This is a genomic window from Bacillus sp. V59.32b (assembly GCF_003429085.1).
Classification (GTDB): Bacteria; Bacillota; Bacilli; order Bacillales; family DSM-1321; genus Peribacillus.
Genome location: NZ_QVTC01000060.1, coordinates 1 through 56,770, shown reverse-complemented (window position 1 = coordinate 56,770; position 56,770 = coordinate 1). Strand labels below are relative to the sequence as shown.

Genomic DNA, 56,770 nt, shown 5'->3' with positions numbered 1-56,770 from the left:
TACGTCCCGGGTTTCTGGATGGACAGCGCTTGAAAGCAGAATCTTCTTCCTGCGCGTCTGGCCGGCGCTAAGCATGGCTGCTTCTGCAAGCGCCGTTCCGCCATCGTACATCGATGAATTGGCGACATCCATGCCGGTCAATTCACAAATCATTGTCTGGAATTCAAAGATTGCCTGTAATTCTCCTTGTGAAATTTCAGGCTGATATGGTGTGTAGGCTGTATAAAATTCGGAACGGGAAATGACATGGTCTACAATGACGGGCATGTAATGGTCATAAACACCAGCTCCCAGGAAAGAAGCATAGCTCTTCACATCCGCGTTCTTCGCCGCCAGCCTTGAAAGCTCCTTCAATAAAGAAGATTCGGACTTTGCCGGTTTGATCTTGTATTCTCCCTTAAACCTTACACGTTCAGGAATATCATTGAAAATTTCGTCGACGGCCGATACGCCGATTGCTGATAGCATTTCGTGTTTGTCTTGCTCTGTCATCGGTAAATAACGATGTTTCATTCTTACCCTTCCCCTCTACTTTTTAGGTCGTTTATAAAAAGGTGTCGCCACAACCTGCGCCTTTAATCGTTTTGAACGGATTTCCACTTCTACCTCTGTGCCAAGCTCAATATAATCTTTGTTCAAAATAGCCAGACCGACATTTTTCTGGAGCGAAGGGGACTGGGTGCCGGTCGTGATTTCGCCGATTAACTCATCTCTCGAATAGACCGGATACCCGTGGCGTGGAATTCCTCTGTCGATCATCTCAATGCCGACGATTTTACGGGGAGCGCCCTTTTCTTTTTGTTCGGAAAGAACCGCTTTGCCGATGAAATCCGCTTCTTTATCTGTCTTGACCGCAAAACCGATGCCAGCTTCGATTGGCGTTATATCAGGACTTAATTCTTGCCCGTATAGGGCGAGATTGGCTTCAAAACGCAGCGTGTCACGGGCTCCAAGGCCAATTGGCTGGATTCCTTCTTCCTTCCCGGCTTTTAGCAGCTTTCGCCACAACGCCGGGCCATCCTCGCTCTTGCAATATATCTCAAAGCCATCTTCCCCGGTGTAGCCTGTTCGGGACACGAGCGCGGTGATTCCGTCCAAGTCCACATTTTCTCGGAATGTGAAAAATTTGATTTCACTTAAATCAGTATTTTCAGTCAATTTTTGGAGCACTTTTTCAGCTGCCGGCCCTTGAAGCGCAAGTTGGGATATGTCAGAAGAAATATTAATCAGCTCAACATCTTCGATAAGATTTGTCTGCAGCCAATTGAAATCTTTGTCGATATTGGCAGCATTGACAACGAGAAGATAATCTCCCTCGCTTTTCTTATAGACAATCAAATCATCCACGGTACCGCCATTTTCATAGCACATCGCCGTATACTGCGCACCGCCCGCTTTAAGCTTCAACACATCATTCGTGAGCATTCTTTGCAGGAATGCAATGCTCTCAGGGCCTTTTACTTCGATTTCACCCATATGCGAGACATCGAACAACCCCACTTTCGTGCGTACGGTTTCATGCTCGTCTTTTATACCGGAAAACTGCACGGGCAGCTCCCACCCGCCAAAGTCGATGGTTTTGCCTCCATTTTCTTTATAAACCTCATGCAGCGAAGTTCTTTTTAATTCAGCCAATTTACATTCCCTCCCTATTGATTTTTTACTTCCATACACAAAAAAGGACAGAGAAGCTCCTATAAATAGAGCTATTCTCTGTCCTGGTACCTGAGAGTTTGCCTTGATAGAAGGTTTTCCCCTTTGGTGGCCCTTGCACAACCTGCGCCCGGACGCTCTCCAGAGCTGCGTCCAGCAAGAGTTCTTTTGCCTGAGAGATTCACTTTTCAGCTTGCTCCTTCGGCGCTACATATGTAGTCTCTCCCCTTGCCTTCATCCGCTTATAATAATTCTTCTGATTAGCCATACTAAAAAGAAAAGATTTGCCGCCTGAATATACTCTCATCCTACCATTAAGGCCTATTTTTCTGCAATCTTTTTTATCAGATAATAACAAAAAACTTATCATTAACAGATAAATCACTCTTTAATGTTCGTCTTTAAACATAATGGCAGTCTAAATCTATCATATTTTTAATTTTTTTTATTTTTTCCTGAAACCCAAGGAGGTGGCAGTATAATGAAAATCAATATCACATTCGATTCCACCTGGGAAGACGAATTCTTACACCGAACCAATGAGGACGGACCGTGGGCAAACTGGGAGTTATTCAAGCTGGCTGTTCAAATCGAAGAACATCTGGTCATACCTGATTTCGAAGGTCTGCAGGCGCCAAAGCATCTGCCGCAGTTAAAACCTCTTCCCCATCAATTAGAAACCGCGATACAGGTTGTCGAGAATATGAATGGAAAAGCAATTCTCGCCGATGAGGTCGGGCTGGGAAAAACGATTGAAGCAGGTTTGATTCTAAAAGAATACATGATTCGCGGCCTCGTAAAAAAAGTGTTGATCTTAGTGCCTGCATCACTGGTTAGCCAATGGGTATTCGAGTTGAACACAAAGTTTCACATCCCGGCTGTCGGACAAAAGAAAAGCTATGTTTGGGAATCCTGCGACTGTGTCGTTTCTTCCATCGATACAGCTAAAAGGGAACCGCACCGCGAGATTATTTTCAACCAGGAATACGATTTGATCATCATCGATGAAGCTCATAAACTAAAAAACAATAAAACGAAGAACTATCAATTCGTGCAGAGCCTAAAAAAGAAATTCTGCCTGCTTTTGACGGCAACACCCATTCAAAACAAGGTAGAAGAAATCTTTCATCTTGTTTCCCTGTTAAAGCCCGGACATCTCGGAAACGCTGCCTTGTTTTCGGAAAAATACAAAGGAAAAGGCAGAGGCATTCATGATGACCAACATTTAAAAGAGCTGGTGAATAAAGTCATGATTCGAAACAGGAGGGCCGATACCGGGATAGAATGGACAAAAAGACTTGTCGAGACGATCATCATTGAGTTTTCCCCGACGGAACAAGCGCTTTACGATGCAGTGTCTGAATTCAGGCCATCCACCGCTGGAGGCATAGGCAGCACTTTTTCCTTGCTTACTTTGCAAAGGGAGGCATGCAGCAGCCGGGAAGCTGTGTTGCATACATTGAAAAACATGATCGAAAAAGAAGAAGATCCATCGGAAGAATTTGTTGAAAGGCTCAATCACATATTTGCGACATTGAAAGAAGTCGAGCGAAACTCAAAAGCGGAAAAAGCATTGGAGCTGATTAAGAAGATTGATGAAAAAGTCATCATCTTTACGGAATACCGAGCTACTCAAGCTTACTTACAGTGGTTCCTGAAACAAAACGGCATTACTTCTGTGCCGTTCCGCGGCGGCTTCAAGCGCGGCAAAAAGGATTGGATGAAAGAGCTGTTCCAGAAGAATGTTCAGGTGCTGATCGCAACAGAAGCCGGCGGCGAAGGAATCAACCTCCAATTTTGCCACCATTTAATTAATTTTGATTTGCCTTGGAATCCGATGCGGCTGGAGCAGCGGATTGGCCGTGTCCACAGGCTCGGTCAGGAAAAGGATGTTCATATCTATAATTTTGCGACGAAAAATACCGTTGAAGATCATATCTTAAAACTGTTATATGAAAAAATTAATCTGTTTGAAAAGGTAATCGGGGAGCTCGATGACATCTTGACCAAGCTGGAAATCGGCAATATCGAGGAATATTTAATTGATGTCGTTGGTGCCTCAAAAAGTGAAGGCGAAATGAAGATCAAAATGGATAATCTTTCATCGATGATCCAGTTTGCCCAGGAAATAAAGGAGGGTGAGGTTCGTGCAGCAACAGGAAATTCATGAATTTTTGATCAAATACTTTCAATCCAACAACTGCGAAATCATGGAAAACCAGCCTGGCTATATAAAAGTCCAGCTGACGATCGAAATGGACAAGGAATTGATGAACCGGCCGTTTTATTGGCATTACCTTGAAAAAACGGGTGGCACTCCCGACCCGGCGAAGCTGACGCTGATTACCGACCAAATGAAGGCCCCCGACACCGTAAAGGGAGAACATATTCATTTCGGTTCACCACGGCTGCACCAGATATTCGAATCAACAAAAAGGCTCGCAAGCTACATTCGGCTCTTCGAGGATACAAAATCAAACGGGACAGGACAATATCCGCTCATTCCCTGGTTATGCCTGAATGTGAAGGTATCCTACCAATGCGACCGCAAGCGGGATGTGTTTATTTCGGTCGGCTTGAACTTGATAAACGGGCAAATCCTCGAGGATTTTCACCGCAAAGTTCTGAACTTGCAGACAACCCCGAGAATTCCCGACTTTTCGTTTACATTGTCGCCGATGATCATGCCTAAAAGCGGTTTATCTCGGCTGGATACGTATATAAGGCGGACGTTTGAAGGAGACGACCATTCCTGGGCCGAGGAAGCTGTGAAACGATGGGACAATGATTTAAAGCTGCTCGAACAATTTTACGAGGATATGGAAGAAAAAAGCGAAAGCTATTATACGGAAAAAGAAGCACTGCGCGCCCAGTACGAACCGAGCATCAACATCGCAGTCGTCAATGGCGGGCTTTTCTATCTGACGGAAAAAGCCATGTAAGCATGCATAAAAAACATGCCCCGCCAAACGGCAGGGCATGTTTTTTATCCTATTTTCTCTTAAACAGCATCATCAAGGCAAACGGCATAATCCCAAACCAGTTGCTCACAAACGGCCTTCTCATCTGTTTCCGGTTTTCCCGCCGCAGCTTTCTTTCTTCTTTAGTCATGGCCATATATTTCACGAACTGCTGTGTCAGAAATTTAATATAATCATTTGTCTTCATACATACCACCCGTTAGCTAGTATGTCCCATTTCGATATCTTTTATTCGTTTCATGATTGTATCGACAATCTCATCCAAGTCCTTCCCCGTCGTGTCGACAACAATATCGGCTTGTGAATAAAGCGGCAGACGCTCGTTGAAAATGCGATGCAGGTCCTTTTTCCGCTCTCCGCTCAACAGTGGCCGCGACTCATCATTCGCAAGCCTCTCGGCGATCTCCTCCGGTTCGCAATGCAAATACACCCAGTATCCCTGAGTTGCCAGAAAGCAGCGGTTTTCTTCTTTTAAGATGATTCCGCCGCCTGTTGTGATTATGGAATCCTCACGCGGCAGTTCCTGAAGCATCTGACTCTCCATTTCGCGGAATGCTTCCTCACCCTGCTCGGCAAATATGTCAGTGATCGTTCGCCGCTGCTGTTTCACAATTTCGTGATCCGTATCATATACAGGCAGTTCCATCGCCTTGCCGAGTACCCGGCCTGCGGTTGTCTTCCCCGCCCCCATAAAGCCGGTCAAATAAATGCTCTTCATTACGTTCACTCCGGACTACTTTTCTATCCATTCTATCACTTTATTCTGCGTGATGTCATAAAGAAACAGCGATTCTGCCTTCCGTTCGGCTTTCGTGCTGGCGTACAGTAAAACCTTTACCACCGTCTCACTCGACTTCGTACATTCATAATAAACATCTCCGCCGGGGTAAAAGAGGATTCCGTTCTTTTCTGCTATGATTTCGGTCGATTCAAGTTCTGTCGTTATATCAAGTGCAGCCAAGCGAATCAACTGCTCAAGAATCAGTTTTTCTTCACTTTCTTTATAAAAATTTTTATCAACAGCATATCTTTCAATCGAGAAGAGCGTAAAGGAAATAAAACCGGCTGCAATGATGATCACCATGGGAAAAACAACGCCCTTTTCGTTATTCACCATTTGTGGATCCTCCGCTAACCGAAATGAAGGGACGCAATCTACTCCTGAAAGGTTTTCCTTGCTTATCTTCAACCGTGACAGTCACCGAATTTCCGTCGCTGATTACCTGGAATGAGCGAATGTTTTGCAGGGCGATTTCATGGCCTGTCTCGTTTAAACGCCTCCTGACTTTATCCTGATACTGCTCGATTAATACCATATCTTCGCCGACAGTGAGATACAGCTTATTATGGGATGCCTCCATTGTTCGGGATTGCCAGACATCTCGCTTTAATTGATTAATGAATATTTCCCACTCTTTTTGATTCAAACTGCTCTTTTCAGTCGTATTCGTTTGGATCAGTGTGAACAGATTGAGCACAAATGAAGCGATGATCATAAAAATCACCAGGGAAACAAGCATTTCTACGAGAGTAAAGCCATTATCTTTTCGCAGCATCACAAATCATTTCATCTCTTTCCCCATAATTTTTATATTCAATACAGCCTCTCATCATCCCGGAAAAGTCCGAAGATAATGGTAAGGAGGGCAAGAAGGGCTCCCAGGTCATTTTGTAGGTCATGCCATTGGCAACAAAGGTTTCATCCACAGCTTCACTCTCCCCTTCCATATAAGCTTGTAATTTCTCATATAATAAATGGTGGGCTTTCATTCGCTGCATGGCATTATTCCGTTCGGTCGCAACAAGCTCTAGAATCGGCAAAACAGATAAGGCGATAAAACAGCAAACAGAAAATGCAGCCAGCATTTCAAGATAAATATATCCCCTAGAGTTTCTCAATCCGGAACCTTCCTTTTCCGATATTAAAGGTTATTTTATAAGAGTGAAGAGGTGAGTCTATAAACCATGTGCCAGCGCTGGTACTATTTCCGTTAGGTGCAAACGCAATTCTTAAGTTCATCGAGCCCTGTTTGAATACAAGATCTTTTGGAATCTTGCGTTCATACAACTTCCCCATCCGCACACCCTTTGAAATATGATAGGTTTCACCCGATGCCCCAATCACAACTTCAATAAATTGCTGGTGGCTGATCGCATACGCCTGAGCATAATGGATATCATCACTTAACTGACGCAAAAACTGTCCAGTCTCCTGGTTTTTCATGAAATGCGGGAAAAGCGATGAGGCAAGCGAAAAGATTAAGAGGAAGATTGTCAGTACCACAAGCGTTTCTATCAACGTAAATCCGCCGTCTTTACAGTTGTTCTTACCTTGTCTATGGCGTTCCGACAACTACCGTTACAACTCCATCAGCATCTAGATTAATATTATCTCCATTCGGACAAGAGGTTTGCTTTAAATATCCCTCACTTTTAAGTTCACCGACATTGGCCGGAAGCCTGTTGTTATCCATTTCATACGCTTGCACCTGAGCCTGGACCATTTTCACAAATGCATCACAGCCTTTTGTTTGGATATTTGACTGGTGCTTGGTAATATTCGGAATGGTGATAATCAACAGTACCGAAATAACCAATAGTACGACTAGCATTTCGATCAAAGTGAAGCCCTTCTCATTCTTTTTTAGTTTCCATTTCATTTTCATTAATTAATTCCTCCTTATAATCCTCCCAGCATCGAAAACATCGGCAGTAGCACAGCCAAGTATATGGAAACGATCAGTAATCCGATAACAGAAAACAGAACTGGCTGGATAATGCGGATGGAGGCGCTGGTTTTTTCTTCAATCTTAACAAGGACAAATCGGCTGTAGTGAAAAAGCTCTTGGTCGAGGGTTCCATATTTTTGTCCGTTAGCAATGATGATCCCTAAATGCTTTTCAAAAAAAGAGAACTTTTTAAAAATATCTTCGAGAGTCTTGCCTTCTGTTAATTCCTTTTTAATGAGAATGCATAATTTTTGATAGAAGGGGTGGCTGTTATTTTCAGAGAAAAGACGAATGCTTTCGTTGATTGACAAGCCACCTGAAAGTAACCCACTAAGTTGACTTGAGAAAAAGTGGGTGTCATAGAGTTTGAGGAAATTTCCAAATACAGGAATATGGTGAAGGAGCTTACGTCGTTTCAGAGGGTTTAGCTTCATAAACCAAAACTGTCTCAGGCAAAAGATGATAACCGCCAAGACAAGAAGAAGAAAAGGAACCGATGGAAGAAACTCCGAAATAGCCAGCACGATCTTTAGAAATAGATTTTGCTCGACATCCATCGATTGGAAGAGCACCTGAAATTTAGGCAAAAGGACTCGCTGAAGGATATAAAAGATACTGCCGACAAAAATCAACAGAAAAAGTGGATAAACAAGCAGTTTATTAATCTTCTCCAGATCTTCCGTTCTCTTAAGCCAAAAACTGCCCCCATCTTTCAGCGCCCGCTGCAGGTCGCCGTGATTCTCGCCATAAAATACATAGCTGATTAATTGCGGATGGAAGTTCATCATTTCCAGTACTGTGTGCAGCGGATTACCCTCTCTTAACCTTGAAAGAGCAACGGTTAATTCCGCCGCCTTTTTCCTGGATTCCTGCAATTGAAGGAATTGGATCGCGTGAGAAAGCGGATAGCCGTTTTCGAGCAACTCGCCAAGTCTGATAAGAAAAAGGGCTTGTTCATTCTTTTTCCATCTACTACGCTTCATGTCCGTGCACCCATCGATCATATTCTTCCGGTTTAACATACCCAAAAGCAACTGCCTTCGATATCTCATCCTTCAATTGACGGTGATTTGGCCGTGCTTGATCCCCTTTCGCTGCCTTTAATACCTGGACAAGCCCTTTGCCATACAATAGTTCATAGACGCTTGCCCGCTTATTTCTTTTATGGACATGACATTCCGAAGTACAAGCATCCTGGCAAAAAGGACATTTTAATTCCACAAGTCTTTGGGCCGTTACTGCAATCAAGGTCTGTTCGATCTCAATCCAGTTGATCCCAAATTCGAGCAACCGGTAGACAGCTCCTTTTGCATCGCGGGTGTGCATGGTGGTGAGGATAAGGTGGCCGGTCAGCGCAGCTCGGACTGCTATCTGTGCCGTTTCCGCATCCCGGATTTCTCCCACCATGATGATATCTGGATCATGCCGTAAGGCCGCTTTTAGGCCTACCGAGTAAGAGATTCCTGCTTTTTCATTGATCTGGACCTGAAGCATCTGCTCTGATACATTTTCGATTGGATCTTCGAGTGTTATGACATTGCGTTTAATCATTTCTTTTGCATGGTGCAGCAAGGAATAGAGAGTTGTGGTCTTCCCACTGCCAGTCGGACCGGTAAAAATAATCATCCCGTGGGAATGCTTTAAGAGCGCCATTAACTTATTCGCAGTATTGCCAAAAAGGGACAGTTGTTCCAAAGGAAGGATATTCTGCTGCGGAATTAAGCGGATCACGAGGCTTTCTGAAAAAGATGCGGGAAGCGTGGATAAACGTAAGCCGATGGTTTTGTTATCAATCTTCATCGTAATCGAGCCGCTTTGCGGGCGTCTCTTTTCACCGATATCCATCGATGCGAGAAATTTCAAATGGGAGATCATTCTTTCTGATTCGTCCTGGGTGATCATGTCTTGCGGATAAAGCTTGTTATCGATGCGGAACTGCACGAGGGGGCTTTCTTTTCTGGGCAGGATGTGGATGTCTGATGCATCGAGCCGGACTGCATGCGTAAGAATTCTTTCTGCCGTTTTTTCAATCGATTCCAACCATATCTCACCTCCAAATCTGTTTGCATAATGAATTCGACTTTATTTTAGTTTTTCCTTCTTCATTTTGCAAAAAAGCATAAAAATTTCTGATTATTCATTTCACAATGTGAATTTTCTCACATTCCCCTCATTTCCACAGTACTATAATGGAATATATAAGCTATGCCTTGAGGTGAAAAAGGATGGAACAAACATTAAGAATAACCAATGTATTATCTGATCCGACCCGATATTATATTTATCAGCATATTACCAACCGTCATCAGGAGGTGACCGTCCAAGAGATCGCTGATTCATTTGCGATTCATCCAAACGTTGCCAGGCTCCATCTCTCAAAGCTTGAAGATGTGAAAATGCTGATTTCTGAAACAAAGAAAACGGGAAAAGGCGGACGTCCGAGCAGGCTTTATCGATTGTCTAACGAGCTCATTCAGCTCCACTTTCCTTTCCGCGACTATCAGTTATTATCAAAAATCGCGATCCAGACAATGCTTACACTTGGTGAAGCAGGAAAACAAGCCCTGCATCAGACAGGTAAGCAGTTTGGACAGGAGCTGGCAGCCGGGCAGCTGGCTGCAGGCACGAAGGCCAATGGCGAATTTTCATTCGAAGAAAGATTGAAGATGCTGAAAAGCGCAGCCACGCTCGCTGGATTCTATCCGGAATTGAATGTTAGTGAGGATCAATCGAAAATTTATTTTGAAATCTTCAATTGTCCGTTCAAGGAAGTGGCATTACAGGAGACCGAAGCCATTTGCACGATGCACGTCGCTTTTTTGAAGGGGCTGTTTGAATCCTTGTTTGATTCTGTCGAACTTGTGGAAAAGGAAAATATGCTTTCAGGGTGCGAATCCTGCGTATATCAGGCAATCCTCACACAGTAGAAACAAACAGGGGGTTTACATCTTATTACCATCTAATTTATAATTTAGGAGGAACATGATGGGACAAAGGAGGGATACAGATGGAGCGTATGTACAGGGTTATGGGTTTTTGGACAGGTATCATGGCTATTATGTTTTATCTTGGTGATATGAATACGACAGCATTACTTTTCGTCGGGCAAACCGTATTCTTTATTCTTTTAAGTTATTTGAAATTATCTGAACGTATGTATATCTATGTATTCGGCGCATACCTAACCATTTTCTTTGCCGGATTTACCTACTGGACTACATTTATGATGGTTCCAGGTGCCGCTACCGGTCATTAATAAGCGTACATAAAACCCATGAAATCAAATTTCATGGGTTTTCCTTTTCCTCCGGAAATAAAGTTTGATCAGCGGGTAGCCCTTTCGACTGTAGCAACACCCGAAAATAGGAGCTGATTCCTCCGGGAACGATGAGGTTTCGGATCGCTCTATTCCGTTTTGCGGTTTCTGAAAAGGGGTTGGGATCATCGTGAGCCTGCAGTTCGTTCAGTATCCCCGCCCGTAACAGAAATTCCTGTTGTCCGATAAGTGCTTCATGTTTCAGACCGAACACCGCACCAAATTTGATCAAAGCATCGAAGTGAATATGCGTGGTCATATCCATTTTCCCCGGATATGACAATACATTTTCAACCATCTGATGTTTATGATAGCCTCTAAGGCTTCCCTTCCTATGGACAGGCTCCTTCCATTCTTCATTCGTGTAGCCGTAATCAATCGAAACAAGAAAACCTTTTTGTAAATGTCCGGCAATCGATTGCAAGTAAGCGACCATTTCCAGCGGCACCTCGAATCGCTGTCCCTCAACGAGTGAAACATCTTGCTCTTGTAAATAGCGAAGTATTTCCTGCTTCTCAAGCGGCTCTAGAACTTCCACAAGCTGTCCCGCTTTCTCGGTTATCATCACCTCAAACAAAAGCCCGTGTTTTTTCTCCACTACATGGACAGGCAATGCGTCAAAGAGTTCATTCGAAAATATGATTCCCTCGATAACAGGCAGGTCTTCCAGCGCGTCTATATAATGTATATCTTTAAAGGCCGACAATGTCTCCTTTTGTTTTTCCCTTTGAAAGGGACTAATATCAATGATGAAATACTGCAGCCTGTCAAACATATCAGGTTCATGATTTTTTATGTAGGTAAGGATAGAATCGGCAAGTCTCCCGGTTCCTCCGCCGATTTCACATAGGACCGGGGGCAGGCCGGATTCAGTAATGATATGCAAAATCCACTTGGCAAGCGTGCGGCCGAACACATCAGACAAATTGCTTGTCGTGTAAAAATCACCCTGTTTCCCGATTTTTTCTCTATCCCCCATATAATAGCCAAGCTTTGGTGTATAAAGGACAGTGCTTATAAATTCATGGTAAGTCATTTTCCGATCAGGCTTTTGATTCAATAAATCGATTATGAATTTTTCCATTTCATTGCCCCGCTTTAAATGTTTGAATAATCGTTAAAACCCGTTCAAAAATGGATTGCTTTCCATTTCATCGATAATCGTCGTAACGGCTCCGTGGCCGGACAACACAATTGTATCCTCAGGCAATGTCAGCAGCTTTTCATGGATGCTCTTCATGAGCTGCTTTTCGTTTCCACCCGGCAGATCGGTGCGGCCAATACTCTGCTGAAACAACACATCACCAGAAAAGACGAGCCCTTTTTCTTCTAAATAATAAGAAATGCTTCCCGGAGAGTGTCCCGGTGTTTCGAACAGCTTAAATGAAAAGCTGCCAATCGCAAGTTCGGTTTCGACGGCTAGAATATGGTCTGCCGGTTTTAAACGGATCGGCTCACCCGGAAAAAGCTGTGATCCGTTCAAAGCCGGATCGAGCAGCCATTTGGCTTCTTTCTCATGAAGATAGGCTGGAATCTTGAAAAAATCACGGATCTCATCCAACGCGCCAATATGATCAAAATGAGCGTGAGTCAATAGGACGGCGAGCGGCTTCAGTTTTTTCGTCTGGACATATTGAATAAGCTTGGCTGCTTCTTCGCCCGGATCGAAGATGATGCACTCCTTGGCATCATTAGAAAGTATATAACAATTGGTTTGCAAGGGCCCCAGTGGGAGCTGATACCATTTCATATTTTTCATCTCCATTATTTATTTTCTTTAAAAAGAACGACTGACAAGTTATTGATTTCTATTTTACACTATATGCGTTATATTTTTAAGAAAAGACATGGGGGCCCGCACATGAAATCGGTATTTGCAATCGAACTGGGGGTTAGCCTGGAGGAATTTCCCGATCTTTATAGGCTGCTGGAGGAACAAGTTGAGATCATGGATCGTTTTGAGTCCATGCTCTTATCCAGCTCAAAAAAAGGAAGCGCAATTATGTATGGAGATTTCCACCGCAGCCGAAGCCTTCGTGCAGATTCACAGCCTCTTAGAAGACGCTGCTTTCATACCTCTTGAGCTTTTCGAGGATTACGGCTTTAAAACAGAGGCTTCGACCTATCTTTTCAAACAAAGTCTCGCATGTTTCCAATTTGCCTCAGGCGGGAAAACAGAGATTGAAATGGCGCTTTTGGAAATGGATGAAATCTTAATTGCAAGGTCCGATGAAAACGTTTATTTCATCGATGCTTTTCAAAAAGATTTGGTGCTCGGTATTGCAAAAGCATATCAGGTTCAACCATCATTTTTAGCCCTCGACAAATAATAAAAAAACTATTAAAATAGTAAAGAATACACGATTTTTTACATATTTATCCGTCATTCCGTCAATCTTGGGCATAATAAGTTTATTCTTAAGATGAAACATTCTTCAGTACATAAGGAGGAACAACCATGCAATTAATGATTATCTTCGGACTTGTGACAATCATGGCAATGCTCGCGGTTGTCAAAACATTTAAAAGCAAGAATTTCTTAGGATTGTTTTTCGCGGCTGGCAGTGCGGCTGTTTTCGGCTGGTTCACGGTCATGACAATCATCGAAAGCGGATATCCGGTTGCACACTAAATATTAAGAAAACTCGCCAACCGGCGAGTTTTTCTCTTTATACACAAGTTTTACTTAATTGTATCTCCAACCATCGCCAATTACTCGTCATTTCTAGCCTTCAAAAGCGGATATACCTTCTTTTCCTGCATATTTATCACACTCTCCAACTGATGGCCATACAAACACCAGCTGCCTTCCGACGAACAGCTTAACGGCGCATTTTCCATCTCCTTCAGCACCTCTTTTTTCTTGCCGGTCTCCCAATTATATTCAATCAGCTTGAATGTTCCTTGATAAGGATCCCCGGTAAAAGCACTTTCCGGAGTAAAGGTGTAAAAGGTATTTTTTTTATCGTCAAAGCTGTAAAAGGGAATCATCGAATCCGAAAACGTATTCACGTGCGGGACTGAAAAAGAAGAGACTTGCTCTTTTTTCCCGTTATAAAACTTATATTCCGCTTGATCCGGCTTCTCACTTTCTACTTGAATCGCCATTAACCCATTCTTTATTTTTTGGAAGTGAACGACATCAAGCATCACCGTTTCTTTTTTCTGATTCTTGATATTCAGCGAAATAAGCGGAGCACGCAGATCCGGGTCTTCTTTTTTCCAATCCACATACAGCAGCTCTTCCTTACCTGCCCACTGCGCAAAAGGCTGCGGGAAATCGAGAGGTGCAATCGCTTTTTTCTTCGTATCTAACACATATGAGGTGAAGCTCCAATCTTCAGAAAAGCTCGTTAAGAAAAGAATGCCGTCCTCATATGGATTCCAGGAAAAATCAAGTTCGTCGGATGGAATGGCCACTGAATATTCTTTCGTACCGTCTTGTTTCAGAATATCGATATTTGCTTTATGCGGGGAGGAAGATGTGTGTACCAACACATAGTTTCTTGATGGACTGATTGACACATTCACAATAGCGGCTTCTGGCTGATAAAAGATTTCCTGCTTGCCAGTTTTCCGATTGAACACCTTTAATTGTGGAGGTTGATTCTCATCTTGTTTCACTGAATATAAGATGGTCTCAGAATCAAGCCACCCAAGAGCCGCTTCAAATTTATCATTTTCCTCATTTAACAGCTTATGTCTGGAAGGAACCTCCTCATTATGGTCGTCAGTGACCGGTTTCGCTTGAGGCTGGCACGCCGATATAAGAAGAAACAGGGAGATTACAGCTAATATATTCATTGCAAAAAATCGCTTTTGCAATGACTGACTCGCAAAAAAACGAAAAATAGAAATCTCCCCCACACTCCCTGATCAATATTGTATATGCTACTCATTATAAAACAAAAGTTTTATAAATGCCGTAACAACTTATCAATAATTTTAATTACAAATACAAGCCGGCCATCAGGATGCCGAGTGTATCACGGTAAATCGATATCATCTGTGACAAAGGCAACGGATTGATCCCCTTTCCCAGTTCAATGGTGAAGCCAGGACGATGAAACTCATGAATGAACCAGTCTTTATAGCCGGCATGGCTATCCACATAACGGACCGATTTGTAGCCGCTCCTTTTTTCAAACTCTTTAGCAATACAAGAGGCATAGACCGGCTCTTTGCCTTCATATCCCCAATAAAATTCACTTCCTTGCGTATGGAGTGCTATCACTTTTTCAAAATTCCGCTTGAAGGCGAGATCTTTCATGGCCATCGCTTCCGGTTCGGTCAAGCAGGCTTCCCCTGGATAATCCCGCGGTGCTGGCGCCTGAGGGATTTTTCGTTTTTTCTCGATTTCCCAGTTGGCAGGGTACTGATTGTTTAAGTCAACTCCCCGAATATTGGCCTTCCATGCAAAAAATCGGTCATACCCACCGTTCATCGCAACAACATCTGCTTTGCCTTCCGCTGCCTTCTCCCCATGCAGAACAAGGTCTACCCCATCTGGATTCACCATCGGCACGATTGAAATCTTTTTCCGCTTATACACGTGAAGAGGGTCGACTCCCGCTAATGACATTCCACCGATAAGGCAATGCAGGATCTCATTCAGCCATTTCATGAGAATCGCAGTCGTAATCCATTCATTCGCATGGAAAGAACCATTATAGTGGACGATTTCTTCTCCCTGACCGAGCCTCACTTCATATATATCCTTGCCAAGCACGCTCTTACCGATTGATTCTATTTCAAGAAAGGGATACGTCTTCTTTAATTTTTCCAAATCTTTTTGCACCGCAGCATAATCATACTGCTTTTTCGTTTTAATGACTGGCTTTTGCAGCCTGACAGGTACCAACGCATTCTCCATTACGGCATCCCCACTGTTATTTAAAAGCAGCAGCGCATCCATGGAGATGTTATAACTCTTTGCAATATCCACAAGCCGCGTTTGACCGGAAATATGCATCTCCTCCATTATGTATCCCGGGATATGGATCGTTTTCCCGCCCAATTGCAACCCGTCCGAAACATGGGGATTTGAATCCCGCAGCAGTTCAATCGGAACTTGAAAAATCCTGCTGTAATAATCCAATGTATCATTGTCTCTGCCGGTACATTTCAATTCTGTTCCCTCCCCAGATATTCTGTTTAACTTTATGTGAACATCAGAAAAAAAATGAAAATGAGTCGATATTTAATATTAAAGATAAAGAAAAAACCCGGCATCTGCCGGGTAATTCAAATAATAGGATTAATTTTGGATTAGTTGCAGTCCCCACTTTTTGTTACGGAATACTCTCGCTTTGTTGCAGGTTTGACCAGCTTTGTTGCGGGAAATCTGATTTTGTTACACACCCACTTTTTGTTACGGGAATTTCCGGTTTGTTGCAGATCTGACCAGCTTTGTTGCGGGCATCCTATTTTTAGGTACAGACCCATTTTTGTCTACCTGTCATTATAGAAACGGAGCAGGTCTCCATAAATAATTTTGTCAGAGTATTCAAGCTCTAGCTTAGCTTTTTCAAAATACGGCTCACATGCAATTTTGTCGGTGAGTTCACCGGTTTGCTTATCATAGCAAGCTTCCCTCGTAAACAGATAGTCATCCGTAATAAAGCTGCTGTCACGCAGCACGGTAAAGCCGAGTCGGTCTTTTGCGAACAGGTCGCTTCCAAATTCAATGTTTTCTCTTGAATTAATCCCCAATAGATGCATAAGAGTCGGTTTAATATCGACCTGGCCGGAAACCTCGGAAATCGTTTTTCCTTCCTGTCCCGGGACATGGATAATAAGCGGAACGCGCTGTAATTGAACCGATTCAAAAGGAGTAATTTCCTTGCCGAGGAATTGGCCGAGCGCTTCGTTATGATTTTCGGAAATGCCGTAGTGGTCACCGTAAATAACAATGATGGAATCGTCATAAAGGCCCGCCTCTTTTAGATCTCCGAAGAATTGCCTTAATGCTTCATCCGTGTAGCGCACAGTCGGAAAATACCTGTTCAGCGTTTCCGAGCTTGAATCGAACTCATTAATGGATTGGTCTGCTTCATCAAGTGTAAAAGGAAAATGATTGGTCAGCGTAATTAATTTTGCATAAAACGGCTGAGGCATCCCCTCCAAGTGGGCGATGGATTGCTTAAAAAAATCTTTATCCTTCAAGCCCCAGCTCACGGAATTATCGCTGTTCACCTGGTAATCATCAATATCATAAAAACGTTTGTAGCCGAGCGATTGATACATCATATCCCGGTTCCAAAAGCTCTTGTCATTGGCATGAAGCGAAGCCGTAAAATATCCTTTCTCATTCAGAGTCTCAGGGGTCCCGTTATACTCATTCTGCGCATGTGTAAAGAACACCGCGCCGCGCCCTAATGGATACAAGGAATTCTCGACGATAAATTCAGAGTCCGAGGTTTTGCCCTGACCGGTTTGATGGTAGAAATTATCAAAATAGTAGCTATCCTTGATAAGATCGTTCAGAAACGGAGTGACTTCCGGGCCATTCACCGACTCGTTAATGACAAAGCTTTGAGTCGATTCCAGGGAAATCATGATCACGTTCTTTCCTCTGGCCATTCCAAAAAACTCACTGTTTGGCTCGCTTTGATTGGCACGGACGTAATTTTCAATTTCAGCGAGCTTCGTCCCGTCGGCCAACGCTCGTTGTGCAGAGGATTTGGACTGAAGAAACACATCGTATATGTGGTAATTGTACGTTCCGATATTTTTCACGAGTATTTCCCGGTCAAAGGTTCTAGTCAAAAGCTCCGGACGCTCTGCCTCTGAAATTCCAAGATTGAAAAAGGCGATTCCTAACGAAGCCAGCACGTATACCTTTTTGTCATTTTGGGAGTAATGCCTGTCAATCAGGAAGCTAGGCTTCTTCTTCATAAAAAAAGCCAGCAGGATGATATCGATGAAATATAGAAAATCCCATGGGTTCACCAGCTCTGTAACACTGCTTCCCAAATCGCTCATATTGCTCGCCTGAAAAAGGACGGGAATCGTCAGGAAATCATTAAAAAAGCGATAGAACACAATGTTGGCAAACAAGATGCCTGTTATGAAGAAAGAGGTGATGAACAGATATGTATATCTTCGTTTTTCTTTCAGGAACAGACTGATGCCAAGCACAAACAGCAAGAAACTAAGCGGGTTGATAAACAGGATGAATCCCTGCAGCCAGTTTTCGATATCGATGTCAAAGTTCACCAAATAGGCGATATAGGTTTTTAGCCATAGCGAAAAAACCGCTATGGCTAATAATGATATCCTGGGTAAGCTGAAATTTGCTTTCATCATGTATATCCCCCGTCTCGGACTAATTTGCGAGTTCGCTTTTAACTAACCAGGCCGCACCGATCACACCCGCATCATTTCCAAGAGTAGCTATATCAATCTGCGTGGATTCCCGAACCCTTTTGAAGGCATATCGGCTGAACGCTGCTCGAACAGGATCCAACAATTGATCGCCTGCTTTTGATACCCCTCCGCCAAGGATCACTTTTTCAGGGTTTAACGCATTTGCGATATTGGCAATGGCTAAACCTAAATAATTACTTATTTTTTGAATAACTTCGTTTGCCAGCGGATCTCCTGAATAGGCAGATTCAAAAATATCCTTGGCTGACAGGTTGCCATTATTATTTATAATTTCGTGCAACTTACTGACTTCTGTATGCGTTTCGAGGGCTTCTTTTGCCAATCGGACAATCCCTGTAGCGGAAGCGACCGTTTCAAGACAGCCGGCGTTCCCGCAATTACAGGCTGAACCGTTTTCGGTTACAACGGTAATATGCCCAATTTCACCGGCTGCCCCGCTGACACCATGAACCAATGAACCATTGGCGATTACTCCCCCACCAACCCCGGTTCCGAGCGTGACACAAACCAAATCTTTTGCGCCGTTTCCGGCCCCTTTCCACATTTCACCAAGTGCAGCGATATTGGCATCGTTATCAATAAAAGCAGGAAGGGACGTTTCCAGCTCCAATAAATCCTTGAGCGGATAATAATCCTTCCAGCCGATGTTTACAGCTTCGTAAATCGCCCCGGTTGCGTCATCGACCGGACCCGGTGCTCCCATTCCAATTCCCAACAGCTTGCTCTTCGGCTCTCCAAGTTCTTCAAGCTTAGCATCAATCGCTTTTGCGATGTTGACGGTAATATTCTTTCCGTTCTCTGAAATATCCGTGGGAATTTCCCATTTGTGCAGGATTTCTCCATAAAAGCTGATAATCGCAAGCTTCGTCGTTGTTCCTCCAAGATCGACGCCCATAATCCACTTTTCCATGTCATCCCTCATTTATTTATATTTTTTTACGCTTATCTTTTTCGATTTGAATCTGATGCCGCAATAACAGCAATGCCATTTGAAAATCCTTCGGTTCGATCAATTGCAGGCGATAGAGTTCCTTTATCTCTTCCTCCATTAACTCCAAGTCGGCGACGCGATCGCCTACGTAGATAATGGTTCCGAATCTCTTCAAGAATTGCTGCACATCATAGATTGTTTTCATGTTTTCCCTCATCGTTTTGTCTGCTTATAAAAAAGTATATCGGAACGTGTTTTTTCCGACAAGTATCAACCTTTAAATTTTCCACTCATACTCGTCCAGCTCCTGACATATAGTGGAGTAATGTGATTAGGAGGACTTCCCTTATGAAGATTCAAGCCAAATATGGTTTACTTGCTGTCTTTATTCTGGTTTCTGCACTCATTTACTTTCTATACGTAAAGCCCGTCAGAGAAACGATTATCTTTTTTCCGATCGACCCTTCACTCAGCTTTGACAGCGCTCTAACGACGATAACTGCCAAACGGAGTAATCATAAATATGCTGTAGACTGGAAGGAACAATCTGTTTTAAATACAGATGCCTTTTTGCGTCAGGACATCTCCTTATTATATAAGAACGGCAAACTTGCAGGGATTCTCAAGGATTGGAAGCAAAACAGGCGGAATCTGGAGCAGAATGAAAGCATCACAGAAAAGGAGAGCGCCCTGTTCCAGGGAATCACGTTCCACTATGCTGAAGTACATTTGCCAGAATCTGATATTGTTAGCGCACAGACATTAACAGATGACGAGCTTTACGTAATCCTTTCCCCTTTTTCAGAATTTCAATCATTCAGGAGACCGATAACCGCCGACCAAAAAGAATGGCAGCACGTGATGGACCAAACGACAAATTCGATCTTGAAAGAAAGCTTAAATCAAGCCATTGCCAGTTTTCAAATCGACACAGGCCGCTACAGGATTGCTTCGTTAATCGATTTACAATCGAAACAGCAGGAGCTCTTTTCCGGCTTCACGGACTCAAAACAGAAAGAGATCATCGGCAAGCTTTGGGAAGGCTTATATCGAAACTATGTATTGGACATCAAAAAAAGCGACGGCAGTGCCATCAGCCCGCTTAACAGCACCATCCCTTACCTGCTTGTTTCAAGCGATAACAAAGAGCTGCTGGTAGTGTTCACTGCTTCAGACGGCTCTCCCGCAATTTTGCGCCAACAGCTTACGGCTCCTCATTGACGGACTTGTAACAGCAGGTTGTGATAGTCTTCGCCGGGCTCAAGCTCTGCCGCTCTCTTTGTGTGGGCCAGCGCATCCTCTATTCTGCCTGCATCTCGATATAGAAGGGCAAGGTTATAGTGCGCCTGACGGAAATCAGAATCATGTTCAGGTAGATTCTAAATTACTCTCTTCTGCCGTTTGCAAATTCTTCTTCTCATATTCCAAATTTTCAAGAATAAAGAAAGAAAAAGGCGCTTCCGTATCGTTCTTAAAAAACTCATACGCCATTACTTCTTCTCCATCTGCAATAGAATCCTGGGCAACCTGCGCGGCAACCGATTCATTCCCGGCAGGGGCGCTTCCTTGGGTTCCATTCATGTCATAGCCCCATTGAAGCAGCCAAAAAGTGAGCAAAGCTGTTGCAGCCGCGAAGATGATTTGTCTGGCAGGCTGTTTGCTTTTCGGAAGGTGAACGATCCCCGCTGCCAGGAACCCACCAATCAAGCCGCCAATATGTCCAGCATTATCGATACCTTCCACAGAAAAACCGTAGATTAGGTTGAATAAGATTAAAATAATGACATTTGCTCCCATTGTACGGAAGAACAGTTTAGGGTGAACAATCCCGAAATAAAGCAAGGCGCCGAAACAGCCAAAGATCGCACCGCTCGCACCGGCTGAAATATTAGCATTCATTAAAAAACTGCCCAGCGTCCCGGCAAACCCGGCAAAAAGGTAAATAAGCAAAAAGCGGGACCGCCCGTATATTCTTTCAACCAATATACCTAAAAAGTATAAGGAAAGCGCGTTCATCAATAAGTGGAGCAGCCCGATATGGACAATGATAGGCGTGAAAAACCGCCACCATTCACCCTGCAGAATCAAAGGATTATATTTAGCCCCGAATTCAATCAGTGTTAAAGAATTCGTGCTTCCTCCCCTTAATTCCATCAGAAAGAAAACAGCAATCTGCAAAACGGCAAAAACATAAGTGAAAAACGGTTTACCCACAGTGAAAAGCTCTTGCTCCTTTTTGACTCTTTGAGCGGAAGCAGACAGTGCCGATTGTTTGATGTACGCAACTTGGCCTTCCTTTATATCATCATCCGGTGCCTTAAAGATGAACCGTTTGTCCAGCAGCCGCTGCAGCTCTTCAGACTTTTGCTCATATTTCGAGACATCCATGATGAAGGTATGAATTGCGGCCTTATTATTCACTGCCGGCTCTCTTATAAGGTAATCATAGTCATCTACTGGCGCAAATTCACTGATATATATGTTCAAAGCCTTTAATGGCCTTCTATATAACTGCTTCCTGATCTGCTCCCCGTTTAGCGCGGTTCTCTCTATGTCACGCTTTAGCCAGTTAGTCCAATCAATGTCATGGCGCATTAGCCTGATTACAGGAAATGATTGATCACGATCAGTCTCAAGCCAAATTTCCTGATGCCCTTCGGCAATCGTGATGACCCGGTAATCATAGCTTGTTGTGAGCTCCTTCACCATCGACCAATAAATATAATCTTCTCGTACTCCCAAAGCCTTCCCTACTTTCATTCCCGAGCAATCATAGGTTTATATATATAAACTATAGACGAATCATTTAGAAATGTAAAAAAACAGACCAAGCTGCTTTACTTTTGGTCTGCTTAACTCACGTACTCTTCATTGAGTTTTAAACATGCCCTCAACCATTCTTTTGCGTACTCCCGGCATGTTCAATGAACTGGTTACAAGTGCTTTTCTCAAAAAACCGTTTGAAAGTACAGAATTCAATAACCGGTACCGGTAGCGGAAACCAAAGTACATCGCTCCGCCCAGCATGATGAATCTAAAAAGTGATCGCAACATAAAAAATCCCTCCTGCTTATAGCTTGCGCTAGAGGAGGGATGATTATGAACGATCATTTGGGATTTTGGATGGAATCCAAAATCGGCAGCGTATTCGTTTTCAGTACTTCCACGGAATGTGAAAACTTCGATTGTTCCCCTTCATCCAGCTGTAATTCAACAATTTCCCTGATTCCGCTTCGGTTTACGATGGCCGGAACACCGATATACACATCATGGCTTACATATTCACCGTCTAAATAAGCTGAAACAGTCAGGATCGAATTCTCATCCTGAAGAATCGCTTTCGTAATCCGGATCAGCCCCATGGCTATTCCGTAAAAAGTAGCACCTTTTCTTTGAATGATCTGATACGCTGCATCCCTTACGTTTACAAAAATCTCATCCAGATCTTCCCTATGGTATTCCCCTCTGGTCTTCAAATACTCATCAACCGGTTTTCCGCCTATATCGGCATGGCTCCAGACCGGTAGTTCCGTATCGCCGTGTTCACCGATAATGTAAGCATGTACATTTCTTGTATCCACCTGAAAATAATCTCCCAAGAGATATCTGAAACGGGCGGTGTCCAAGATCGTGCCTGACCCGATTACACGTTCTTTCGGCAGCCCGGAAAATTTCTATGTTGCATATGTAAGGATATCTACCGGATTAGTCGCAATCAGGAATATTCCATCAAATCCGTTTCCCATTACTTGTTCGACAATGTTTTTAAATATTTTCATATTCTTTTCAACAAGGTCCAGCCGTGTCTCTCCTGGCTTTTGATTGGCTCCAGCCGTGAGAACTACCAAATCGGCATCCCGGCAGTCGGAATAATCGCCGAACCAGATTTTTGTCGGTGATGGTGCAAATGGAAGTCCATGGTTTAAGTCCATCGCGTCTCCCTCGGACTTTTCCTTATCCAAATCAATCAACACCAATTCCTCGGTAATTCCTTGATTTAACAGGGCAAAAGCGTAGCTGCTGCCGACAAAGCCCGTACCGACCAATACAACACGATTTATTTGATTTTTCAATGCCGCTCATCCTCCCAGTAAAAAAATGATTAGGAATTAAAAACCTTAAATGATATAAGAGCTAATAATGAGGCAAGCGTGATTGCAGAAAAGTTGACAATATCATTGTCAAAAAAGCGTGCTCCCTTTATTAGGATGGTATTTTCTCCGCAATGGAACTTTTTTTCTGTTTCCAATCCGCATTTCACACAACGAAATCTTGCCTGGATTAGCGCGCCGAGCAGCGTATCTATAATATTCCCCAAAAAGCCGAATATAGTTATAAGCAATAGCCACGGGGCCCATGGAAATTCAAAGAGAGTCACGGAAAAAGCAGATATCAACCCCGCTCCCAGAAAAGCTGCGATTGTGCCCAAAAAAGAGACAGCCCCTGATGTTCCCCGTTCAACCCGTCTGAAGCTCAAAATATAAAAAGGGCTTTTCTTGCTCAATACGCCGATTTCCGATGCCCACGTATCGGAGTTGGCAGCCGCAATGCTAACGATGAAGACAAGAATCCATATTTCGGAAGGATCGAATAGATGAAGCCATGACGCAATCACAGCCATTCCCCCATTGGCAAGCACTTGCTGCCAATCCCTTCTGTCGCCTTTTTGAAGCTTTTCTTCTATTTTTTTCTTCCTGGATGCTTTAAATTTTGACCAGAAGCTTGAGCTTGCAAAAAAGACCCCCAATAGCAGCAAACCCGGGAGTTGAAAGCTAAGCACCACCGACAGCCCGACTAGCATAGTCGCTGCCGCACCAGATTTCGAAAGTGATTTTACGAGATAACCGCCTATCGCGGTCACTATAATTAAGACAATATATAAAAGATTACTCAGCATTGCAAACAAATACCTTTTCCGGGGTAACAAGCTTAGCTACAGGTATATCATGTGTTTCGACCGGCAACGCAGGCAAAATCTGATCTTTAAATGCGAGGGAAAGTGTCGGCCCTTTATAATAAGGAAGGAATCGATCGTAATACCCCCCGCCAAACCCAAGGCGGTATCCGGATTCTGTAAAAGCGAGGCCGGGCACAACCAATAGCCCTATTTCATTCGCGCTCACTATTTCGGTTTCAGTCATAATCGGCTCCCAAAGTCCATAATAAACCTTTTCGAGCTCGTCAAAAGAGACAATTTTTCTGAATTGAATCGACTTATCAGCAGGAAAGCATTTTGGTACGGCTACTTCCTTTCCCTGCTTCCACGCCCGTTCAATAATCTCCCTTGTATCGACCTCCGGGTGATTCGAAATGGTGATGCCAATAAGATTCGCTTTACCCCATTCAGGGAGTTGGTACAGTTGGTTAGCGATTGCTCGTGAAAGTAGGTGGTAATCCGATTCACTCATTGTCCGCAAAATGGTTTTCATTTCACTGCGGATCTTCTCCTTCACCTGAGATTGCCCCCCTTGATGTTCAAGATTAGTATGTAGTGGCCGACCGCCTTGGATATGAAAAAAGCAACAGGAAAAAAATCCTGTTGCTTACTTAGTTTCACGATGAGTTGTGCTACGTTTTTCTCTTGGGCAGTATTTATTAAGCTCAAGACGATCTGGATTGTTACGTTTATTTTTTTTAGAAATATAGTTACGGTCTCCGCACTCAGTGCAAGCCAGCGTAATATTCACGCGCATGGGTATTTCCCTCCAAACATAAATGAGTTGTTCACATAGGACTTTTCTATAATAGCATTTTTTAATGCAAAATGCTAGTCTGTTTTTTGGAGGAAAACGAAGAATTATAAGATGTTCAGGTTGGGTCCTTCAGCAAGGAGGCTGTCATTAATGAACTTTGCTTCTTCCTGCGTCGCAGAAGATATCACCCAGGCAATCGCTTCGACAGAATCCTGCGGCATAATGGGGGCTTCCAGAGAAAACATGCTAATTACCTCACCCTTGGCGAGAGGGGAAAAAGAAAGGATGCCTTCATTCAACGACTTAAAGCAGCCGTTCTGGTAAAGATGTTTTTTACCTTGAATACAATATTGTGCTATACCATTTCCATTCATTAATCCACCGACTAAAGCAACAGAGGCTTGTCCAACGTGTAAAATCGCTTTTTCACTCGGACTATAAAAGGCTACCGTTTGACGTTCTAATAGATCCTGGTATTGAAACATAACTTTCGGAATCAATTTTGCTTTTGATGAATTTTGGATGGTGAACTTATAAAATGTTACTTGTCTTTTAGTAAAGCTTTGAACCAAGGTTCTGACTTCGCCGCCTAAGTAACTTGAAGATTCATCCGTTACCCAATCAAAGGTTCCATCCAGCCAAATTCCTGCCTTTAAATGTTTCCGGGAAAGTTCTCGCTTAAAATTCGGTTGATATGCTGACAGACTGATCATAATATTTCCCCCTTAGGAATCAATGAATGAAGTATGACAAACCTAAACGCTTACATTAAGATAAGGACCCGGAATAGAAGTTTTCTTGACCTCTAAGCCGTTACGAACTAGTAACAGAAATTTCAAAATTATTTTGTACCTTAATCGTAGCACTGAACGAATAGACGGACAATGAACGCATTTTGTCGACTTTTACCTCCCCTTTATTCAAAAGGGCTAAACGCAAAAACTTTTTTTGAAAACACTCATAAATACGGGCAACACAGTCGGTTTCGACAAAACTATTACAGCTCATCTGACAAAAATGGACAATTTTTTTAAAAGAGGGAAATTATCCGTAAAATTGTGTATGATAGATTTTGTAAAAAGAATTTAAAAGCTTCAGAGGTGGAAAACATGAATGCAATCTTCATCATTTTATTATCAATAGCGATCGTGCTGCTTATCTTATCTTTCTTTAAGAAAGATCCTGTTAAAAAGCTTCAAGAGGAGTTGGAGGAACTCACACTCACCCATATGCAGGACGTCTACCAATTAAAAAAGAAAATTAAGATTCTTGAAGAGGAGTTACTAATTCAGGATAATCCTGGACCAGGGATGCGAACTTCTCATTCTATCAATAAGCCACAACCAATAAATGAAATCCTCAAAGTACAAGTGGTGTCCTTGTACCAGCAAGGCCTTTCTTTGGAACAAATTACAAAGCAATCAACTTTACCTATGGAAACCGTCCGAAAAATCATTAAAGAGAATGAATCGAAAGGGGCTGCACAATGAATAGAGGTACTCTCCAGGCATTTGCAGCAGGAATCATTCTCTCAACAGCAGTGGTTGCGGGATATGAACACTGGTTCCAACCGGAACGTGACAGCATTGAAGAGGCTACCTCACTGCTGAAGCAAAAGGGATATACCGTCACAGCTGATCTTAAGGAAGAAAAGGCAAAGAACACGGCTCCCGAAGCTAAGCAAACTTCAGAAATACAGCAGCCTGAGAATATTGAGGAAGCTGCTTCAAAAGTAGAGGACGGGAAGAAAGAATCACAGAGCGTTCATAAAGAAGTAAAGACGGCTCCATACAAGCTATCTATTCGGTCCGGAATGACCTCTATAGACATTGCGGCATTGCTTGAAAAAGAAGGCATTGTCGAAGATGCGAAAGCCTTTGAACAGTATCTGGAACAAAATGAACTGAACAAAGAAATTCAAGTCGGTGAATATGAACTTACGAATAAGATGACCATCCAGCAGGTGGCGAAAACAATCACTGAATAACTAATAAGAAACGCCCTCCGATTTGTTTGTGGAGGGCATTTTTTATTGGAGGGCGCTAATTTTGAGAATGTGAGTCTTATCAAAATTTATTTGTGAGCGATTATCTTATTTTCTGCTCGATTATTTGAATTTCTGCTCGTTTATCCGAATTTGTGCTCGATAATACGGATTTCTGCTCGTTTATCTGAATTTGTGCTCGATAATACGGATTTCTGCTCGTTTATCTGAATTTGTGCTCGTTAATACGGATTTCTGCTCGTTTATTTGAATTTGTGCTCGTTAATACGGATTTCTGCACGATGATTTGAATTTGTGCTCGTTAATACGGATTTCTGCTCGATGATCTGAGTTTGTGCTCGTTAATACGGATTTCTGCTCGATGATCTAAATTTGTGCTCGATAATACGGATTTCTGCTCGTTTATCTGAATTTGTGCTCGTTAATACGGATTTCTGCTCGATGATCTGAATTTGTGCTCGTTAGTACAGATTTCTGCCCGATTATCTGAATTTGTGCTCGTTAATCAATCTTGTTAGCATAATCCGGATTTACGAGCGACTATCCGAATTTGCGAGCGATTAATAAATAGAGACAAACCAAATAAAAAAGGCAGGCTCCCGTCAACTTTGCAGTAATCCGTATGATTCAGATCACGCTCGTTGAAAGGAGGCTGCCTTCCGCTTTTATTCGTTTAGATCAAAATGACGTCCTTTTACTAAATAGTAGATACTTTCCGCGATATTGGTCGCATGATCTGCGGTTCGTTCTAGGTATCTGGCAACAAACGCAAGTTGTGTGACCTGTTGTAAATTTTCATGTGAGAGCTGAATCAGACTTTTGAAGTTTTCCCCATAGAGGCGGTCCACTTCCTCATCCATGTCTGAAATTTTCTTGGCGAGTTCGATATCCTCATCTTCAAACGCCTGGATGGATAAACGAATCATTTCGATAGTAACATTATGCATTTCCCTTAAATGAGCCAGCGAGTTAATAAACGGCTGCTGGCCGATCCTGATTGTGGACTTGGCAATATTCACGCCAAAATCAGCCATTCTCTCAATATCTGAAGCAATCTTAATCGCAGCGATGATTCTTCTTAAATCGATCGCCACCGGCTGTTGTTTAGCGATAAGCAATATCGCATAATCATTAATTTCTTCTTCAAGCAAATTCGCTTTTATATCGTCTTCAATTATTTCCAGGGCCATATCCAAATCCTGGTTTTCAAGTGCGGTAAATGACCTAGAAATCGCTTCTGATGAAAGGTTTGCCAGTTCAATAAGCTTTCCCTTTAACTCAGCCAATTCCTGTTCGAACTTTTCGCGAACTATCATTCGTCCATTCAACCCCTGTCTGTCTTCTTATCCAAATCGTCCAGTTATATAATCTTCTGTTCTCTTATCAGCAGGATTTGAGAAGATTGTATTTGTATCTTTATATTCAATGACTTCTCCATTCAAGAAAAAGGCCGTTTTGTCAGAAATCCTTGCTGCTTGTTGCATGTTGTGGGTAACGATGATAATGCTGAATTCCTTTTTCAGTTCCTGAACAAGTTCTTCAACCTTTAGTGTTGAAATAGGGTCAAGTGCCGAAGTAGGTTCATCCATTAGAATAACATCAGGTTCAATCGCAAGACATCTGGCAATGCATAAACGCTGCTGCTGTCCGCCGGAAAGTCCATAGGCATTCTCGTTCAAACGGTCTTTTACTTCATCCCAGATGGCAGCGCCGCGCAGACTTTTTTCTACAATCTCATCAAGAACCTTTTTGTTTTTAATGCCATGGATCTTCGGTCCGTATGCGACATTTTCATAAATCGACTTAGGGAACGGATTCGGTTTTTGGAAAACCATCCCTACACGGGTCCGTAAATCTTCCACTTGATATGATTTATCAAGAATATTGCGCCCGCGGTACTTAATTTCTCCAGATGTTTTAACTCCAGGCACAAGCTCGATCATTCTGTTTAATGTCTTAATATACGTTGATTTTCCGCACCCGGAAGGCCCGATGATCGCAGTAACTTCATTTTGGGAGATATCGAGATTGATATTTTTTAAAGCATGATTCTCCCCATACCAAAGATTCAAGTCTGCCGTTTCATATACAAGCCCTTTTTGCTCTGTAAATGATTCATTCATTTGGATATTATCTTTTTGTTCCGTCTTCACTTTAGTTGCAGTCATATTGAAAATCCTCCTTCATCATAGAAAAGCGTAAGCGCCCTGTTCAGCCGCGACAGGTATAAGACGCACCTCGTAGGAGGGCCTGTCCTCCGAAGAGGGGTGACTTATGACCCCGAGCGGCTGGGCGCTGTAGCTAGACACCCGTCTAAGTAAGATAGTCTACCTTATTCTCTTTCTTAGAAAAGCGTAAGCGCCCTATTCAGCCGCGACAGGTATAAGACGCACCTCGTAGGAGGGCCTGCCCTCCGAAGAGGGGTGACTTATGACCCCGAGCGGCTGGGCGCTGTAGCTAGACACCTGTCTAAGTAAGATAGTCTACCTTATTCTCTTTCTTAGAAAAGCGTAAGCGCCCTTGTGTTAACCCCTTAAATTAATATCTTTTTTGAAATTTATTGCGGATAAACACCGCGATCGAATTCATGAAAATTAGCAGTACAAGCAGCACAATGATGCCCGCTGCTGCTACACTTTGGAATTCTTCCTGCGGCCTAGACGTCCAGTTGAAAATCTGCATAGGCAGAACAGTAAACGAATCGAATACCGTTCTCGGCAGGAAGGCGATGAATGTAGGGATTCCTACTACAATTAGCGGTGCCGTTTCACCGATGGCTCGGGACAGGGCAAGGATTCCGCCGGTCAAGATTCCCGGAATCGCAGCCGGAAGAACTACCTTAAGGATGGTCTGCCATTTTGTCGCACCCATTCCGTATGAAGCTTCGCGTAATTCATTTGGCACCGAGCGAATCGCTTCCTGGGCCGCAACGATAATGACCGGCAGAACGAGCAAACTCATGGTCAAGGCCGCTGCTAAAACCGAGCGGTCAAGCGCCAGGGCCCGAACAAAGATCGTTAATCCAAGCAAACCAAACACGATGGAAGGTACTCCAGCCAGATTTGAGATGTTCACTTGGATAAAGGTTGTCAAACGATTCTTAGCTGCATATTCTTCCAGATAAATCGCTGTACCCACTCCAAGTAGTAAAGAGATAGGTGCAACAGTAGCCATTAGCCAGATTGTACCCGTAAGTGCGGCCTTCACACCAGCCTCTTCCGGTTTTCTGGAGGCAAAGTTTTGTAAAAAGTCCATATCCAGATAGCCAAATCCTTGAGTGAATATCCGGTAAAGCAAAATTCCCAGCACTAGCAATCCAAACATTGTGGCAAGGAAAAACAATCCTTTAAAAATCGAATTGATTGCCAAGCGGACAGACATTTTTTTTCTTACAGTTTCTTTATTTAATAGATTCATCAGTATTCCTCCCTAAACTTACGAGAGATAAATTGCGCCAACAGGTTCATCGCCAAAGTAAATATAAATAGTGTCATTCCCACTGCGTAAATACTGTAGTAAATAGTCGTGCCATACCCCGCGTCACCCGTGCTGACCTGTACGATATAGGCAGTCATCGTTTGAATCGATGATGTTATATCCCAATCGGTGTTCGGTGTCGAACCACCGGCAACGGACACTATCATCGTTTCACCAATGGCTCTCGATAAAGCTAGTACAATAGATGACATAATGCCTGAAATCGCTGCAGGCAGAATGACTTTAATGGCTGTTTCCAGCTTCGTCGCACCAAGAGCGAAAGCACCTTCCCTAATCGAATTGGGAACGGCAGACATCGCGTCCTCTGATAAGGATGCAATCATTGGTGTTATCATAATTCCGACTACAATTCCCGGGCTGAGGGCATTAAAAATCTCAAGCGATGGAATGATATCCCTTAAGATTGGCGTGACGAACGTTAAAGCAAAGAAACCATAAACAATCGTCGGGATTCCTGCTAATACTTCCAATACCGGTTTAATAATTCTTCTAGCTTTCTCCGTAGCATACTCACTCAAATAAATGGCAGTGGCCAAGCCGATCGGTACGGCGACCAGAGCTGCAATTCCTGTTACCTTCAACGTCCCCATTATTAAAGGTGTAATGCCGTATGAAGCGGCCGTTTCCGAAAACGGATACCACTTATCGGCTGTGAAAAATTCAACAATTGAAATTTCTTTAAAAAAGGTAAACGTCTCAAAAATCAAGGTGAATACAATTCCAATTGTAGTTAATACCGAGATGATCGCTGTCAACAGCAAAAGTCCCGGGACTATTTTCTCGAAACTCAATCGATTACTCTTTTTCTTTTTCTTTTCCTGAATCATTTGCTGGACTGAACCCTTTTCTGCAGTGCCAAGTTCCAAAATGAAAACCCCTTTCCATCCAAGACATGGCAAGTCGAGAAGCAATTACTGCTTCTCGCCCGCCCTACTCCATATTTTGTTAAAACAAACCCCTATTTTTTCAATTCTTCGAGTGTATCCAGACCTTTTGTATACTCTTCTTCCGGAAGTTGCACATATCCAACTTCTTCGGACATTTCAGCTGCATTTTCTAAAACGAATTCAGTGTAATCGGCAACCTGTTCTTTATCAGCAATCGCTTTATTGGATACATATGTGAACAATGGACGTGACAGCGGCGCGTATTCTCCGCTTTCGATTGTCTCGGCATTAGGCTCGACTGGTCCATTTCCACCGTCAATCGGAACAACTTTTAACTTATCTTTGTTTGCTTCATAATAAGCATATCCGAAGAAACCAATTGCGTTCTTGTCACCAGTGACGCCTTGTACAAGTACGTTATCATCTTCAGAAAGAGTAGTATCTGCAACGATCGGCGCTTCTTCAAGGATTATTTCATTGAAGTAATCGTATGTTCCTGAATCCGTTCCCGGAGAGTAAAATTTGATTTCTTCTTTTGGCCATTCAGGACGGATATCAGACCATTTTTTCGCCTTGCCTGTATCTACCCATAACTTTTTCAATTCATCCACAGTCAAGTGGTCAATGAAATCATTGTCTTTGTTGACTACCACTGATAGACCGTCGAATGCTAATTTAAATTCGGTATATTCAATTCCTTTTTCTTCTAATCCAGCTTTTTCTTCATCTTTGATAGGACGTGAAGCATTACTCATATCAGTTTCGCCGGCAATGAATTTTTCGAAGCCGCCGCCAGTACCCGCTAATCCAACTGATACTTTAACTTCCGGCTGTTCAGCCATGTATTCTTCAGCTACTGCCTCCATTATTGGATAAACAGTTGAAGAGCCATCGATGGCGACATTGCCTTTAAGCTGTTCATTTCCCGCTCCGGCTCCGTTACCTTCTTCTGCGTTTGAACCGCAGGCAGCCGTTACTGCTATCGCCCCGCTCATCACTGCTGTTAATGCCATAAACTTAAAACTTTTCATTCTCGAATTCCCCCTGCGAGATTTAGTTGTTTTGTCCTACAACTAAAGAGTAAAGCTTTTCTATTAACTTTGTTTTAATGGATTGTAAATTTTGCGTAAATTTCGACGAGAAATATGTAAAAAAACGCTCCGTTTTGACGGAGCGTAGCGTTTTATCCTATAAGATTGGTAGATTCATAATTTAGTTATCCTGCTCTTCCCGTACTTCAGCCTGTCCCTGCTGGGCTTTCTTGCTGTTATCGACTTTTTCCACGGTGGATGGGTCCGTCGATTTTGCTTTGGCGCGTTCTTTTTTTAAATCGAAATATTTGTCCATGACCTTTCTGGCAATATCCTTATTTATAGTATTTGTAGGCCTTCCTTGATAGGCCCAAGGAACAACCGACGCGAAAGCAACTTCAGGATTATCAAACGGTGCGTACCCTACCAGCGTCAGGTTGGTCGTCGGCACCGGCTCGCTATAGTTCTTACGATTCGGTCCATCATAGAATGCCTCTGCGGTACCTGTCTTTCCGGCCGGATTATAGTCTGCACTACTAAAGCCTGCGGCAGTTCCGCCTGGCTGCATGACAGCCTTAAACCCTTTTTGGACCCGTTCGATTTGATTTTCCGGCATAGGAAGTCGGTTTAGTACGGTTGGCTCGATTTCCTGCATGACCGGTCCCAATGTTTCGTTATTATCAAGCGGCTGGCGGATTTCCTTTACAATATGCGGCCTCATTCGATTTCCGCCATTGGCGATCGTCGAGACATATTGCGCCAGTTGCATCGGCGTATACGTATCATACTGCCCGATGGAAAGGTCAAGCAGTTTACCAGGAAGCGTTTCAGAGCCCTTGAATCCTACCATCTCATTCGGAAGGTCAATACCGGTACGGGCGCCCAGCCCGAATTGCGCATAGCTGTCACGCATGATGTCAAAGGCTTTAGTATTGATGCGCAAAGGCGCTCCCGGAACGTAATTACCCCCGGCGATATTGACTGCTGTTCTGAACATATAGACGTTCGATGATTGCTTCAGCGCAGTTAGATCATCTACCCAGCCCATGTTCCGGTAGGACCCTTTCTGTAATTGCCCGATTCTCATCTTTGTATCAAAAAATCTTGTTCCCGGGGAAATCGCCCCTGTCTGATAGCCTGTCAATACAGTCGCACCCTTGACAGAGGACCCCATCGTATAGGAAGTGGTAATATTGCCAAGCGCGAAATCCTCGATTGTCTGCTTGCCTGTCTTTTCATCGCGCACGATTTGCTTTCCTGCCATTGTAAGGACTTCACCTGTATTAGGATCCATCATGACGATAAAGGCGCGGTCAAGCAGGCCTGTATTGCCATTTTTCTTCGTTTTCATCAGTTCTTCTTCAATGATTTTTTCAGCCGCGAGCTGAAGCTCGACATCAATCGTCAGGATCAGGTCCTTGCCTCGCTCACCTTTTGTAACCTCTTCTGTTTCCACTACATTCCCAGACTTGTCTTTAATGTTCTTAACCTTTGCCTTCTGTCCGTGAAGCACCTCTTCGTAGGCCTTTTCAATATAGCTCTTTCCGACCCGGTCATTCCGGCTATATCCTCTGGACAGGAAATCCTGAAGATTTTCCTGAGGGAGGCCTTCTTCGGACGAAGAGACTTTGCCAAGAAGAGATTTCAGTGTTTTGTCATAGGTGTAAAAACGATCCCAGTCAGTCGTTACATCGACTCCCGGAAGCGATTCAAGATTTTCACTGACTCTTGCAAATTCTTCCTTTGTCATATCTTTATTTTTCACAATTTGGGGTACGAGCTCCATGCCGCTGTTCATTTCACGAAAAATCGCCAGCACCTCAAGCTCATCTCCTGTAAAGCTGTTAATTTCTTCTTCCGTTATCCGGTCAAGCTGGAGATCGTATAAATATTTTTCAGGCTTCTTTTTTCCCTCTTCCGCCATTTTTTCAGCGACTTTTTTATCTTTTTTGGTGATTTTGTCTTCTGCCTCTTCCGGATTTGTCAAGATCCAAAAATCCTTCCGGTCCCGTTCGGTAATCTTTTCGGGATCCATCTCGATCAGCGCCGCCAATTTCTCGGCTGTCTCGAGCATGTCCTTCGGTTTGGTCTCTTGATATCTTGTATACGTAACCGCATCAAGCGGTACATTATCGACCATCACTTTTAAATTCCGGTCGAACATTTTCCCACGTGGCACCGGCGTGTTAACCGGTACTTCTTCTTTCTTCTCCAATTCCCGCCTGTAATCATCGCCATAAACAATTTGCACGACGCCAAGCCGCAGAATTAAAACCGAAAATAGGACAAAAACGCCTAAGAAAAGCAAATTTAAACGAAAAGGAACATGCGTCTTTTTCTTTTTCTCTTTTTTCACCATCAAGCCACACATCCTTCAATAATATTCAATCCTACTTTTCCATTCTATATAATGCAGTCTTTTTTTTCTACCCTTGTATACCTTATTTTTTCGTAGAAAATATGAGATTTCTATACGGCATCATTTTCAGTGTTCATTTTTCTTACAAAAAAGTAAATACACAAATGTCCGGCTCCGATGATTAATAAAAATATGGGCAGGCTTTCCTCCGGCTTGAATAGAGTGACCGATGCAATAAATCCGAGAATCGATACGATACGTCCGAAATGGATGAAAACCTCTCGTACCACTATGTATTCAATCCTCATATCCGTTGCATTCCAGGCTGTCCCGATGACATCATAGGTCATCGATACATAGGGAACGAGCAAAAGCGGATAGGCAATAGCGATCGTGCCGGCATAGAAAAGCAATTTCCCATAGCTGACATCAAACGCAATCAGAAAAACCCCTGCATACAACAGTACTCCCCCTGCAAGAATCGCCTTTTTTCTCATCGGCTGCTTTATGTAGCGAAGGGCAAGGAAATAAGCGACAAAAGAGATGGCGGAATTAATCAAGGCGAAGTTTCCGATTGCCATTTCGCTTCCTGTTTTTATAAAAACAAAAACTGAAACAACAAACATGAACGTTCCTTCCCTTAGTCCCTGAAAGAAATTCGCGTTTGTGATCATTCGCCAATTAAAATTGTTGTTTCTTTCCTTAAAGATCATTTTAAATAAATACTTACCGTTGGCAGGACGCCTTCTGAGGAAAAAGCTCAAAATAACGGCGATCGAAAATAAAAACAAAGATATGCCAAACACGATGGAATACCCGGAATACTCGGCAAGACGGGAGATAATAAACCCAGCCAAAACGGGACCGATCATCCCCCCTAACGAGGAGAGGATTCCCATAAAACCGTTGAAAAAATCCCTTGTTTCCGGTTCGGTGATTTCAAAAGTCAATACATTGAACGCGAGCCAGTAAAATCCATAGCCTACACCAAGCACCCCTCCAAGCAATATGAGGAAATCCGTTGCATTCGTACCGATTAAAAGGACACATAGATAAAAGGCCGACAGGAAGATCACCCCGAGCCTCAAAACGATGATTCGATCAACCTTCTTTGCCAGCCATCCAGCCAGAATAAATGTGAGCGGTTGAAAAAGAACGATGGATAAATTATAAATGCCAATATCGAGAAATTCACCAGATTGCTTCCATAGATAAATGTTTACAAAGGTGTTGGACAGTGCGATGCTGATGCTGTACAATCCGCCAATCAGCAAAAGCAGATGCAAATCTTTATTTACTTCCACTTTACCGATCACTTTTTTTAAAAAGCCCATTGTTTACCTCTCCTTTTAAGTCTTCCATAGTGTTTGAAAAAAGGAGGGCATTTATGTTCTGAAAATAAGAAAAGCGAAAGCGCCCTGGTAATTAGGAAGAACGACTATGTTAATAAAAATTATTTTTGGTTCATTTCGTGTGAAACCTTCACACGCCTTTCAGCTTTGCTGAAAGATAACGCCCCATTCGTTTTATGGATAGAGCGCAAAATGATCCAAAATTTACAGAGATATTTAACCTAAAAAAAGCAGGAACCCTGTAAAAAGGATTCCTGCTTTATGAAATGCTGCGAAATTACTTCGCTGCGCTAAAACGTTTTGAAACTTCGTCCCAATTTACAACATTCCAGAAGGAGTTGATGTACTCAGGGCGGCGGTTTTGATAGTTCAAGTAGTAGGCATGCTCCCAAACGTCTAATCCAAGAACTGGAGTTTTACCTTCCATTAATGGAGAGTCTTGGTTTGGTGTGCTTGTTACTTCCAATTCGCCATTGTTGACAACAAGCCACGCCCAGCCAGAACCGAAGCGAGTGGTAGCCGCTTTTGCAAATGCTTCTTTGAAGCTGTCAAAGCTGCCGAATTTAGAACTGATAGCGTCAGCCAATTCACCTGTTGGCTGTCCGCCTCCGTTTGGAGAAAGAAGCTGCCAGAATAAAGAGTGGTTAGCGTGACCGCCACCATTGTTGCGTACAGCTGTACGTGCGGATTCAGGAACTGCATCCAGGTTAGCGATGACTTCTTCTACGCTTTTGCCAAGAAGTTCGTTATTGCCTTCTAATGCAGCGTTTAAATTTGTTACATACGTGTTGTGATGCTTTGTGTGGTGAATGTTCATCGTTTCTTTATCGATATTTGGTTCCAATGCATCATACGCGTAAGGTAATTGTGGAAGTTCGAATGCCATAATAAATTCCTCCTAATATGTAATAAAGTTTTACAGGCTTTAGAAACAAGGAGAATTCCCTAATTTTTCTAAAGCTCGTTAGCACTAGGTTATCAAAGATTGAAGTTGGTTTCAAACGTTATGCTCTCCAATAGGTGTTTTCGTAATTCCTTCAAAAGGAAAGTGAAAGGACTAAAAGACAACGAGTAAAAAGTAACCAACCATAAAGAGCTGGATAATCGCTTTTGTGACGACACTGCTAATAAATCCAATCACTGACCCGAAACCGATTTTTGAAGCAGTTATCACGTCCCTCTTATGGACGAGCACCTCAGCAAGAATCGCTCCAACAAATGGACCGATTATAATTCCGAATCCGGGAATAACAAAAGGACCGACCAAAATCCCGATCGTGCTTCCCCATATCCCTGCCTTTGAACCGCCATATTTCTTAACTCCAATCATGTTAGCAACATAATCTGCCACGAAAAGTAAAATCACTAGCAAGATTTGAATGGTCCAGAACAACCAGCTGAAGTGCTCGAACGTAAAGAGAAATCCATACAACAAAATTCCTCCAAAAATGAACAAAACGCTTGGAATGATCGGAAACACAAGCCCGACGAAACCGACTATGAACATGATAGCGATTAATACCCAATAAATAGTTTCCAATCCGTTTTCCCTCTCCCGCTCTTTTTTCTTTACCTATCCTAATACGGGCAAACTGATAAAAAGTTTCACTTAAGGTTAACATCCCCCATTTCACATTTCATAAAACTACAATTATTGACGTTCCCCTATAACGGCTGCAGCTATGTTAACTGCATGATCCCGAATGGCCCTGAAACTCAAGACCAGATCCGCCGTCCTATCTGGTCCGTTCGTCGTTTGTCTTATCAGAATCTTTTCCATTTGTGTTCCCTTCGAAATGGCATCTTTGGCGGAATCAAGATCATAATGGTCAAAAGCAATGATGGCCTGTTCAAACATATCGATACTTCCCTGAAAAATTCCTTTTATATCAGTCATGATTATTTCCGGTAAATATGTCTTCGTATTGATTTGGTTTTCGGCTATTTCCATTATCTTTGCAAAGTGATTTCCGATTGTTTCGATATCCTGCCTTGCATTTGTAAGAATAAAATATTTATTGGATTCCACATTTGATAAATCTTTTTCGGCCAAGCGTGTCAAGTACCCGGTTATTTTCCCATCAAGGTTGTTGATGACCCCATCGAACTGTGAAGCTGCCTCTCTATGTTTATTCTGATTCGACAACAGATATTGGAGCGATTCCTTTAAGCCTCTCACCGTAATATAGCCCATCTTAAGAATTTCTTCCTTGGCCTGTCCCAGTGCTATCGATGACGATTGTTCGATCAATGTAGGATCTAACGACTCATCTGATGGAATAAGCTTTGTTACGGCTTTAGCCAACACTGAAATAAAAGGTAATTTATCCACACACTTCAACCCCTTGTATTTAGCAAGAAATTCTATTCGCCAAATTTCACTCTTTTCCATTATGATAAAAAAGTGAAATTTATGTAAAGGAATTTGCCCAAAAATTAATCTAAGCTTAATATTTCAAAGTACAAAAGGTTGTTTTCTTCATTTGTGACCGATAAAATAAACGGTGTGATTTCTTTATAAAAGGTGTTGTCGATATTGAATATTTTCAAGCAATTGATTGTAAGTTTGTATTCCCCGAGAGACATGGCTGCATTTCGCAATCAGGGAATCGGAAAAACCATAGCTTTTGTTTTTCTGCTGACTCTCATTTCAATCATTCCGCCGGCTTACTATTTTAGTACAGCTCTCCAAAGCGGAATTCATGCATTTCAAGAAACCGTCAAAGAGGATCTACCTCCCTTTGAGATTAAAAATGGAGCACTAACCTCTGAAGCGGACGAGCCTATTGTCGTAAACAAAGCCGGCTTCCAAATTATTTTAGATGATACCGGTGAGTGGACGAGCAGCAATATCGCCGATCAAACTGAAAATGGAGTAGGCCTCTTAAAGAATGAAGTAGTTTTTGTGACTGCGGGCCAAGCCCAATCAAACCCCTATTCGATGTTTGAAGGATTTACGATCACAAGCGTTGAACTCAATGATTATCTGGAAACAGCTGATTCCAGCTTAGTCATCGTCCTTCCCGTTCTTATCGTGATGATGTATTTGTTCACAGCGGCCGTCAACTTTCTTAAGATTTCGTTTTTGGCGTTATTTGGCCTCTCCTTTATAAAGAGTCTGAATAAGAACATCTCGTACCGTCATAGTTGGAGATTGACAGCCTATGCCATCGTACTACCGACTTTCTTCTTTACCATCATGGATGCATTTCAGGCACCGGTTCCGTTCGGGATCCTGATCAGCTGGTTCGTGACATTGGTCATGCTTTATCTCTCTATTAAGGAAGTACCTGAGGGCGAGGAAGCAAAATAAAGTCATATGAGAGCTTGGACATGAGTTTAGTCCAAGCTTTTTTTATTTATGCCGAATTTTAGGCATAATCCAAACACTCCCCCATATATTGTAGTAATACAAGCTTGAGGAGTTGGAAAAAATGAAACAATTGCTGCTTTTTCTTACCTTATGTTTCATTGGATTCATTATTTATTTTGATTTAACGACAGGCACCCTGCCGACGTCGGGAGTTAAAGCAGGCGCATATCCGATACAAACTGAAAAATCATCCGTCCCATATACAGAGGTGACGATTAGCCCGGGCGATACGCTGCTTACGATCAGTGAAAAAGAGGAAGGCAGCCTGACCGTTTCTATAGAAACGTTAATCCGCGATTTCCAGGAATTAAATAACGGGCTGAATCCGGAGGAAATGCAAATCGGAAAAACCTATAGAATTCCGGTGTATGAAAAACAAAAGGGCCCGTCCCAATAAAGTGAAACTTCCATCGGTGGGGGTTTTGTTCATCCCCCACCAATGGTTAGTTTTTAACCAATCGGACTTTTACGGGCAGTTGCTCCCCGAATTATCCTTGTTTTTCCATCCAAGTCTTGAAGTGGGGTCTTACTGCCCGTTAAAGCGGAATAAATTCTATTGCTTGTCAATTAGCTCCTAACATTGATACAATATTGAATGAATCATAAAAAATAATGATCCGAATTGAAATCTGATTTTTTCCAAAAGGAGAGAATTCCACTTGAGTGAACTTATACATCGTACCAAAACCCGCCCCGTTAAAGTCGGTAATATAACAATTGGCGGCAATAACGAGGTCGTCGTTCAAAGTATGACGACTACAAAGACACACGACGTCGAAGCTACAGTAGCTGAAATCCTGCGGCTGGAAGAAGCAGGCTGCCAGATTGTCCGTGTCGCTTGTCCGGACGAGAGAGCCGCTGACGCCATTCCTGAGATAAAAAAACGAATTAATATACCGCTTGTTGTAGATATTCACTTTGATTACAAGCTTGCTTTGAAGGCAATTGAAGGGGGCGCGGACAAAATCCGCATCAACCCGGGAAATATCGGTCGCCGTGAAAAGGTTGAAGCTGTTGTCCAAGCGGCAAAAGCAAAAGGGATCCCGATTCGCATCGGGGTTAATGCTGGTTCTTTGGAAAAGCGCATTATTGAAAAATATGGTTATCCTACCGCTGACGGCATGGTAGAAAGTGCCTTGCACCATATAAAAATCCTGGAAGACCTTGATTTTCACGATATCATCGTTTCCATGAAGGCATCCGATGTTAATTTAGCCATCGAAGCGTATGAGAAAGCGGCCCAAGCTTTTGATTATCCGCTTCATCTGGGCATCACTGAATCTGGAACACTTTTTTCCGGTACGGTGAAGAGTGCCGCCGGTCTCGGGGCAATTTTAAACAAAGGAATCGGTAACACGGTCCGTATATCCCTCAGTGCCGATCCTGTCGAGGAAGTAAAGGTAGCGCGTGAATTGCTGAAATCATTCGGACTGGCTTCGAATATGGCGACATTGATTTCATGCCCGACATGCGGCAGAATCGAAATCGACTTAATCAGTATTGCAAACGAAGTGGAAGAATATATTCAAACCGTAAAAGCGCCGATCAAGGTTTCCGTCCTGGGCTGTGCCGTTAATGGTCCTGGGGAGGCTAGGGAGGCCGATATCGGGATTGCCGGAGCTCGCGGTGAAGGATTGCTGTTCCGCAAAGGTCAAATTGTCAGAAAAGTACCGGAAGAAACAATGGTCGAGGAGCTCAAAAAAGAAATCGACAAAATTGCTGAAGAATATTATGAGAAGCAAAAAAGCGAGCAAGCCCCAATTTTATAAAAAATTAAAAACGCTTGGATTCATAAACTGAATCCAAGCATTTTTGTGCCCTATTATTTAAAAATTGATCCTTGTAAAGGCGAGACAGAGGCGTAATTCCCTTATGCAGGTAGAAAGTTTTTACTTTCTTACCTGCTAAAAAAACGGGAGAATAAAGATCCCGACGATGATGGAAACTGCTCCAACGCCGATCGCCCAAGCGCCAAGAGTGTTTGCTCCCCGTCTTCGTGCAACGAATCCCAGCACAATACCCGCGAATCCGAGCAAGATTGGCATGATAAAAAGGGAAAGCACAGACAAAGCTAATCCAGAAACACCAAATGTCGTTCCTGAATTCCTTTGTTCAGATCCGTTTTCACCATCTGAACCAGTCGCATCACTTCTATTCAAACGCTGTGGTACCGCTAACTCTGCGGAAGTTTCTTCATTATACCTGTTATCGTCATTCAGGCTGCTGATTGACTCCGGAGTTGTCGTTTCGAATTGAAGGCTGTCAAAGTCGCCAGTTACATTAGGACTACGGTAAACGGCATCTGACTCACTTTTTCGAGCGGTTTCCATTTCATCATCCAAACTGGAATAACTGTTTTGGTTATCGTCCAACACGCATCCCTCGCTTTTCAAAAGATAGGAGCATTTATAGTGTATGTGGTTTCTGCAAAAATCCACTTGAAAAAGGTTTCATATCATGGATAGTATTTCTTAATTAGGATTGGCATTTCACTCAAAGAAAAGGAGAAAACAATGAAAAAACGCTTTGGTATTGACATAGATGGAACGGTGACCCGTCCCGATTCGATGATTCCTTTTTTAAATAAAGCTTTTCAATTAAACCTGGCGGATGAAGATATTACGGAATACGACTTAAATCCGTTCATCAATATTTCCCATGAAGCTTTTGCAGAGTGGTTCGCCGAACACGAACCGATTATTTACTCGGAATCACAGCTATCGAAAGGAGCCAAAGAATCACTTTCAGAATGGGTCGAAATAGCTGATTTATACTTTATTAGCGCCCGGCACCAAGACCTTTTGGAAGTCACGGAAAGCTGGTTCCATAAGCATGGAATCCTCTTTAATCATATCGAGTTAACCGGGTCTCATGATAAAGTGGAAACAGCCAAAAAATTCGGGGTGGATATTTTCTTTGAAGATAAACATGACAACGCGGTCGCGATTGCCACTGAATGCAATATTCCAGTCATCTTATTCGACACACCATACAACAGGCTGCCGATTCCCGAACAAGTCATCCGCGTCGACAACTGGGCTGAGGCTAGGAAGTGGGTCAATCGATGGCTGAAAGAAAATTAAGAAAAGAGGGGCCGTTTGTACGACATAACTAGACATTTCCCAAAAAATCACAACGATAAAAAAGGCTGTCTATTCCATTGCGGAAAAGACAGCCTTTTTGTCAAAGTCCTTATGAAACCTTGCACTCGGGGCAGCGTCCGTAGATTTCAAATTTATGGCCGGAGACATCATAATCCTGCAAACTTTCCTCCAAGCCGCCCATTGGACATGTTTCAATTTCCTTCGTCTTGCCACAGCCCATACAAATGAAGTGATGATGGTGGCTCTCGTGGCTGCATGTAAAGCGGAAATGCTTTTCACCGGCAAGTTCCGTCATCTCAAATATTTCATGCTCTACAAAAAGAGAAAGGTTTCGATAAATCGTATCAAAGCTTAAACCTGGATAATCATCTTTCATGGATTCCAGAACATCCTTAGCTGTTAAATATTTATTGCTCGCTGAAAAGAGCTGAAGCATTTCCTCGCGTTTTCCAGTATGCTTAAAACCCTTTTCTTTTAACAACTGCATGGCTGTTTCCACATTCATTCAAATCACCCGCCTTACGAAATTCTTGCTTTCATTTTATCGACCATGATCGAAACGATCAGCAATCCAACCGCAATCATGACAATGGTTCCACCTGGAGCCAAGTCTAAATAGTAAGATAAGAACAATCCGCCCGTAACCGAAACCTCTCCAAACAAAATGGAATAGAATATCGTTTGTTTAAACCCTTTTGCAAAGCGGAGGCTTGCGGCAACAGGAAGCGTCATCAAAGCCGAAACTAGCAAAATGCCGACCACCCTCATCGAAGCGGAAATCACCAATGCAACCATGATAATAAAAATAAAATGAATCCATTTTGCTGGGATTCCCGAAGCTTTAGCATGTTCTTCGTCAAAAGATAAAAGAAATAGTTCCTTATATAAAAAGATGATCGTGAGAACGACAATCACGCAGACTGAAATAATGACCCATAAATCATTGCGGCTTACTGCGCTGACACTGCCGAATAAATATCCGTATAAATCGGCATTAAAGCCGTCCGCGATAGATATGAAGACCACACTTATTCCAATCCCACCTGACAGGATGATTGGAATCGCGAGCTCCTGATAATGTTTATACACATTTCTCAGCCGTTCGATAAACAGCGAGCCTATAACAGAAAATGCCATCCCCATATACAGGGGATTCATTCCCGCCAAAGCCATGAATCTTTTTTCCAGCAACAGGCTGAACGCTATCCCTGCCAGTGTCACATGACTTAGCGCATCAGCTATAAGAGACATCCTACGTACTACTACAAACACGCCCAATAAAGGAGCAAGCGCACCAATGATGATTCCTGTCAGAAAAGCATTTTGCAAAAATTCAAACTGAAATATACCCGAAAGCATGGGGCCCCCCTATCCTCCAAAACATTAGTGATTATGACTTAACAGCTGTACGCCGTGACCATATATAGATGAAAACTCCTTGTCATTTAAGGACCGGTATTCATCAGCGTCTCCATGGAAATGGAGCCTTTTATTTAGACAGGCAACATGGGTCACCTTCTCCGTCACTGTTCCTACGTCATGCGTGACGAGAATAAGGGTAATCCCCATTTCTTTATTAAGCATCTCCAGCATTTCATAAAATTGTTGGACATGCTTTGAATCTACCCCTACAGTAGGTTCGTCTAAAATCAACAACCGAGGTTCGCTGACCAATGCCCTGGCAATGAAAACCCGCTGCTGCTGGCCGCCTGATAGTTCACCGATATTCCGGTCTTTGAACTCAAGCATTTCCACTGAATCCAAAACCTCCAGCACCTTTTGTTTATGTTCTTTTTTTGGAAAAGTAAACAAACCGATTTTTTTTGTCAATCCGCTCTGGACCACTTCAAAAACAGTAGCAGGAAACCCGGAATTAAACGAATTGGCCTTTTGTGAAACAAAACCGATTCTCTGCCATTGCTTAAATTGGCGGATGTCCTCACCAAATAACTGAATCGTTCCCTTTTGCACCTTTAACAAACCAAGAATCAATTTAAGCAATGTTGATTTTCCGGAGCCGTTTGGTCCCACCAGCGCAAGGAAAGCCCCATCAGGCACCTTTAAAGAGACCTGTTCGAGGACGCTGGTTTTGGCATATTTATACGATAAATCTTCAACCTCAATAATTGGTTCTTTCATTTTATCTCCCAAAGGAATCACCCTTTTTTAAGAATCATTACGATTTACAAACTGTAGTATAAGGCATACGCGACTTAATGTAAAGGATACGAATTTACTGAATGATTTAGTTCACTTGTTCATCGCTGCTTCATATGTTAGAGGCAGGAGGGATTGTATGAAGTTATTTGAAATGATGATTAACCACAAAGTAAATACCATCACGCCTGATGAGCTTTTAGGCTTGGCCCGTCAATATAATGTGAAGCTGACAAAAGACCAGGCGAGCATTATTTGTAAGGTTGTAGCCGGAAAGAATATCAATGTCTTCAATAAGGTTGAACGGCAAAAGGCAATCAAGCAGGTTGCCGATCAAACGGGACTCGCCACCGCTAACGAACTGGAGGCCATCTTTCAGCAGCTGACCGCTAATTTAAAATAACGGAAAAGGGACAGCCAAACCGTTTAGGAGCCAAGACTGCGTGAGAAAAATGATCTCACACATGTCACGGCATTCCTATACGTTTTTTACTGTCCCTTTCAATTTCAGGCCATGATCTTATCAAGCAAATTGTCATCAAACGCTTTATTCTTGAGCATTTCAATCTCAAATAAATAGGGAGGCTTTTTATTTTTCTTATCTTCCCCGACATATGGGGTTTCCAGGATCTTTGGAATATTCTCAAGCTGCGGATGGTGCACGATATAGCTTAATGCTTCGAATCCGATATGGCCAAAGCCGATATTCTCGTGACGGTCTTTTCGCATTCCGACAGCGTTTTTACTGTCATTGATATGAAGAACTTTAATCCGGTCAATGCCGACAATCTTATCAAATTCATTCAAGACACCATCAAAATCCCGGGCAATGTTATAGCCTGCATCGTGGGTATGGCATGTGTCAAAACAAACGGACAGCTTGTCACTCAAATTTACCCCATCCATAATCATCGCAAGCTCTTCAAAATTCTTTCCGCATTCTGAACCTTTTCCCGCCATTGTCTCAAGAGCAATCTGTACTTGCTGGTCTTCCGTCAAGACCTCATTCAAGCCTTCAACAATCTTCTTAATCCCCACTTCCGTGCCTTCGCCTACATGGGCTCCCGGATGAAGGACAATCTGCTTTGCTCCGAGTGCTTCTGTCCGTTCGATTTCACTTCGAAGGAAACTGACGCCCAACTCAAACGTTGCAGGGTTTACTGCGTTTCCGATATTAATGATATATGGCGCGTGGACGACAATTTCATCGATTCCATTTAGCTCCATATGGTTTCTGCCTGCTTCTATATTCAAATCTTCAATCTTTTTCCGTCTTGTATTCTGCGGCGCCCCTGTATAAATCATAAACGTATTTGCTCCGTAAGAAACAGCTTCCTTGCTTGAACCCAAGAGCATATCCTTTCCGCTCATGGACACATGTGAACCAATTTTCAACATATCTCGTATTCCCCCGTCTTATTTCTTTTTCTGAACGCGGCGCTGACGCTTTTTAAAACCTTCTACTTCGCGCTGCAGTTTCTTTTTATAACCCGGTTTTACTTTTGCCGGTTTTTTGACATGGCTTTTCGCCATTGCATCAATTTCGTTCCCTTGCCTTTTGCGGTTTTTCCGCTTGTTCCGTTCATCAATCTCGACCCATTCGCCTTTATCGATGTCTATATTCTTAAATGTGATACCCATCTTTTCCAAGCGGTTTAAAGCATCCTCATCCGATGTTTCATAAATGGTCGCCGCAACTCCAGAGTATCCTGCCCGCGCCGTTCTGCCCGTTCTGTGCACATAAAAGTCAAGATCGGCCGGCAATTCATAATTGATGACATGGCTGACGCCTTCGATGTCAATACCTCTGGAAGCCAAATCTGTTGCTACAATGTACTGATACTCCAGGCTATTAATTTGCTTCATCATTTTCTTGCGATCACGCGGACTCAGGTCGCCATGTATCCGACCAACCCGAAGCCCTTGTTCAATCAAGCTATCTGCGACTTCGTCCGCCATTTTCTTTGTGTTCGTAAACACGATGGCCAGATACGGATTATATTGAACGATTATATCGTGCAGCAGTTGTTTCTTATTCCGATGGCGGAGCGGCACTAATACATGCTCGATTTTCTCAGCGACCACCTTCTTCGGATCGACTTGGATGTGCTTAGGATTGTCCATGTATTTTTTCAAAAACGGCTTGAGCTTTTCCGGAATGGTTGCAGAAAAGACAAGCATCTGAATGTTCTGGGCCATTCTTGACGCAAACTTATCGACATCCTCAATAAATCCCATATCAAGCATAAGGTCAGCTTCATCGACTACAAGCATAGTCGCTGAGAAAACATGGAGCGCCTGTTCATCCACAAGGTCTTTGATTCGACCCGGTGTGCCAATGACAAGCTGAGGCTGGGTTTTTAATTTATCAATCGTACGCTGCTTGTCTGTACCGCCAACAAGCAAACGAATCTGGATAGGCGCTTCAGCCGGGAAATGCTCGGCGATCTTCTGCGCTTCCTGGTAGAGTTGAGTCGCAAGCTCTCGTGTCGGGGCACTGATAATTGCCTGCACTTCTTCATTACCGGGAATGATCTTATTCATGATTGGCAGCAAGTAGGAATGTGTTTTGCCCGTCCCTGTTTGCGATTGACCAATCAGACTTGTCCCTTTTAATACGGAAGGAATGACTCTTTCCTGAATTTCAGTCGGTTTATCAAAACCTAACGCTTCCACCGCGTCTATAATATAGCTTTGCAGCTTAAATCTTTCAAAATTATTTTGCTCCATTAGAAAACTCCTTTATTTAAAATGCCGCGAACTTTTTACATGTCCTGCTATTATAATGAATGCAAGAAAATAAAACTACCTTTCCTATCTTATCGTCTTTCGATTAAGTTCACAACCTGACAGACGTTTACCATTTGATGGTTCATGCATAATCTATTATGTATATAGCTTATGGAAGGAGGAAAAACTATGCCCCCAGGAAGAAATGGCCCAGGGAGAAACTTTGGCATGTGGCCTCATAATGATCCTGGAATGAGGCGTCAGCAACAATTTAGAGGAGGGGGACCCTTTTCAGGCAGGCCTCCGATGCAACATCAACCGGCCGGGTCCCAACAAAAGGGTGTCGGCGGATTGATTTCAAAGATACTAGGCAAACCAAAGCAGCAAAGCCCCTCTCCCGCTTCATATTTCAGCCGCCCTTCAGCCCCTGTGGAGCCGATAAAAAGCACCGCCTCGCTTACGTCAGTGCTTGCCAATACTCAAAAAGTGCTTTCAGCGGCAGAACAAATCGGCCCAATGGTCCAACAATACGGGCCGATCATCAAAAACCTGCCGGCGATGTGGAAAATGTACCGCAGCATGAAAGATACAGAAGGTACGGAAACAGCCGAAGATGAAAATACTGAGACAACAGAGGAAGAATTAGCAGAACCGGTTGAGACAGATGTTAAAACTGAAGTCAAGAAAGGTAAATCCTCGCATTTGGAAATTAAGGATGAACAAATCGTCCCAAAAACAAAGAAGCGACAACGCATTTCCCAACCAAAGCTTTATATTTGAATTTTCATTTGACCCGAATGCAGCTACAGTTGCATTCTTTTTTAGTTATTCCTCTGTCTACGCCGCTACGGGATCCGGTACTCGCTACAAAATCTAAATCCTTGCTACAATTAGTGTCGGCTACAAAAACAAAATTACCGCTACAAAAGTGCAACTATCGGCTACAAAAACAAAATTACCGCTACAAAATCCGGTATTGGCTACTAAATCGAGATTCTCGGCTACAAAAGTAACCATATCGGCTACTATCTGCTATAAACCCGCTACAAAAAGGAATTTCCGCTACGAAATCCTGACTGTTACCATAATCCGCGGGGTTTCCGTCAAGTGTCACTGATTATTTCCAGCAGGATGATACTTTTTGTAATATTGACCGGTGTCTTATATAATATATTGTAGCAGGCATGAAGATTTGCTTCGCCGCTTAAAGGAGGAACACGATGAAGGTTATCAAAATATCACCGCGCGGTTATTGCTATGGAGTTGTCGATGCGATGGTCATCGCCCGAAATGCCGCTTTAGATAAGACGTTGCCACGTCCGATTTACATCCTGGGCATGATTGTCCATAACAAGCATGTGACGGACGCTTTTGAAGAAGATGGCATCATCACTTTGGATGGAACAAACCGTAAAGAAATCCTGGAAAAAGTAGATGGCGGAACCGTTATTTTCACTGCCCACGGAGTTTCCCCCGAAGTAAGAGAACTAGCTAAAACAAAAGGGCTGGTTTCCATTGACGCAACATGTCCCGACGTTACAGCTACCCATGATTTAATTAAAGAAAAAAAAGAGCAAGGCTATCAGATTATATATATTGGTAAAAAAGGTCATCCTGAGCCGGAAGGTGCTGTCGGAGTGGCACCAGATATCGTTCATCTTGTTGAAACGGTTGACGATGTGAATGCCCTTACCGTGAAAAGCGACCGGATCATTGTCACCAACCAGACAACCATGAGCCAATGGGATGTTATGGACATCGTCGAAAAGGTTAAGGAAAAATATCCGCATGTCGAGGTACACAAGGAAATTTGCCTTGCGACCCAGGTTCGGCAGGAAGCCGTTGCCAAGCAAGCAGGCGAAGCAGATGTCCTGATCGTAGTGGGCGACCCGAAAAGCAATAATTCAAACCGGCTCGCACAAGTTTCCAAGGAAATTGCCGGAACCAAAGCTTATCGGATTGCCGACATCTCTGAATTGCAGCTGGACTGGCTAAAGAATGCGGAAACAGTCGCCGTAACCGCCGGAGCTTCGACGCCGACACCGATTACGAAAGAAGTGATTGCATTCATTGAGCAGTTCAATCCTGAAGATGATTCCACATGGGCAACTGAGAAGAAAGTTCCTCTAAATAAGATCCTTCCTAAAGTGAAGGCCAAAGCTTAAGTGTTGCAGGCATGTCAGCATGCCTGCTTTTGTTATATTCGGTTTTAAATCATCATGTTAAGAGTCCTGCTGCATAACTGTAATTTCGGTTAAAAAACCAAAACCGGCTACAAAACTCGAATTCTAACTACTAAAGCTGGAACCGCTCCTCGATCAAACAAAAAACTCCTCTATTTATCCAAAATCGACGTATCTATAAAAATGTAAACGGATCGGTATTCAACTCTGAAGCGATAAATTCTACTTCAAATTTTCTTTCTTCACACAGAGCAGCTAAAATCCCTGCTATGCCCTTTTTCATGACCTTTTCCACGTTATGGCCCGGATCGATAATATTCAATCCCATCATCATCGCATCATGGGCAGTATGATAATACATGTCTCCTGTAACGTAAACATCGGCTCCCTTAAACTTCGCCTGGGTAAAATATTTATTTCCGTCCCCGCCGAGAACGGCTACCTTTTTAATCTTGCTATCCAGATCGCCAACCACCCTCAACATCTTCACATCGAGAGCATTTTTCACATGCCCGGCAAACTGCTCTAATGTCATTGCCTTTTTCAAGGTCCCGATTCTCCCTAAACCCAACGAATCTCGTTTGTTTTCGAGCCGGTAAATATCATAAGCGGGCTCTTCGTAAGGATGAGCCTTGATCATAGCGGCTAAAAGTTTCTTTTCGATTTCTTCAGGAAAAATCGTTTCAATTCTGATTTCGTTCACGCTTTCAAGCTGTCCCTGAGTGCCAATTGCCGGATTGGTATGTTCTCCGGGAAGAAACCGGCCGACACCTTCCGCGGAAAATGTGCAATCGCTGTAATTGCCGATATGACCTGCTCCGGCATGACCAAGCGCTTCCCTTACTTGTCGTTCTTCACTTTTTGGCACATAAACGACCAACTTTTTGTAAGAAGACTGATAGGTAGGAACAAGTACTTCCGTGTTTTGAAGCTGCAAAGCTTCCGCAAGCAAATCGTTCACACCGCCTCTAGCAACATCCAAATTCGTATGCGCCGCATAGACAGCGATATCATGTTTAATCAGCTTCTCAATAATCCTGCCGCCCGGTACATCCGTCATAATTTTCTTTAATGGCCTGTAGATAAGAGGATGATGTGCAATAATAAGCTGAATCCCGTTCTCGATTGCTTCGTCAACGACTTCCTCTAAAACATCCAAAGCAATCATTACCTTTGACACAGGCTTGTTCAGCCTGCCGACCTGAAGCCCGACCGGGTCTCCATCCATCGCGTAGCTTTTGGGTGAAAACCGTTCAAACAAACTGATGATCTCTTCTCCATTTGGCACCTTCATCGCTGCAGCGCCTCCTCCACTATTTGTATTTTCTTTAAAAGGGCTGACCGCTTCATTTCCACATCAGGATTTTCCCCTCTTTCCACAAGCTGCTTCAGAATTCTTTCCCAATGTGTTTTCTCCTGAGTCCATTTCTTTACAAACGCACTGTTTTGCTCCTTTTGAAGAAAAGGCCCAAGGAGCATGTCTGCCACCCTGTTTTCCGAATAAGGGCGAAGCGGTTCGCCTTTTTCCGCGATTAATATTTCGTAAATCTTGTCATCTTCTTCCAAAATTTCTTCTTCTATCAGTTCCCAACCGTTTTCAATAAGCCACGTTCGAATGGTGAACGCTCCCACATTCGGCTGAAGGATCAGCCGACTCACTCTCGAGAGCTTATCTTTGCCTTTATCGAGAATTGTTGAAATGAGGGTACCACCCATTCCCGCTATCGTTATGCAGGTTGCTTCCTCGGGCTTAAGGACTTTAAGACCATCTCCTTTACGGACGTCAATGACATCCTGCAGATTCGCTTGCACAACCTGCTGTTTAGCTGATTGAAAAGGCCCCTCAGCAACCTCGCCAGCAATCGCCTGGACCGCCAAGCCTTTTAGAACGGCATAACAGGGCAAATAGGCATGATCCGAGCCTATATCAGCCAAAACACAATCTTTCGTTATATGAGCCGCAACGCGCTCGAGGCGCCGTGATAATTTTTCATGGTTCATCTAATCATCTCTCTTACTATTTATGTACAGTCTCGCCTTTAGTATAACAAAACCGCCCGGCGTTATTAAATCAACATACCCAGAAATACAAAATGGCTGAGATCCCACCTGAGACCTCAGCCATTCTCTATACCATCATTTTAAGCCATGTATGAATTCAGCCATGGCATCAAGATTTCCTTCTTCAACAAGGCCACCTGGCATAGCGCCTTTACCATTTTGAATCGTCGATTTCACTTCATCAACAGATAAGCGCTCCCCTACACCTTTTAATGCAGGTCCGGCACCGCCCTGGTACTGGTCACCATGACATGTGATACAAGACTGTTGATAGATCTCCTCTGGATTAGCAGAAGCCTTTTCTTCTGTAGCCTCTTTCCCTCCGCCTTCTTGTTCCTTGGCAAGATCCTTAGCATCTCCCAAACCTTTAAAAGAAAGCATAAACATAAGTCCGATTCCGAAAACTGCGATTAGTAAGAATGGAATAAGCGGGTTGCGATTCATAGATTTACCTCCCTTATGTAACCTAAAATGCCAATAAAAAGAATATACAAACAAGTTATATTTTACTTGAAAAAGCTTTCAAGTAAAAGCCTAAACTATAAGATATTTGTCATTTTTTTAATTTTTACAGTTTTTAAAAACAAATTTCCCTTAGAATATTCTTTATCTTCAAAATATATTGTATAATTTAGCTATGAAATAAAGGATGACTACAATCCCCAAATAGCCTGCAACTGAGAAATAAACCATCGACAGCCTTTTTCCCGTATATACCCATATTCCGCAATGACAAAGCAAAAAGAAATATAATACACCAGTCCGGCCCGGAGCAAAATGCTCGATAGCAAAAACGGTGGCCAATAGAAAAAGAAAGGCAGCCCCAATCAGTGGGATATGATACGACCATGACCTTTTTGAAAAAAAGAAAGCCGCATACAGCAACGTAACGATCGAAAAAATGGATAAACCGATTTGCATTCCAAATGGCAATTGAGTAAAATGATTCAAAAACAGCGTTAACAAGATTATGGAGCCTACGATCAGGTAAGGCATCACTATTTTTTTTCTTGCTTGATATTGTTGCGGCACTTCCTCCCCTTCGCTGTATAGGGCTAACAGAAAGTCGCAATATTGTTCAGGCAGCAAACGGCTGTTTTTCCAATACACTATTTCTTGTATGATCATTTTCTTGCGATTTTCATCCATATCACGCACATCCCGGCAAATCATTTTTCTTTTTGTTATTTCTTATCTGCAAAAAAGGAACCAATCAAAGACAGATCGGCAACGGAAGTGAGTGGCAATCCAGCTTGCGAATTGCCTTATCTATCCATTCAGTTACCTTGATGCCTAAGTTGATTCCTGTTTGTTTATTCTAAGAAGTCTTTAAGCCTTTTGCTTCGGCTTGGATGTCTGAGCTTGCGCAGCGCTTTCGCTTCAATTTGCCGGATACGTTCCCGGGTGACGCCAAAAACTTTCCCGACTTCTTCAAGAGTGCGGGTACGGCCGTCATCAAGGCCAAAGCGGAGGCGAAGCACGTTTTCTTCCCGGTCTGTCAGCGTATCAAGAACATCTTCAAGCTGTTCCTTTAAAAGCTCATATGCTGCATGCTCGGAAGGAGATGTCGCATCCTGGTCTTCGATGAAGTCTCCTAGATGAGAATCGTCTTCTTCCCCGATAGGTGTTTCCAAGGAAACCGGTTCCTGGGCAATCTTCAGGATTTCCCTTACCTTATCGGGCGTTAAGTCCATATCTTCGGCGATTTCTTCTGGAGAAGGTTCACGGCCAAGATCCTGAAGCAATTGCCTTTGGACACGGATTAATTTATTGATGGTTTCCACCATATGGACCGGAATACGAATCGTTCTTGCCTGGTCAGCAATTGCACGGGTGATCGCCTGACGGATCCACCACGTAGCATACGTACTGAATTTAAATCCTTTACGGTAATCAAATTTCTCAACGGCCTTGATAAGTCCCATGTTGCCTTCCTGGATTAAATCTAGGAAAAGCATACCCCGGCCGACATAGCGTTTTGCGATGCTGACAACGAGGCGCAGGTTTGCCTCAGCCAAACGGCGCTTGGCTTCTTCATCGCCCTCTTCGATTCGGGTGGCAAGGGAAATTTCATCTTCCGCGGATAGCAAATCGACGCGGCCGATTTCCTTTAAATACATCCGCACCGGATCGTTTATTTTAACGCCTGGCGGGACACTTAAATCGTTGAGGTCGAATTCCTCTTCCTTATTAAGCTGTTGAATGTTTGGATCATCGTCCTCATCCTCTTCTTCACTTTCAGCGAGAACTTCGACTCCCTGGTCACCCAGAAACTCATAGAATTCATCCATTTGATCTGAATCCAATTCAAAGCTTCCAATTTTCTCCGCAATCTTTTCAATTGTCAGGGATCCTCGTTTTTTTCCAAGTTCCAGCAATTGCTCTTTCATCTGGTCCAAATTCAATTCAGTATCAACCTCTTTGGAACGTGCTGGTTTTTCAGCCATGTGTTCCCCTCCTTCCAAAACTTACACCAAAACATGAGTACTATAATAATTTTCGTAACTGAATGAGCTCCCTCTGGGCTTGTTTAATCCCCTCATGGTCGCTCCTGCGTTCTGCTTCCTTTATTTCCGCCTCTTTTTCCTTTATCTTTAACAATTTTTCATATTTCAACACTTGATTTATATAATCTGTCAGCTCTTTATCCGAAACTTCGGCGTTCACTGACATCATTTCTATCTCAGATACGATTTTGCGTAAGTTCTGATCGGGCAGGTACGTCAGGAACAAGCTTGCATCCGGATCGTGGTCGTCCTCATAGAATGCATATAAATAAGTTATGATTGCCTGGTGTTCATCGAGATTAAAAACTGTTCCTTTCATCATTTGGCTGATCTTAAAAGCCGTTTCTTTGCTTTTTAGCATATGGGCGATCAGCTTGATCTCAGCGTTATGATAGGCCGGCTTCAGTTTGTGTTCATATTGTAAAGTGAGATTTCTATTCATGGTGGGCTGTGGAACATTGCCTTTTTTTCTTTCAGCAAAAAAAGTCTGTCTTTGCTGTTGTTCCAATGCATCCAATGAAAGGGAAAACTCGGACGATATTTGCCTGAGATAATGGTCTCTTTCAACCGCGTTTGGCAAACGTGAAATTTCTTTTAGTATTTCTTCAATATACTGAATGCGTTCTCCTTCATTATTCAGGTTTTTTCCTTTACGCAAATACTGCATTTTAAAAGCCATATACGTCAAGCTTGACCCTATTACATCAGAAACGAAACTCTTTTCACCGTATTTCTTGATGTAGTCATCGGGATCAAGGTTATCGGGCATAAGGGCGGCTTTCACATGAAGGCCAGCTTCACTCAGCATATTGGATGCCCTGTTGGCGGCGGCGAGACCCGCTGAATCGGAATCATAGCATATCAATACATTTTCGGTATTTCTCTTGATCAATTGAATGTGCTGGTCGGTCAATGAGGTACCCATTGTCGCAACCGCGTTTTCAACGCCGGCTCGCACAGCCGAAATGCAATCTGCGAACCCCTCAAAAAGAACGATCTGTTCTTTCTTTCGGACATGAGGCCTTGCCTGGTGGAAATTGTATAAAATTTTGCTTTTATTAAAGATCGGCGTTTCGGGACTATTCAAATATTTGGGCTCATCAGTCCCCATCGCTCTTCCCGAAAACGCAATCGTGTTTCCTTGGGTGTCCATAATCGGAAACATGATTCTGTTCCTGAAACGGTCAAAATAGGTCTCATCCCGTTCCCTGAAAATAATCAGCCCCGCTTTTTCCATCGTATCCGCAGCGTATCCTCTTTTGGATAGGAATTTAGAAACAAAATCCCAGGAATCGAGAGAATAACCGATTTGGAATTTCTCGATCGTCTCTTCGGTAAATCCGCGATTAAGCACATACTCAAGTGCTTCCTGCCCCTCTTTTGTGTTTACCAGTAAATGATGGTAAAATTTCTTCAGAAGATCATGGGCTTCGAGCATTTGCCTGGATGATTCAGGTATGTTCGATTTTGCTGCTTCCTTCTGAAATTCGACATCAAGCGGAATATTTCCTTTTTCGGCTAACACTACGGCCGCTTCAATAAAGCCATAGCCCTCGATGTCCATTAAAAAGGTGAAAATGTTTCCCCCGGCCCCGCAGCCAAAACAATGGAAAATTTGCTTTTCCGGTGATACTGAGAAGGACGGGCTATTTTCACCATGAAAAGGACAAAGGCCGAAATAGTTTCGCCCTTGTTTTTTCAGCTGAACATACTCACCAATCAAGTCGACGATATCTACAGCCTCTCGGATTTGATTAATTTTATCATCTTCAATTCGGGCATTTGTCATGGTTTCACCTTACATTTCCGGTGATAATTTTTTCGGATGATGGTTTTAATTCGATATTGAATTAGATTTTCCTGCATGGTTCGACAAAATTTTTGAAAGATTGTTTATAAAATTCATCCTGTCTTGTTTTGTAAAAGCTTTCGGGCCTTTTGTATGCTTGCCCTGTCTACGCAACCTTGCAGATTGGTATCTTATATCCAGAAGAGTGTTAATATTGTCTTCTGTATATTCCTTTCCCCTCGGTGAAATTACATAAACGCGCTTACCAATCAGGGTTCCTGCCAATCCAATATCCGCCGTTATAACAACATCACCTTGACTTACAGCATTTGCGATGTAAAGGTCTGCCGCTTCTTTATCCGCATCCACATAGACCCAATTTCCTTCATGTTCGTTCATCATGTTTTTATACGACGCAACAAAACAAACCGATACTTCGTGCACTTTTGCACATTGAAGGGTTTCGTCTTTCACTGGACAGGCATCTGCATCCACATAAATCTTCGGCCTATTAGTACTCTGTTTAAATTCTACATCTTTCTGCATTATCCTTTTTTTCTCCTTTTAAATTTTATGGAGATAAAGCGGATTTGTCGAATTATATTTTTGACCAAAACCTTGACTTCTCATCCTTTATAGTCTATTCCCCATTGATGAAGTCTAAACCTTAAGAATTCATTTTTCTCACAATTTTTTATTATAGTATACTTTGATCGACTATGCCATTAAAAAGCTCAAGCCAGAATGTTTTTGCATATAAGTAAAGCACCATGCCCCTGTAAAAAAGAACTCGATTAAAATCGGCACTTATTGCGCAATGTAGTTCTCGTGCTTTGATAATAAATCTTGAGTTCGGATAATAAATCCTGTTCGGATAATAAAATTTGAGTTTGGATAATAAATCCTTAGTTCGGATGATAAATCAGAGTTTTAATTATAAATCCCGCGTAGTTGGACATTTTTTATTATTTGGCTCTGTAAAATCCATTGTTGATTTTCAAATGGTCATGGAATCTACTCGCTTTCCGCGGACGAACTGGCA

The 56,770-nt window shown here is 42.9% G+C and carries 63 protein-coding genes, 2 pseudogenes and 2 riboswitches (1 of these 67 cut by a window edge); of the genes and pseudogenes, 16 read left to right on the top strand and 49 right to left on the bottom strand.

Annotation, left to right across the window (positions count from 1 at the left end; translation table 11 throughout):
* Both gcvPA and gcvT read right to left on the bottom strand, forming a co-directional pair.
* Positions 1-513: the beginning of an aminomethyl-transferring glycine dehydrogenase subunit GcvPA gene (gcvPA, locus tag D0463_RS14210; protein ID WP_117308043.1), read on the bottom strand. Its footprint begins 834 nt before the window's first position; the window shows 513 of its 1,347 coding nt (coding positions 1-513); its start codon is at positions 511-513; its stop codon lies off the left edge, out of view.
* 15 nt (positions 514-528) lie between these two features.
* A complete protein-coding gene (gcvT, locus tag D0463_RS14205; protein WP_117308042.1) occupies positions 529-1,635 on the bottom strand; it encodes a glycine cleavage system aminomethyltransferase GcvT in 1,107 nt (368 codons plus the stop codon).
* Between the two features lie 76 nt (positions 1,636-1,711).
* A riboswitch (glycine riboswitch) is annotated at positions 1,712-1,800 on the bottom strand.
* A gap of 3 nt (positions 1,801-1,803) precedes the next feature.
* Positions 1,804-1,891, bottom strand: a riboswitch (glycine riboswitch).
* Positions 1,892-2,134: 243 nt separating this feature from the next.
* Here gcvT and D0463_RS14200 point away from each other — a divergent pair.
* Positions 2,135-3,823, top strand: a complete 1,689-nt coding sequence (locus D0463_RS14200; protein ID WP_117308041.1) for a DEAD/DEAH box helicase — start codon at positions 2,135-2,137, stop codon at positions 3,821-3,823.
* Positions 3,801-4,595 carry a YqhG family protein gene (locus D0463_RS14195; RefSeq protein WP_117308040.1) on the top strand — a complete coding sequence of 265 codons (795 nt, stop codon included), beginning with the start codon at positions 3,801-3,803 and terminating at the stop codon, positions 4,593-4,595. The genes D0463_RS14200 and D0463_RS14195 overlap by 23 nt, the downstream gene beginning before the upstream one ends.
* A 49-nt stretch (positions 4,596-4,644) precedes the next feature.
* Here the strand turns inward: D0463_RS14195 and D0463_RS14190 are convergent, their stop codons facing one another.
* From D0463_RS14190 to comGA, 9 genes are read right to left on the bottom strand one after another with little or no spacing between them, the layout of a single operon-like run.
* Positions 4,645-4,821 carry a YqzE family protein gene (locus D0463_RS14190; protein WP_117308039.1) on the bottom strand — a complete coding sequence of 59 codons (177 nt, stop codon included), beginning with the start codon at positions 4,819-4,821 and terminating at the stop codon, positions 4,645-4,647.
* Between the two features lie 12 nt (positions 4,822-4,833).
* Positions 4,834-5,352 (bottom strand): shikimate kinase, encoded by a 519-nt coding sequence (locus D0463_RS14185; protein ID WP_117308038.1) that lies wholly within the window; start codon positions 5,350-5,352, stop codon positions 4,834-4,836.
* Positions 5,353-5,367: 15 nt separating this feature from the next.
* Positions 5,368-5,751, bottom strand: a complete 384-nt coding sequence (gene comGG, locus D0463_RS14180) for a competence type IV pilus minor pilin ComGG (protein WP_117308037.1) — start codon at positions 5,749-5,751, stop codon at positions 5,368-5,370.
* A complete protein-coding gene (comGF, locus tag D0463_RS14175) occupies positions 5,741-6,190 on the bottom strand; it encodes a competence type IV pilus minor pilin ComGF (RefSeq protein ID WP_117308082.1) in 450 nt (149 codons plus the stop codon). The genes comGG and comGF overlap by 11 nt, the downstream gene beginning before the upstream one ends.
* Positions 6,174-6,533 (bottom strand): competence type IV pilus minor pilin ComGE, encoded by a 360-nt coding sequence (gene comGE, locus D0463_RS14170; protein ID WP_117308036.1) that lies wholly within the window; start codon positions 6,531-6,533, stop codon positions 6,174-6,176. The genes comGF and comGE overlap by 17 nt, the downstream gene beginning before the upstream one ends.
* A complete protein-coding gene (gene comGD / locus D0463_RS14165) occupies positions 6,520-6,987 on the bottom strand; it encodes a competence type IV pilus minor pilin ComGD (RefSeq protein ID WP_117308035.1) in 468 nt (155 codons plus the stop codon). Before comGD ends, comGE begins: the two co-directional genes overlap by 14 nt.
* A complete protein-coding gene (comGC, locus tag D0463_RS14160; RefSeq protein ID WP_117308081.1) occupies positions 6,971-7,294 on the bottom strand; it encodes a competence type IV pilus major pilin ComGC in 324 nt (107 codons plus the stop codon). The genes comGD and comGC overlap by 17 nt, the downstream gene beginning before the upstream one ends.
* A 20-nt stretch (positions 7,295-7,314) precedes the next feature.
* Positions 7,315-8,346 carry a competence type IV pilus assembly protein ComGB gene (gene comGB, locus D0463_RS14155; RefSeq protein WP_160118444.1) on the bottom strand — a complete coding sequence of 344 codons (1,032 nt, stop codon included), beginning with the start codon at positions 8,344-8,346 and terminating at the stop codon, positions 7,315-7,317.
* Positions 8,336-9,403, bottom strand: a complete 1,068-nt coding sequence (comGA, locus tag D0463_RS14150; RefSeq protein WP_117308033.1) for a competence type IV pilus ATPase ComGA — start codon at positions 9,401-9,403, stop codon at positions 8,336-8,338. The genes comGB and comGA overlap by 11 nt, the downstream gene beginning before the upstream one ends.
* A 185-nt stretch (positions 9,404-9,588) precedes the next feature.
* Between comGA and D0463_RS14145 the strand changes: the two genes are divergently transcribed.
* Both D0463_RS14145 and D0463_RS14140 read left to right on the top strand, forming a co-directional pair.
* Positions 9,589-10,290, top strand: coding sequence for a helix-turn-helix transcriptional regulator (locus D0463_RS14145; RefSeq protein ID WP_117308032.1), 702 nt, complete (start codon positions 9,589-9,591; stop codon positions 10,288-10,290).
* An 80-nt stretch (positions 10,291-10,370) separates the two neighbouring features.
* The gene (locus D0463_RS14140) at positions 10,371-10,619 is read left to right on the top strand and encodes a DUF2626 domain-containing protein (protein WP_117308031.1); all 249 of its coding nucleotides are present in this window, start codon (positions 10,371-10,373) and stop codon (positions 10,617-10,619) included.
* A gap of 31 nt (positions 10,620-10,650) precedes the next feature.
* Here D0463_RS14140 and D0463_RS14135 read toward each other — a convergent pair whose 3' ends face one another.
* Positions 10,651-11,763, bottom strand: coding sequence for a class I SAM-dependent methyltransferase (locus D0463_RS14135; RefSeq protein WP_254052810.1), 1,113 nt, complete (start codon positions 11,761-11,763; stop codon positions 10,651-10,653).
* 33 nt (positions 11,764-11,796) lie between these two features.
* On the bottom strand, positions 11,797-12,429 hold the full coding sequence (locus D0463_RS14130) for an MBL fold metallo-hydrolase (RefSeq protein WP_117308030.1): 633 nt from the start codon (positions 12,427-12,429) through the stop codon (positions 11,797-11,799).
* A 256-nt stretch (positions 12,430-12,685) separates the two neighbouring features.
* On the opposite strand from D0463_RS14130, the gene D0463_RS14125 reads away from it, so the two are divergent.
* Together D0463_RS14125 and D0463_RS14120 are read left to right on the top strand one after the other, a co-directional pair.
* Entirely contained in the window at positions 12,686-13,009 is a 324-nt protein-coding gene (locus D0463_RS14125) for a hypothetical protein (protein ID WP_133299576.1), read from the top strand.
* Positions 13,010-13,137: 128 nt separating this feature from the next.
* Positions 13,138-13,311: a DUF2759 domain-containing protein gene (locus D0463_RS14120; RefSeq protein ID WP_117308028.1), complete on the top strand. Its 174-nt coding sequence runs from the start codon at positions 13,138-13,140 to the stop codon at positions 13,309-13,311.
* Between the two features lie 80 nt (positions 13,312-13,391).
* Here the strand turns inward: D0463_RS14120 and D0463_RS14115 are convergent, their stop codons facing one another.
* From D0463_RS14115 to D0463_RS14095, 5 genes are all read right to left on the bottom strand, one after another.
* Positions 13,392-14,483 carry a YqgU-like beta propeller domain-containing protein gene (locus D0463_RS14115; protein ID WP_160118443.1) on the bottom strand — a complete coding sequence of 364 codons (1,092 nt, stop codon included), beginning with the start codon at positions 14,481-14,483 and terminating at the stop codon, positions 13,392-13,394.
* A gap of 145 nt (positions 14,484-14,628) precedes the next feature.
* Complete coding sequence (locus D0463_RS14110; protein ID WP_117308026.1) at positions 14,629-15,807, bottom strand: M14 family metallopeptidase; 1,179 nt, start codon at positions 15,805-15,807, stop codon at positions 14,629-14,631.
* Between the two features lie 323 nt (positions 15,808-16,130).
* The gene (locus tag D0463_RS14105; protein WP_117308025.1) at positions 16,131-17,987 is read right to left on the bottom strand and encodes an LTA synthase family protein; all 1,857 of its coding nucleotides are present in this window, start codon (positions 17,985-17,987) and stop codon (positions 16,131-16,133) included.
* Between the two features lie 19 nt (positions 17,988-18,006).
* Positions 18,007-18,978 (bottom strand): ROK family glucokinase, encoded by a 972-nt coding sequence (locus tag D0463_RS14100; protein ID WP_117308024.1) that lies wholly within the window; start codon positions 18,976-18,978, stop codon positions 18,007-18,009.
* Between the two features lie 16 nt (positions 18,979-18,994).
* Positions 18,995-19,204, bottom strand: coding sequence for a YqgQ family protein (locus tag D0463_RS14095; RefSeq protein WP_117308079.1), 210 nt, complete (start codon positions 19,202-19,204; stop codon positions 18,995-18,997).
* A gap of 143 nt (positions 19,205-19,347) precedes the next feature.
* On the opposite strand from D0463_RS14095, the gene D0463_RS14090 reads away from it, so the two are divergent.
* Positions 19,348-20,220, top strand: a complete 873-nt coding sequence (locus D0463_RS14090; RefSeq protein WP_117308023.1) for a hypothetical protein — start codon at positions 19,348-19,350, stop codon at positions 20,218-20,220.
* Here D0463_RS14090 and D0463_RS14085 read toward each other — a convergent pair.
* From D0463_RS14085 to D0463_RS14050, 8 genes and pseudogenes are all read right to left on the bottom strand, one after another.
* Positions 20,214-20,336: pseudogene (locus tag D0463_RS14085) on the bottom strand (hypothetical protein); the annotation flags it as partial. The gene D0463_RS14090 and the pseudogene D0463_RS14085 sit on opposite strands and share 7 nt — an antisense overlap.
* Positions 20,337-20,367: 31 nt before the next feature.
* Positions 20,368-21,741 (bottom strand): rhomboid family intramembrane serine protease, encoded by a 1,374-nt coding sequence (locus tag D0463_RS14080; RefSeq protein WP_160118442.1) that lies wholly within the window; start codon positions 21,739-21,741, stop codon positions 20,368-20,370.
* A gap of 126 nt (positions 21,742-21,867) precedes the next feature.
* A complete protein-coding gene (locus tag D0463_RS14075) occupies positions 21,868-22,053 on the bottom strand; it encodes a hypothetical protein (protein ID WP_117308021.1) in 186 nt (61 codons plus the stop codon).
* Between the two features lie 53 nt (positions 22,054-22,106).
* Positions 22,107-23,072 (bottom strand): annotated as a pseudogene (locus tag D0463_RS14070) (L-lactate dehydrogenase).
* A 29-nt stretch (positions 23,073-23,101) separates the two neighbouring features.
* The gene (locus tag D0463_RS14065) at positions 23,102-23,896 is read right to left on the bottom strand and encodes a DUF92 domain-containing protein (RefSeq protein WP_117308020.1); all 795 of its coding nucleotides are present in this window, start codon (positions 23,894-23,896) and stop codon (positions 23,102-23,104) included.
* On the bottom strand, positions 23,886-24,452 hold the full coding sequence (locus D0463_RS14060; protein ID WP_254052809.1) for a 5-formyltetrahydrofolate cyclo-ligase: 567 nt from the start codon (positions 24,450-24,452) through the stop codon (positions 23,886-23,888). Before D0463_RS14060 ends, D0463_RS14065 begins: the two co-directional genes overlap by 11 nt.
* 90 nt (positions 24,453-24,542) lie before the next feature.
* Positions 24,543-24,692, bottom strand: a complete 150-nt coding sequence (gene rpmG, locus D0463_RS14055) for a 50S ribosomal protein L33 (protein WP_117308019.1) — start codon at positions 24,690-24,692, stop codon at positions 24,543-24,545.
* A gap of 104 nt (positions 24,693-24,796) precedes the next feature.
* Positions 24,797-25,405 carry a hypothetical protein gene (locus D0463_RS14050; RefSeq protein ID WP_117308018.1) on the bottom strand — a complete coding sequence of 203 codons (609 nt, stop codon included), beginning with the start codon at positions 25,403-25,405 and terminating at the stop codon, positions 24,797-24,799.
* A 396-nt stretch (positions 25,406-25,801) separates the two neighbouring features.
* Here D0463_RS14050 and D0463_RS14045 point away from each other — a divergent pair, with 396 nt between their 5' ends.
* A complete protein-coding gene (locus D0463_RS14045) occupies positions 25,802-26,182 on the top strand; it encodes a hypothetical protein (protein ID WP_117308017.1) in 381 nt (126 codons plus the stop codon).
* Positions 26,179-26,679 carry an endolytic transglycosylase MltG gene (locus tag D0463_RS14040; RefSeq protein ID WP_117308016.1) on the top strand — a complete coding sequence of 167 codons (501 nt, stop codon included), beginning with the start codon at positions 26,179-26,181 and terminating at the stop codon, positions 26,677-26,679. Before D0463_RS14045 ends, D0463_RS14040 begins: the two co-directional genes overlap by 4 nt.
* Positions 26,680-27,362: 683 nt before the next feature.
* Here D0463_RS14040 and phoU read toward each other — a convergent pair.
* From phoU to D0463_RS13990, 10 genes are all read right to left on the bottom strand, one after another.
* Positions 27,363-28,013 carry a phosphate signaling complex protein PhoU gene (gene phoU, locus D0463_RS14035; protein WP_117308015.1) on the bottom strand — a complete coding sequence of 217 codons (651 nt, stop codon included), beginning with the start codon at positions 28,011-28,013 and terminating at the stop codon, positions 27,363-27,365.
* A gap of 27 nt (positions 28,014-28,040) precedes the next feature.
* Entirely contained in the window at positions 28,041-28,865 is an 825-nt protein-coding gene (gene pstB, locus D0463_RS14030) for a phosphate ABC transporter ATP-binding protein PstB (RefSeq protein WP_117308014.1), read from the bottom strand.
* A 370-nt stretch (positions 28,866-29,235) separates the two neighbouring features.
* Complete coding sequence (gene pstA / locus D0463_RS14025; RefSeq protein WP_483295743.1) at positions 29,236-30,078, bottom strand: phosphate ABC transporter permease PstA; 843 nt, start codon at positions 30,076-30,078, stop codon at positions 29,236-29,238.
* Between the two features lie 35 nt (positions 30,079-30,113).
* Positions 30,114-31,022: a phosphate ABC transporter permease subunit PstC gene (pstC, locus tag D0463_RS14020; RefSeq protein WP_117308077.1), complete on the bottom strand. Its 909-nt coding sequence runs from the start codon at positions 31,020-31,022 to the stop codon at positions 30,114-30,116.
* 131 nt (positions 31,023-31,153) lie between these two features.
* On the bottom strand, positions 31,154-32,113 hold the full coding sequence (locus tag D0463_RS14015) for a PstS family phosphate ABC transporter substrate-binding protein (RefSeq protein WP_117308012.1): 960 nt from the start codon (positions 32,111-32,113) through the stop codon (positions 31,154-31,156).
* Positions 32,114-32,294: 181 nt separating this feature from the next.
* Entirely contained in the window at positions 32,295-34,472 is a 2,178-nt protein-coding gene (locus D0463_RS14010; RefSeq protein WP_174234331.1) for a peptidoglycan D,D-transpeptidase FtsI family protein, read from the bottom strand.
* A gap of 110 nt (positions 34,473-34,582) precedes the next feature.
* Entirely contained in the window at positions 34,583-35,806 is a 1,224-nt protein-coding gene (locus tag D0463_RS14005; protein ID WP_117308011.1) for an MFS transporter, read from the bottom strand.
* A gap of 295 nt (positions 35,807-36,101) precedes the next feature.
* Positions 36,102-36,710, bottom strand: a complete 609-nt coding sequence (locus tag D0463_RS14000; protein ID WP_117308010.1) for a superoxide dismutase — start codon at positions 36,708-36,710, stop codon at positions 36,102-36,104.
* Positions 36,711-36,881: 171 nt separating this feature from the next.
* Positions 36,882-37,364, bottom strand: coding sequence for a DUF456 domain-containing protein (locus D0463_RS13995; RefSeq protein ID WP_117308009.1), 483 nt, complete (start codon positions 37,362-37,364; stop codon positions 36,882-36,884).
* A 111-nt stretch (positions 37,365-37,475) separates the two neighbouring features.
* Complete coding sequence (locus tag D0463_RS13990; protein ID WP_117308008.1) at positions 37,476-38,156, bottom strand: Na/Pi cotransporter family protein; 681 nt, start codon at positions 38,154-38,156, stop codon at positions 37,476-37,478.
* Positions 38,157-38,360: 204 nt separating this feature from the next.
* On the opposite strand from D0463_RS13990, the gene D0463_RS13985 reads away from it, so the two are divergent.
* The 3 genes from D0463_RS13985 (at position 38,361) to ispG (ending at position 40,966) form a co-directional block, all read left to right on the top strand.
* Positions 38,361-39,137 (top strand): DUF1189 domain-containing protein, encoded by a 777-nt coding sequence (locus tag D0463_RS13985; protein ID WP_117308007.1) that lies wholly within the window; start codon positions 38,361-38,363, stop codon positions 39,135-39,137.
* A 121-nt stretch (positions 39,138-39,258) separates the two neighbouring features.
* A complete protein-coding gene (locus tag D0463_RS13980; protein WP_117308006.1) occupies positions 39,259-39,594 on the top strand; it encodes a hypothetical protein in 336 nt (111 codons plus the stop codon).
* A 262-nt stretch (positions 39,595-39,856) separates the two neighbouring features.
* The gene (ispG, locus tag D0463_RS13975; RefSeq protein WP_117308005.1) at positions 39,857-40,966 is read left to right on the top strand and encodes a flavodoxin-dependent (E)-4-hydroxy-3-methylbut-2-enyl-diphosphate synthase; all 1,110 of its coding nucleotides are present in this window, start codon (positions 39,857-39,859) and stop codon (positions 40,964-40,966) included.
* Between the two features lie 135 nt (positions 40,967-41,101).
* Here ispG and D0463_RS19945 read toward each other — a convergent pair whose 3' ends face one another.
* Positions 41,102-41,569 (bottom strand): DUF308 domain-containing protein, encoded by a 468-nt coding sequence (locus D0463_RS19945; RefSeq protein ID WP_254052808.1) that lies wholly within the window; start codon positions 41,567-41,569, stop codon positions 41,102-41,104.
* A gap of 141 nt (positions 41,570-41,710) precedes the next feature.
* Here D0463_RS19945 and D0463_RS13965 point away from each other — a divergent pair, with 141 nt between their 5' ends.
* Entirely contained in the window at positions 41,711-42,280 is a 570-nt protein-coding gene (locus D0463_RS13965; RefSeq protein WP_117308004.1) for a 5' nucleotidase, NT5C type, read from the top strand.
* A gap of 109 nt (positions 42,281-42,389) precedes the next feature.
* Here D0463_RS13965 and D0463_RS13960 read toward each other — a convergent pair whose 3' ends face one another.
* The 3 genes from D0463_RS13960 to D0463_RS13950 are packed head-to-tail and all read right to left on the bottom strand — an operon-like array spanning position 42,390 to position 44,440.
* Positions 42,390-42,806, bottom strand: coding sequence for a Fur family transcriptional regulator (locus tag D0463_RS13960; RefSeq protein ID WP_117308003.1), 417 nt, complete (start codon positions 42,804-42,806; stop codon positions 42,390-42,392).
* 14 nt (positions 42,807-42,820) lie between these two features.
* Positions 42,821-43,660 (bottom strand): metal ABC transporter permease, encoded by an 840-nt coding sequence (locus D0463_RS13955; protein WP_117308002.1) that lies wholly within the window; start codon positions 43,658-43,660, stop codon positions 42,821-42,823.
* 24 nt (positions 43,661-43,684) lie between these two features.
* Entirely contained in the window at positions 43,685-44,440 is a 756-nt protein-coding gene (locus D0463_RS13950; RefSeq protein ID WP_117308075.1) for a metal ABC transporter ATP-binding protein, read from the bottom strand.
* A 157-nt stretch (positions 44,441-44,597) separates the two neighbouring features.
* On the opposite strand from D0463_RS13950, the gene D0463_RS13945 reads away from it, so the two are divergent.
* The gene (locus D0463_RS13945) at positions 44,598-44,861 is read left to right on the top strand and encodes a DUF2624 domain-containing protein (RefSeq protein WP_117308001.1); all 264 of its coding nucleotides are present in this window, start codon (positions 44,598-44,600) and stop codon (positions 44,859-44,861) included.
* Positions 44,862-44,965: 104 nt separating this feature from the next.
* Here D0463_RS13945 and D0463_RS13940 read toward each other — a convergent pair whose 3' ends face one another.
* Positions 44,966-45,856 carry a deoxyribonuclease IV gene (locus tag D0463_RS13940; RefSeq protein ID WP_117308000.1) on the bottom strand — a complete coding sequence of 297 codons (891 nt, stop codon included), beginning with the start codon at positions 45,854-45,856 and terminating at the stop codon, positions 44,966-44,968.
* Positions 45,857-45,874: 18 nt separating this feature from the next.
* Complete coding sequence (locus tag D0463_RS13935; RefSeq protein WP_117307999.1) at positions 45,875-47,188, bottom strand: DEAD/DEAH box helicase; 1,314 nt, start codon at positions 47,186-47,188, stop codon at positions 45,875-45,877.
* Positions 47,189-47,494: 306 nt separating this feature from the next.
* Here D0463_RS13935 and D0463_RS13930 point away from each other — a divergent pair, with 306 nt between their 5' ends.
* Together D0463_RS13930 and D0463_RS13925 are read left to right on the top strand one after the other, a co-directional pair.
* On the top strand, positions 47,495-47,968 hold the full coding sequence (locus tag D0463_RS13930; protein ID WP_254052807.1) for a YqfQ family protein: 474 nt from the start codon (positions 47,495-47,497) through the stop codon (positions 47,966-47,968).
* Between the two features lie 440 nt (positions 47,969-48,408).
* Entirely contained in the window at positions 48,409-49,353 is a 945-nt protein-coding gene (locus D0463_RS13925; RefSeq protein WP_117307997.1) for a 4-hydroxy-3-methylbut-2-enyl diphosphate reductase, read from the top strand.
* 193 nt (positions 49,354-49,546) lie between these two features.
* Here D0463_RS13925 and D0463_RS13920 read toward each other — a convergent pair whose 3' ends face one another.
* From D0463_RS13920 to D0463_RS13890, 7 genes are all read right to left on the bottom strand, one after another.
* The gene (locus D0463_RS13920) at positions 49,547-50,665 is read right to left on the bottom strand and encodes a Nif3-like dinuclear metal center hexameric protein (RefSeq protein ID WP_117307996.1); all 1,119 of its coding nucleotides are present in this window, start codon (positions 50,663-50,665) and stop codon (positions 49,547-49,549) included.
* The gene (locus tag D0463_RS13915; RefSeq protein WP_117307995.1) at positions 50,662-51,372 is read right to left on the bottom strand and encodes a tRNA (adenine(22)-N(1))-methyltransferase; all 711 of its coding nucleotides are present in this window, start codon (positions 51,370-51,372) and stop codon (positions 50,662-50,664) included. The genes D0463_RS13920 and D0463_RS13915 overlap by 4 nt, the downstream gene beginning before the upstream one ends.
* A gap of 135 nt (positions 51,373-51,507) precedes the next feature.
* Positions 51,508-51,876, bottom strand: a complete 369-nt coding sequence (gene cccA, locus D0463_RS13910) for a cytochrome c550 (protein WP_117307994.1) — start codon at positions 51,874-51,876, stop codon at positions 51,508-51,510.
* A 168-nt stretch (positions 51,877-52,044) separates the two neighbouring features.
* Positions 52,045-52,581 carry a hypothetical protein gene (locus tag D0463_RS13905; RefSeq protein WP_117307993.1) on the bottom strand — a complete coding sequence of 179 codons (537 nt, stop codon included), beginning with the start codon at positions 52,579-52,581 and terminating at the stop codon, positions 52,045-52,047.
* Positions 52,582-52,745: 164 nt separating this feature from the next.
* A complete protein-coding gene (rpoD, locus tag D0463_RS13900; protein WP_117307992.1) occupies positions 52,746-53,879 on the bottom strand; it encodes an RNA polymerase sigma factor RpoD in 1,134 nt (377 codons plus the stop codon).
* A 40-nt stretch (positions 53,880-53,919) separates the two neighbouring features.
* Positions 53,920-55,728 (bottom strand): DNA primase, encoded by a 1,809-nt coding sequence (dnaG, locus tag D0463_RS13895; RefSeq protein WP_117307991.1) that lies wholly within the window; start codon positions 55,726-55,728, stop codon positions 53,920-53,922.
* 45 nt (positions 55,729-55,773) lie between these two features.
* Positions 55,774-56,274, bottom strand: a complete 501-nt coding sequence (locus tag D0463_RS13890; protein WP_117307990.1) for a YaiI/YqxD family protein — start codon at positions 56,272-56,274, stop codon at positions 55,774-55,776.
* Positions 56,275-56,770 lie beyond the last annotated feature (496 nt).

Coding starts and splice junctions, on each gene's coding strand:
- D0463_RS14200 (WP_117308041.1), top strand. CDS start 2,135: ATGAAAATCAATATCACATTCGATTCCACCTGGGAAGACGAATTCTTA.
- D0463_RS14190 (WP_117308039.1), bottom strand. CDS start 4,821: ATGAAGACAAATGATTATATTAAATTTCTGACACAGCAGTTCGTGAAA.
- D0463_RS14185 (WP_117308038.1), bottom strand. CDS start 5,352: ATGAAGAGCATTTATTTGACCGGCTTTATGGGGGCGGGGAAGACAACC.
- comGG (WP_117308037.1), bottom strand. CDS start 5,751: ATGGTGAATAACGAAAAGGGCGTTGTTTTTCCCATGGTGATCATCATT.
- comGF (WP_117308082.1), bottom strand. CDS start 6,190: ATGCTGCGAAAAGATAATGGCTTTACTCTCGTAGAAATGCTTGTTTCC.
- comGC (WP_117308081.1), bottom strand. CDS start 7,294: ATGAAATGGAAACTAAAAAAGAATGAGAAGGGCTTCACTTTGATCGAA.
- comGB (WP_160118444.1), bottom strand. CDS start 8,346: ATGAAGCGTAGTAGATGGAAAAAGAATGAACAAGCCCTTTTTCTTATC.
- D0463_RS14145 (WP_117308032.1), top strand. CDS start 9,589: ATGGAACAAACATTAAGAATAACCAATGTATTATCTGATCCGACCCGA.
- D0463_RS14140 (WP_117308031.1), top strand. CDS start 10,371: ATGGAGCGTATGTACAGGGTTATGGGTTTTTGGACAGGTATCATGGCT.
- D0463_RS14135 (WP_254052810.1), bottom strand. CDS start 11,763: ATGGAAAAATTCATAATCGATTTATTGAATCAAAAGCCTGATCGGAAA.
- D0463_RS14130 (WP_117308030.1), bottom strand. CDS start 12,429: ATGAAATGGTATCAGCTCCCACTGGGGCCCTTGCAAACCAATTGTTAT.
- D0463_RS14125 (WP_133299576.1), top strand. CDS start 12,686: ATGGAGATTTCCACCGCAGCCGAAGCCTTCGTGCAGATTCACAGCCTC.
- D0463_RS14120 (WP_117308028.1), top strand. CDS start 13,138: ATGCAATTAATGATTATCTTCGGACTTGTGACAATCATGGCAATGCTC.
- D0463_RS14115 (WP_160118443.1), bottom strand. CDS start 14,483: ATGAATATATTAGCTGTAATCTCCCTGTTTCTTCTTATATCGGCGTGC.
- D0463_RS14105 (WP_117308025.1), bottom strand. CDS start 17,987: ATGATGAAAGCAAATTTCAGCTTACCCAGGATATCATTATTAGCCATA.
- D0463_RS14100 (WP_117308024.1), bottom strand. CDS start 18,978: ATGGAAAAGTGGATTATGGGCGTCGATCTTGGAGGAACAACGACGAAG.
- D0463_RS14095 (WP_117308079.1), bottom strand. CDS start 19,204: ATGAAAACAATCTATGATGTGCAGCAATTCTTGAAGAGATTCGGAACC.
- D0463_RS14090 (WP_117308023.1), top strand. CDS start 19,348: ATGAAGATTCAAGCCAAATATGGTTTACTTGCTGTCTTTATTCTGGTT.
- D0463_RS14075 (WP_117308021.1), bottom strand. CDS start 22,053: ATGTTGCGATCACTTTTTAGATTCATCATGCTGGGCGGAGCGATGTAC.
- D0463_RS14065 (WP_117308020.1), bottom strand. CDS start 23,896: ATGCTGAGTAATCTTTTATATATTGTCTTAATTATAGTGACCGCGATA.
- rpmG (WP_117308019.1), bottom strand. CDS start 24,692: ATGCGCGTGAATATTACGCTGGCTTGCACTGAGTGCGGAGACCGTAAC.
- D0463_RS14050 (WP_117308018.1), bottom strand. CDS start 25,405: ATGATCAGTCTGTCAGCATATCAACCGAATTTTAAGCGAGAACTTTCC.
- D0463_RS14045 (WP_117308017.1), top strand. CDS start 25,802: ATGAATGCAATCTTCATCATTTTATTATCAATAGCGATCGTGCTGCTT.
- D0463_RS14040 (WP_117308016.1), top strand. CDS start 26,179: ATGAATAGAGGTACTCTCCAGGCATTTGCAGCAGGAATCATTCTCTCA.
- phoU (WP_117308015.1), bottom strand. CDS start 28,013: ATGATAGTTCGCGAAAAGTTCGAACAGGAATTGGCTGAGTTAAAGGGA.
- pstB (WP_117308014.1), bottom strand. CDS start 28,865: ATGACTGCAACTAAAGTGAAGACGGAACAAAAAGATAATATCCAAATG.
- pstA (WP_483295743.1), bottom strand. CDS start 30,078: ATGTCTGTCCGCTTGGCAATCAATTCGATTTTTAAAGGATTGTTTTTC.
- pstC (WP_117308077.1), bottom strand. CDS start 31,022: ATGATTCAGGAAAAGAAAAAGAAAAAGAGTAATCGATTGAGTTTCGAG.
- D0463_RS14015 (WP_117308012.1), bottom strand. CDS start 32,113: ATGAAAAGTTTTAAGTTTATGGCATTAACAGCAGTGATGAGCGGGGCG.
- D0463_RS14010 (WP_174234331.1), bottom strand. CDS start 34,472: ATGGTGAAAAAAGAGAAAAAGAAAAAGACGCATGTTCCTTTTCGTTTA.
- D0463_RS14005 (WP_117308011.1), bottom strand. CDS start 35,806: ATGGGCTTTTTAAAAAAAGTGATCGGTAAAGTGGAAGTAAATAAAGAT.
- D0463_RS14000 (WP_117308010.1), bottom strand. CDS start 36,710: ATGGCATTCGAACTTCCACAATTACCTTACGCGTATGATGCATTGGAA.
- D0463_RS13980 (WP_117308006.1), top strand. CDS start 39,259: ATGAAACAATTGCTGCTTTTTCTTACCTTATGTTTCATTGGATTCATT.
- D0463_RS13965 (WP_117308004.1), top strand. CDS start 41,711: ATGAAAAAACGCTTTGGTATTGACATAGATGGAACGGTGACCCGTCCC.
- D0463_RS13960 (WP_117308003.1), bottom strand. CDS start 42,806: ATGAATGTGGAAACAGCCATGCAGTTGTTAAAAGAAAAGGGTTTTAAG.
- D0463_RS13955 (WP_117308002.1), bottom strand. CDS start 43,660: ATGCTTTCGGGTATATTTCAGTTTGAATTTTTGCAAAATGCTTTTCTG.
- D0463_RS13950 (WP_117308075.1), bottom strand. CDS start 44,440: ATGAAAGAACCAATTATTGAGGTTGAAGATTTATCGTATAAATATGCC.
- D0463_RS13945 (WP_117308001.1), top strand. CDS start 44,598: ATGAAGTTATTTGAAATGATGATTAACCACAAAGTAAATACCATCACG.
- D0463_RS13940 (WP_117308000.1), bottom strand. CDS start 45,856: ATGTTGAAAATTGGTTCACATGTGTCCATGAGCGGAAAGGATATGCTC.
- D0463_RS13935 (WP_117307999.1), bottom strand. CDS start 47,188: ATGGAGCAAAATAATTTTGAAAGATTTAAGCTGCAAAGCTATATTATA.
- D0463_RS13930 (WP_254052807.1), top strand. CDS start 47,495: ATGCAACATCAACCGGCCGGGTCCCAACAAAAGGGTGTCGGCGGATTG.
- D0463_RS13925 (WP_117307997.1), top strand. CDS start 48,409: ATGAAGGTTATCAAAATATCACCGCGCGGTTATTGCTATGGAGTTGTC.
- D0463_RS13920 (WP_117307996.1), bottom strand. CDS start 50,665: ATGAAGGTGCCAAATGGAGAAGAGATCATCAGTTTGTTTGAACGGTTT.
- D0463_RS13915 (WP_117307995.1), bottom strand. CDS start 51,372: ATGAACCATGAAAAATTATCACGGCGCCTCGAGCGCGTTGCGGCTCAT.
- cccA (WP_117307994.1), bottom strand. CDS start 51,876: ATGAATCGCAACCCGCTTATTCCATTCTTACTAATCGCAGTTTTCGGA.
- D0463_RS13905 (WP_117307993.1), bottom strand. CDS start 52,581: ATGGATGAAAATCGCAAGAAAATGATCATACAAGAAATAGTGTATTGG.
- rpoD (WP_117307992.1), bottom strand. CDS start 53,879: ATGGCTGAAAAACCAGCACGTTCCAAAGAGGTTGATACTGAATTGAAT.
- dnaG (WP_117307991.1), bottom strand. CDS start 55,728: ATGACAAATGCCCGAATTGAAGATGATAAAATTAATCAAATCCGAGAG.
- D0463_RS13890 (WP_117307990.1), bottom strand. CDS start 56,274: ATGCAGAAAGATGTAGAATTTAAACAGAGTACTAATAGGCCGAAGATT.